This window comes from Alistipes sp. (assembly GCF_048465575.1).
Classification (GTDB): domain Bacteria; phylum Bacteroidota; class Bacteroidia; order Bacteroidales; family Rikenellaceae; genus Alistipes.
Map to the genome: position 1 here is coordinate 1 of NZ_DBFWLG010000026.1, position 51,683 is coordinate 51,683.

Consider the following 51,683-nt stretch of genomic DNA (forward strand, 5'->3'; position numbering starts at 1 on the left):
CCAGCGGCGGGCGTAAGACGCCCGTTTTATGGGCGGCAGCCGTTCCGAGGCGCTTTCGAGCCCGTTATGCGCTCCCGGAGTGCAGTCCTCCGCCCGGGGTGGCTGCGGACTGCCGCCGCCGAGGGCGGCGCGGACAAGATAGTAAGCGGAAGATTCCTCGCATGCGCTCGCAATGACAACGATTGACCGGCGACCCCTCGACGGAGCTCGGGGGTCGAGGAGGGATCGTTTTTCGAATGCTCTCAACTTTTCACCTTTATCCTTTCACCTTGGTCTCGACCCTCGACGGGGCTCGGGGAGCGAGGAAAACGAATCCCCCGGAGAAATCCGGGGGATTCGTCTTCCCTGCCGTTTGCAGGGATGCAGGTTTTGCGGTCGAGCCGCTGATTATTCGCCTTTGGCCTGCTTGAAGAGGGCGTTGTAGGTGTTGTACTTGTCCATAATGCCGGGTTCGTCGCGCAGGCGGAAGCAGATTTGCTTGAGGAACTCCAACGTATCGACATCTTCCGGCTTGAGCTCGTGGGCCTTTTCGAACCAGGGAACGGCGGCCAGGTAGACGGCATTCACGTCTTTCAGGTCGGCGTCGTAAGCCGCCTGGCTGCTGTACTGCTTCTCGTTCATTTCCTTGTTGAGCGCATCGCCCTTGATCGTGTAGAAGACACCCAGGTAGTAGTTGCCCTCGAACATGTCGGGCTGAAGCTCCACGACCTTGGCGAACGAAGCGATGCTCTCGTCGTAATTCTTCAGTGCATAGAAGACACGCCCGCGGCCGAACCAGAGGTCGACGTTTTGGGGGTTCTCGGCCAATGCGTTGTCGATCATCGTCACCAGGTCGGCTGGGTCGCCCACGCCCTGCTCCGAGGTATAGAGCTGCATCAGTCCGTCGAGGATGCGCTGGTTCTTCGGGAATTTCTCGATGCCCGTCAAGAGGGCGTCCTTGGCCTTGAGGACAAAAGCCTGGTCGGCGGCTTTCTGGCCGTAGTAGCAGTGGAAGAGGTAGTAGTAGATATTGCCCTCCTCGTCGGCATAACCCAGGTCGATGGCCTTGTTCAGGTATTCGGCGCCCTCGACGAACGAAGCCGGGTTGTTGGCGCCGTCGCTCGTGCGCAGGTAGCCCGCATAGTAGAGCAGCTGCGGATCGGGCGAGCCGTAGGCCGGACCGGACTGCGCCTCGAACGCCTGCGCGTAAGCGTCGGCGGCAGCGGCATAATCGCCCGAATCGAGCCCCGTGTTACCCAACTGCGAGCAGAAATCGCTGATCTGCTTCAGCCCCTCCTTGGCTTTCTCGGCCGTTTTGGGGTCCAGCTCGTAAGCCTTGTTGTAGGCCTCGATGGCTTTCGGAACGGCCTCCGAGTAGACATCCTTGGTCTGCTTCCACGTTACGATCTTGTTGTCCTTGATGTAGGCCGTGAAATAGGGATAGACCCACGTCTCGTACTCGATCTCGTTGGCCGTGGCCTTGCCCGTCGAAGCGGGTTCGCCGACGGCCAGTTTGAGCATCGTGGGGTCCATGTTGACGAAGAGGCTCTTCGTAGGCTCCATCGCGGCCTCGTACATGATCTTGCCGCGGTTGAGCCATGTGGAGGCCTTGGCGCCTTTCTTCGCATCGGCGATGTCGGCGTCGCTCTTCTCGATCTTCGAGAGGATGGCGGTCTTGTTCACTTTCTGGGCCTTCACGGCGGGAACCGCAACGAGCAGCGCCGCAAGAGCCGTCAAAAACACTTTTTTCATAATCGTTGTAAGATTTTAAGGTTTAACTTTTTAAACTATTCCTCCGCCGGAGCATCCGTCGCGGGCGTCTCAGCCCCCTCAACGGTCCCCTCCGCGGACTCAGCTGCTACCTCATCCTCCCCGGCTGCCGGCACGGCCATTACCGAAGCGATGGCGTCGCCCTCGCGCAGGTTGATGATACGCACGCCCTGCGTAGCGCGGCCCGCCAGGCGGATCTGCGCGACAGCCGTGCGTATGGTCAGTCCCGAACGGTTGATGATCATCAGGTCGTTCTCGTCGGTAACGGCCTGGATCGATATGAGTTTGCCTGTTTTTTCCGTCACGTTGATGGTCTTGACGCCCTTGCCGCCGCGGTTGGTGATGCGGTACTCGTCCAGATCGGTGCGCTTGCCGTAGCCGCGCTCGCTCAGCACCAGCACGTCCTGCCTGGAATCGGGCTCCACACAGATCATGCCGATCACCTCGTCGTCGGGCTCGATGGAGATGCCCCTCACGCCGGCGCCCACGCGGCCGATGGGCCGCACGGTCTGCTCGTTGAAGCGGATGGCCTTGCCGTCGCGCGCGGCGATCATCACCTCGGCGCGGCCGCTGGTGAGCTTGGCCTCGATCAGCTGGTCGCCCTCGCGGATGACGATGGCGTTGACGCCGTTCTGACGCGGACGCGAGTAAGCCTCGAGCCGGGTCTTCTTGATCGTGCCGTCCTTGGTGCACATGATGATGTAGTTGTTGTTCACGTACTCCGCATCGTCGAGGCGCTTGACGTTGATGTAGGCGCGGACCTTGTCGCCCGGCTCGATCTGGATGACGTTCTGGATGGCGCGGCCCTTCGAGGAGCGTGCGCCCTCGGGAATCTCGTAGACCTTGAGCCAGTAGCAGCGGCCTTTCTCGGTGAAGAAGAGCATCGTGTTGTGCATCGAAGCCACGTAGATGTGTTCGATGAAATCCTCGTCGCGCGTGGCGCTGCCCTTGGCGCCGACACCGCCGCGGTTCTGCGTGCGGTATTCGGCCAGCGGGGTGCGCTTGATGTAGCCCAGGTGGGAAATGGTGATGACCATGTCGTCGTCGGCATAGAAATCCTCGGGGTTGAACTCCTCGGAGGCGTAGACGATCTCCGAACGGCGGGCGTCGCCGTATTTCTCCTTGATCTCCAACAACTCGTCCCGGACGACCTGCATCTGCATCGACTCGTTTTCCAGAATCTCCGTCAGACGGGCGATCAGCTTCATCAGCTCGTCGCGCTCGGCCATGAGTTTGCCGCGCTCCAGTCCGGTGAGGGCCCGCAGGCGCATCTCGATGATGGCCGAGGCCTGGATCTCCGAGAGTTCGAAGCGCTCGATCATCGCCTGCTTGGCCAGATCGGGCGTCTGCGACGAGCGGATGATGCGCACGATCTCGTCGATGTTGTCCTGTGCGATCAGGAGCCCCAGCACGATGTGCAGCCGCTCCTCGGCCTTGCGCTTGTCGAAGCGCGTGCGACGAACGACCACGTCGTGGCGGTGCTCGATGAAATACTTGATCAATTCGCGCATGGACAGCAGATGCGGCCGGCCCTTGACCAGCGCAATGTTGTTCACGGCGAACGAGGTTTGCAGCGGCGTGTTCTTAAACAGGGTGTTGAGCACCACGCTCGCCACGGCGTCCTGCTTGAGGATGATGATGATCCGCAGGCCGTTGCGGTCCGACTCGTCGTTGATGTAGGAGATGCCCTCGATCTTCTTCTCGTTGATCATGTCGGCGATCTTCTTGATCATCTCGGCCTTGTTGATCATGTAGGGAATCTCCGTGATGACGATGCACTCGCGGCCCGAGGGGGTGTGCTCGATCTCGGTCTTGGCCCGCATCATCACGCGACCGCGACCCGTGAGCATCGCTTCGCGGACACCCTCGTAGCCGTAGATGATGCCTCCGGTGGGGAAATCGGGGCCCTTGACGTATTGCAGCAGCTCCTCGCCCGTGATTTCGGGGTTGTCCACATAGGCGCAGCAGGCGTCCACCACCTCAGAGAGGTTGTGCGGGGCCATGTTGGTGGCCATGCCGACGGCGATGCCGCTCGCGCCGTTGACGATCAGGAGCGGGATGCGGGTAGGCAGCACCGTGGGTTCGGGGATCGTGTCGTCGAAATTCAGCGTCCAGTCGACGGTCTCCTTGTCGATGTCGGCCATCACCTCGTCGGTGATCTTCTTCATGCGGGCCTCGGTGTAACGCATGGCGGCCGGGGAGTCGCCGTCCATCGAGCCGAAATTGCCCTGGCCGTCGACCAGCGGGTAGCGCATCGACCACTCCTGGGCCAGGCGGACCATCGCGTCGTAGACCGACGAGTCGCCGTGGGGGTGGAACTTACCCAGCACGTCGCCCACGATACGGGCCGACTTGCGGGTGGGTTTGTCCGAGTAGAGGTTGAGCTCGGCGCTCATATCGTAGAGGATGCGGCGGTGGACGGGTTTCATGCCGTCGCGCACGTCCGGGAGGGCACGCGACACGATCACCGACATGGAGTAGTCGATGTAGGCCGATTTCATCTGCTCCTCGATATTGATGGGAATGATCCGTCCCGTCAAACCTGCGTTCTTTTCTTCTTCGGTTAGCATTTGCGATCTTTGAAATTACTCTCTTTTTAACGAACAAAAATACGTTTTATTTCGGATTTGAGCAACTTTATACGGACAAATCGCGCGCGTCTGCGCGAGAATTTTTCGCAACCCGCCGTTTTCGGCCCTTTTCCGGCGATCTGAGGGCATAAAAAAAATCTCCCGACTGGGTGTCGGGAGATTTCGGGGTGTTGCAGGCCGGGGTCACTCGGTTCGAGCCGGATTGGCGGCAAGGCGGTTGAGGGCCGCATTGGCTCCGAACAGGAGCGCCACGTAGAGCGCAAGGCACGAAAGGGCGCAGCATGAGGCCAGCAAGTCGGAAAATTCGGGGTCCGCGACCCGGTTGCAGAAAAATTCGCAGAGCGAGATGCCGGCGCTCGCAAAGATCGCCACGCACCACGCGAGCCACAGTTTGAGCCGGATGATCCGCCGGTCGGCACCTGCGGCCCGCATCCGCGGCCGGGCGATGTGTTCGACGACCGGAAAGATGAACATGGCGGCAACAGACATGATGACCGCCAGGGGAATCGTCCAGCCCGGGAGGTTCCAACGGCGGTATTCGAACACCGCGAACACGATACCGGCCAGGTAGATCAGCCCGAAAAGAGTGGCGAAACCTGCTAAGGTAAAATCAAGAGCATCCATGAGAATTAATTAATTATTTACCACATTCATAAGCCGCAGCAACAAGTGCAAGTGCTTGACAAGCTGGATCAATCAAATCACATGCAATAGCGTCCAAGGGTCTATCCTTATACGCATCTCTCATTTCTCTCCATTCCCGTCGAACACAAGCCCAATATGTTTCTCCTCGTTGACGCAACAATTTATCAATATCAATTACACCAGGGTCGACGGTTCCGATAATTACCCACGGGCTGTCAGGATTAGCTGGTTCCTGACCAACGTCAACTCGACTAAGCATTCTCATAGGATTGACAACATATGATCCGATAAATATTTCATCAGCTACATAATCATCAAGCCTGTAAAGACTCACCAATCTATCTCCAGTTGTGAAAGTTTCAACACGGATAATCCCTTTCATAACGAAGCCATCTGGCATAGTAGCTTCGAATGGATACTCAACAATTACGCCGCCAGTCCTTGTTGAAGCATAACTTTCAAGCCGAAAGTCAACCCCTGTGTTGTTGAAATTTTTAAAAGTAATTTCTTTGCAGTTTCCATCATCGACTTTTACAATTTCTTGATACTTTTGATCACATGAAATAAATGCAAAAACCAACAGAGCTAAAATTAAATTTTTCATGATGATAATTTTTTGGTTAATATTAAGATAGGATTATGGTCGCAATATAATAAAAATAATCACACAAACCTAATATTAATTAAATTATCAACCAATTATTGTTTAAATATTTAATTTTACAAAAAAACATACATTCTATCGGAAATCGATCAGCTCGTAACCGGGATAGGCTGCGCGGTCGAACGACCGGACGGGCTCGGCGAGCGGCTCGACCGAGCGGATGCGCACTGTGACCTGCTCGCCGTCGAAATCGTAGGCGAGCGAGAGAGGGCGCAGCGGATCGAGCGAGAGGGTCACGGTGACCGTTCCGGCCGAAGCGTCGCTCCCGGGAGCGGGCGTAAGGCGCACCGAGGCCAGGCCGTCGCGCTCCCAAAGCAGCTCGGAGGTGTACTGGCTGTCCAGAAAATCGAACGCGCGGACGGGGTTCGAGAGGATGTTGCGGGCGGCGGTGTCAACGGGATTGACCGTGATCTCGCGGCGGCGGTTGTCGACCTCGTAACGCACCGCAGCGTCGGAGAAGACCTCCGCGTCGCCCAGCGCGAGGGAGTATCGGTCGCCCGCGACGGCGTAGCGGCCGCGGGTCGCATACTCCCCGGCCAGTACCTCGAACCCGACCCCGTAGGAGGGCATGGCACGGAACGCAGAAGCCAACTGCCGGACGATTTCGCCGGCCCGGTCGGGTTGCGGGGTCGCGGGTTGTGCGACTGCGGACTGCGCCGAAAAGGGCTGCGCCAACAGCGGGTGCACGCAGGCCACGGTTGCGAGCAACAGAACGCCCAAAGTATATTTCATGATGAACCCCAATTTTTAATTTTTAATTCTAAATTTTTAATTGGTCTTCTGCCCGCAGCCGGGCTGCGGGTCAGAAAACCCCCAGGTCTTGGAGCTTGGCCTCCAGCGAGGGCATGTCGTGGAAGAGGATGTCGCGCGGCTTGGCACCCTGCTGGCGCCCCACGATGCCGGCCCGTTCGAGTTGCATCATGATGCGGCCGGCGCGGTTGAAGCCCACCTCGTAGTTGCGCTGGATCATCGAGGTCGAAATTTGCCCGCCCGAGACCGCTTCGCGGGCGATCTCGGCGAAGAGGGAGTCGTATTTCAGCGGTGCGGCCGCCTCGTCGCTTCCCAGCTGCGCGTCGCCCCCGTCGGGGGTGTAGTCCGGCAGCGCGTAGGGCACCGTGTAGCCCTGCTGGCGGGAAATATAGTCGACGATGCGCTCGACCTCGCGCGTCTCGACCAGCGCGCACTGGATGCGGGTCAGCTCGCCGTCCTTCGAGAAGAGCATGTCCCCGCGGCCGATCAGTTGGTTGGCGCCCGGCTGGTCGATGATCGTGCGCGAGTCGATCATCTGCATCACGCGGAAGGCCACGCGGGCCGGGAAATTGGCCTTGATGCCGCCCGTGATGACCTTCACGTCGGGGCGCTGCGTGGCGATGATGAGGTGGATGCCGATGGCACGGGCCTTTTGCGCCAGGCGCATGACGGGTCCCTCGACCTCGCGGGCCGTCATGATCAGGTCGGCGAACTCGTCCACGACTACCACGATATAGGGAAGATAGCGGTGCCCGTTCAGCGGGTTCAGCCGCCGGGCCGTGAATTTTTCGTTGTACTCGGCGATGTTGCGCGCCCCGGCCTTTTTGCACAGTTCGAGGCGGCTGTCCATCTCGGTGCAGAGGGCGTTGAGCGTGTAGACCGCTTTCTTGGGATCGGTGATGATGGCGTCCTCCTCGGACTCCATCCGGGCCAGAAAATGGCGCTCGATCTTGGCGTAGAGCGAAAACTCGACCATTTTGGGGTCGATCATCACGAACTTGAGTTGGGCCGGGTGCTTGCGGTAGAGGAGCGAGGTGATGATGGCGTTCAGCCCCACGGACTTGCCCTGACCGGTGGCGCCGGCGACCAGGAGGTGCGGCATTTTGGCCAGGTCGAAGACGTAGTTCTCGTTCTGGATCGTGCGGCCGATGACCACCGGCAGTTCGGCTTTGGATTCCTGGAAGCGGAGCGAACGGATGGCCGAATACATCGAAACGACCTGCTTGTCGCGGTTGGGGACCTCGATGCCGATGGTGCCCTTGCCCGGAATCGGAGCGATGATGCGGATTCCCAACGCTTTGAGACTCTGGGCGATGTCGTTTTCGAGCCCCTGGATTTTCGAAATCTTGACCCCCTGCGCCTGCACGATCTCGTAGAGCGTGACGGTGGGACCCACCGTGGCTTTGATGCGCTGGATGGGAATGCCGAAATTCTTGAGCGTCGTTTCGATCTTGGACTTGTTCTCGTAAATCTCCTCGTCCGAGACCTCCGAGTCGGAGAGGTAGTCCTCCAGAAGCGTCACGGGGGGCTTGCGATAGTTTACCAGGTCTTTGAGCGGGTCGTAGCTCGCGGTGGGGATCGCCTCCTCGTCCACCAGACGCGCCTCGCGGGCCTCGACCGTCACCACGACGCCCTCCGAGTCGGAGTCTGCGGCGGCGGATTCGGGCTCCGCGGGGGTGAGCTCAATCTCGGTGAAAGGTCCGTCTGAGATCGGCTCGGCGGGTGCGGGTGCCGGTTCGGGTGCGGGTTGCTCCAGTTCGACCAGGCCGCCCGCGCCCATGACCACGCGGCCCCGGGGTTGCGAAAGATCGACCTCGGTGAACGCATCGTCCGCGGCCGGCGCTTCGGGTTCGGGTTGGCGGACGATCTCCGCCTCGGCTTCGGGACCGATCTCGCGGAAAGGCGGCTCCTCCGCCTCGGGTTTCGGACGGCGGACGACGCTCTTTGCGGGGCAGTCGGCGGCGGTTTCGGAGCCGGAATGCTGGGGTTGGGGTGCGGCTTCGGGTTCGGCGGCCGGATCGTGCGCAAGGGCGGGAACGACCTTGTGGCGGACGATCTCGACGATCTTTTCGCTCTTGCCGACCACGACGTTACCCGCCGTGTTGACCGTATTGATGAAATTGCGGTTGATGAAGACGCCCGTCAGTATCCAGCCGCCCAAAAGGAGAATGACGGTGCCGAACGAACCGATATGAGTGCGCAGCAGCGCGGCGATCTCGATACCGAACGCCCCGCCCCACCCCGTCGAGGCGCAGAGGCTCCAGCGGTCGGCGAAGACAAACCCGAGGGTCAGCGAGCCCAGGATCAGAATCAGGAACAGCGAGAGGATCGAATGGTTGAACAAAAGGGGCCGCTGGCGGATGATGCGCACTCCGATCAAGACCAGCATGACCGGGAGCAAAATGCCGAACACGCCGAACGAATTGTCCACCACGAGCCGTCCCAGCCGCGCCCCCGCCCAACCGCACAGATTCTCCGGCTCGACGCCCAGCGTCAGCCGCTCCTCGGGCGTCAGATGCAGCCCGCTCTGGTCGGCGGCCCAACTGAAAAACGAAAAGAAAACCGCGGCGGAGGCGAACAGGCCGACGAAGAGGAGCATGAGACCCGCGATCCAGCGGGCGCTGTCGCCGTTGGTGCGTCGGACTTGCTGCCGTCCGTTGGGTGAAGAGGTGCTATGTTTGGATGCCATTTCCGAAACGCTCGATTAGATCGAGCGAAGTTACGCATTTTTTTCGAGAATCCGGTGCCGCCGGGATCGAATTCTGCGGCGGCGGGTCAGCCGAGCGACTGCATCGCTTTCTTTTCCAGGCGGGAAAGGTATTGCTCGCCGGCGAAAGTGAGGAAGCGGTATTGCGGCTCCCGATCGGCAGCGGCTCGCAGGCCGTGCTCGTCGAGCAGCTGCACGACACGCCGAGCAACGGCGGGCGACGGGTCGATGACGGTTACGCCCCGGCCCGCAACGACGCGCTCCAACACGGGCATGAGGAACGGATAGTGGGTACACCCCAGCACGATCTGGTCGGCCCCGCGGGCGAGCATCTCCTCCACGGCGGCGCGCACGCACGCCTCGGCCTCGGGCGTATCCTCGCGGTCGGCCTCGACCAACTCGACGAAGCCCCGGCCCGGCACGGTGAGGACCTCCACATTGCGGCCGTAACGGGCCGCCGTGCGGCGGAACAGGTCGCCGTCGAGGCTGCGCTCGGTGGCCAGCACCCCCACTACCCCGCTGCGGGTGGCCAGGCAGGCGGGTTTGACGGCCGGCTCCATGCCCACGATGGGCAGCGGCGCATATTTCGCGCGCAAGAGGTCGATGGCCGCGGCCGTGGCCGTGTTGCAGGCCACGACGATGAGCTTGCACCCCTCGGCCACCAGCCGCCCGACGGCCGCATCGGCCAGCCGGGCGATCTCCGCCCGCGGCCGGGAGCCGTAGGGGCAGTGCTTGCCGTCGCCCAGGTAGACGAGCGATTCGCGGGGCAGCAGACGCCGCACCTCGCGCCAGACGGTCAGCCCGCCCAGGCCGGAATCATAGATACCGATGGGGGAGTTCAAAGTCAAATTAAGAATTAAAAATTAAAAATTCAGAATTATTGGAATTGTTCAGAATAAGTATCTCGGACGGAAAAGCAACCATAAGAACTTTTAATTTTTAATTCTTAATTGGTTTACGATGATCGAAACGGCTTCGTTATCCGACAGCGTCTCGCAGTCGAGCGTGAGCTGCGCCCGCGCATAGTACGGCTCGCGGGCGGCCATGTCGCACTCCATGAACGCGACCAGCTCCTCGTCGTTCAGGCCCCGCAGCCGGGGCCGTTTCCGCCGCCCGAACGGACTGAGGCGGGCGGCGATCCGCCCGGCCGGACGGCGCAGGTAGACCGTCAGGCCCACCGCGTTCATGCGCTCCATGTTGTCGCGCCAGGTGGGCAGTCCGCCTCCCGTGGAGATCACGCGGGCGCCCCGCGCGATCAGCTCTTCGAGGGCCGCGCGCTCGGCCTCGCGGAAGCGCTCCTCGCCCACGTAGTGGAACAGATCGGCGACGCTCGCCCCCTCGCGCCGTTCGACCAGCGCATCGGTATCGGCCGCTTCGACGCCCAGGCGGCGGGCGATCCGCCGCGCGAGGGTCGTCTTGCCGCAGCCCATGTAGCCGATCAGAAAGAGAGGTTTCATCGGCCGGGGCGGATTGTGTCCTCGTGGCCGCCCAGCGGCACGCAAACCGCGGCCGAGGCGGGAGTTCGGGAACGGGTCGAATCCGAACAGCCTCTTTCGGGCTGCCAGGGTCCATACAACGCGAGGAAAGTCGACATGGTACCCGAGGCTTAAAACAGATCGAGCTGTTCGGGGTCGATCGTCTCGGCCGCATCGCCCCCGGGGCGTTCGATCTCCAGCTCCACGTCCGAAGCGGGCGCGCTCTTGCGGGGTCGCTCGGCCGCGGGCCGGGGCTTTGCGGCGCCCGGTTTGGACGCATGGTCGCCTCCCGCCATTTCGTCGAGCACCTCCGAGAGGAGGTCCGCCGATTCCGGGCTCGTGGAATCGTCGTCCGGCCCCTCGTCGTCGGAGGGCTCGGGCGGCAGTTCGGGTTCGATGAAGCGCAGCGTGGCTACGTCGTGGGTCGTCAGGCGCTTGCCCTTGGCGCGGTGGCTCTTGACGCCCACGAACTCGTCGACCTCCACCAGATCGGCCGGACGCTGGGCGTGCTGCCCCTTGTAGGTGATTTCGAGGCGCGTGCCCGCCATGCGGGTCAAGCAGACCATCTCGGCGCCGCTGTCGAGGAAATCTTGCATCTTGTCCGACATTTCGGCCGCAAAGCGCTTCATGTAGTAGTATTGCTGCTCGCGGTCGTAGTAGCAGAGGCTGTACACGCGGGCCGGGTCGAAGCGCTCGACGCGCAGGGTCTCGTCGGGGAAATGCTGCCCAAGGTCATAGCCCGTGATGTAGTACTGGTTTTTGGAGGTCCAGACGATCAGGCGGTCGTCGCCCTTGAACTCGCCCAGCGGCGTGCCGCGCCCGTCGGCGTTCAGGCGGCGGACATCCTCGTCGAACCAGATGTGCTGTCCCCCGAGCGTCGAGGTGCCGCGCTCCTTGAGGACGATCTTGTGGATGCCGTAGCGCGAGAAGAGGTTGCCCTGGCTCTGGCGCCCCTTGATGGCCAGCTCCGAAAAATCGAGGTCGACGATCACTTTTTTCAGGCGCGGACGGGGCTTGAAATAGACTTTCAGCACCTCGGCTTCGCCGTTGGGGTTGACCGACATGTAGAGTATCTCGCTCTTGGGCGTACCCTTGGTGATGTCGTACTCCTTGTCGCGCGTGACGCCCTTGATGGCGCAGCGCTTCATCATGATCGCGCCGTTCTTGCCGTCGCGGTAGAGGACGTTGTAGATCGTGCGTTCGTCGTTGCGCTTGAAGACGCCGATGTAGTAGATGCCCTTGTCGAAAAAGGCCTTGTCCGAGACTTTGGTGATGACGTAGCGGCCGTCGCGCGTGAAGACGATCACGTCGTCGATGTCCGAGCAGTCGCAGACGAACTCCGCGTCTTTCATCGACTTGCCGATGCCGAAGAACCCCTCGGCGCGGTCGACGTACAGTTTGGCGTTGGTGACGGCGACCTTGGTGGCCTCGATCGAGTCGAACTCGCGCAGCTCGGTGCGGCGCTCGCGCCCCTTGCCGTATTTCTCGCGGATGCGCTCGTACCACGCCACGGCGTACTCGGTAAGGTGCTCCAGGTCGTACCGCGTCTGACGGATCTCGTCCTCGATCCGGCGGATTTCGTTGTCGGCCTTTTCGGTGTCGAAACGGGAGATGCGGATGAATTTCAGCTCCGTGAGCTTCTGCACGTCGTCGGCGGTCACTTCGCGGCGAAGCAGCTTTTTGAACGGTTCGAGCCCCTTGTTGACGGCCGTGTAGGCCTCCTCGCGGCTGCGGCACCCCTCGATCAACTGGTAGAGTTTGTTCTCGATGAAGATGCGCTCCAGAGAGGCGGCGTGCCACGCGGCGTTGAGTTCGTCCAGCCGGATTTCCAGCTCGCGGCCCAGCAGGTAGCGGGTGTGGTCGGCCGAGCGGCGCAAAATCTCCTTGACACCCAGAAAATGGGGCTTATCCTCCCAGATCAGGCAGGCGTTCGGGGCGATCGAGACCTCGCAGTCGGTGAAAGCGTACAAAGCGTCGATGGTCTTGTCCGACGACTCGTCGGGAGAGACCTGGATGACGATCTCTACCCGGTCGGCCGTGTTGTCGTCGACCTTTTTGATCTTGATCTTGCCGCGGTCGTTGGCCTTGATGATCGACTCCTTGATCGACTCGGTGGTGGTGGTGAACGGAATCTCGGTGATGGCCAGCGTGCGCTTGTCGATCTTCGAAATACGGGCCCGGACCTTGACCGCGCCGCCCCTCAGGCCGTCGTTGTAGCGGGTCACGTCGGCCAGACCTCCGGTGGGAAAATCGGGATAGAGCTGAAAATCGCGGCCTTCGAGGTGGGCGATCGAGGCGTTGATGAGCTCCACGAAATTGTGGGGCAGAATCTTCGAGGCAAGGCCCACGGCGATGCCGTCCGAACCCTGTGCCAGCAGCAGCGGGAACTTGATGGGCAGCGTCACGGGCTCCTCCTTGCGGCCGTCGTAGGAGAGCATCCACTCCGTCGTTTTCTTGTTGAAAACCACGTCCAGCGCGAATTTCGAGAGGCGCGCCTCGATGTAACGGCCCGCAGCGGCCTCGTCGCCCGTGAGCAGGTTGCCCCAGTTGCCCTGGCAGTCGATCAGGAGGTCCTTTTGCCCCAGCTGCACCAGCGCGTCCTTGATCGAAGCATCGCCGTGGGGGTGGTACTGCATCGTTTGGCCCACGATGTTGGCCACCTTGTTGTAGCGGCCGTCGTCCACGACTTTCATGGCGTGGAGGATACGGCGCTGGACGGGTTTCAGGCCGTCCTCGACATGGGGCACGGCGCGTTCGAGGATCACGTACGAGGCGTAATCCAGGAACCAGTTCTTGTACATGCCCGTGAGCTTGCGCACACCGCCCTCGTCCTGCGTCAGCCGGTCGTACTTGCCCCGCGGAGCCGGTGCGGCCTCGTTTCCGGCCGCGCTATCCACCCCGGGAATCTCTTCGTCCTGCATCTTATCTTTTTCTTCCGCCATATCGGAATTCCACAATTTTTAATTCTTAATTGAGCATAAGGTCCTGCTCGACCAGGTCCTCCTCGATGCGCAGGTTGTCGATGATGAAGCCCTGCCGCTCGTAGGTGTTCTTGCCCATGTAGAACTCCAGGAGGTCGTGGATCGGGTCGTCCTTGGTGATGCGTACCTTGTCGAGCCGCATGCCCTCGCCGATGAACTCCTTGAACTCGTCGGGCGAAATTTCGCCAAGCCCCTTGAAGCGCGTGATCTCGGCGTTGGCGCCGCATTTCGAGACGGCTTTCTGCCGCTCCTCCTCCGAATAGCAATAGAGGGTGTCCTTTTTGTTGCGCACGCGGAACAGCGGGGTCTGAAGCACGAAGAGGTGTCCCTGCCGGATCACGTCGGGGAAGAACTGCAAGAAGAAAGTCATCATCAAAAGGCGGATGTGCATCCCGTCGACGTCGGCATCGGTGGCGATGATGACCTTGTTGTAGCGCAGGTTGTCCATGTCCTCCTCGATGTTGAGCGCGGCTTGCAGGAGGTTGAACTCCTCGTTCTCGTAGACCACCTTTTTCGTCAGCCCGAAGCAGTTGAGCGGCTTGCCGCGCAGCGAGAAGACCGCCTGCGTGCGCACGTCTCGGCTCTTGGTGATCGAACCAGAGGCCGAGTTGCCCTCGGTGATGAAGATCATCGACTGCTCGGCCAACTCGTTGCGGTCGGTGCGGTGGATCTTGCAGTCGCGCAGCTTCTTGTTGTTAAGCGAAACCTTTTTGGCCGTCTCGCGCGCCTTTTTCTGGATGCCCGAGATAGCCTTGCGCTCTTTCTCGTTCTCGACGATCTTTTTCTGGAGAATTTGCGCCGTTTCGGCGTGCTTGTGCAGGTAATCGTCGAGGTGCTTCGCAAGGAAATCCATCACGAAATTGCGCATCGAGACGCCCGGTTCGATCTCCTTGGAGCCGAGCTTGATCTTGGTCTGCGACTCGAACACCGGGTCGGTCACCTTGACCGAGATGGCCGCGATGATCGAGGTGCGGATGTCCGAGGGGTCGTAGTCCTTGTGGTAGAACTCCTTGACCGTCTTGGCGATGGCCTCGCGGAACGCCGCCTGGTGTGTGCCGCCCTGCGAGGTGTACTGACCGTTGACGAACGAAAAGTAGCTCTCGCCATAGCCCGTGCCGTGGGCGATGGCCACCTCGATGTCGTCGCCCGAGAGGTGGATCGGGGCGTAGAGCGGCTCCTCGGTCATGTTCTCGTTCAGGAGGTCGAGCAGGCCGTTTTTCGACACATAGCTCTTGCTGTTGAAAATGAACGTGAGGCCGAGGTTGAGGTAGGTGTAGTTGCGGATCATCTGCTCGACGTACTCCAAATTATAGGAGTACTGCCCGAATACCTCTTCGTCGACGCGGAACGAGATGAGCGTGCCGTTCTTCTCCCGAACGCCCGTCTCCCACTTGTCGCTCTGCTCCAGCCCTTGCGCAAAGGTCACCGTGCGGGCTTCGCCGTCGCGGACCGAGCGGGCCGTGAACTCGCTCGAGAGCATGTTCACCGCCTTGACGCCCACACCGTTCAGACCGACCGTTTTCTTGAAAGCCGAGCCGCCGTACTTGCCGCCCGTGTTCATCTCCGAGACCGCCGCCGAGAGCGACTTGAGCGGAATGCCGCGCCCGTAGTCGCGCACCCGCACCACGTTGTCCTCGATCGAGATGTCGATCTGACGCCCGGCGCCCATGATGAACTCGTCGACCGAGTTGTCGACCACCTCCTTGATCAGGACGTAGATGCCGTCGTCGGCCTGCGTGCCGTCGCCCAGCTTGCCGATGTACATGCCCGGCCTGAGCCGGATGTGCTCGCGGGGCGAGAGGGTTACGATGGCGTCGTCGCCGTAGTTGTCGTCGGGTTTGCTATTGAGTAATTCAGCCACGCTGTATGGATAATTTTTAATTCTTATTTTTAATTCTCAATTCTTTCAGCGCCTCGCACATCGCGTCGTGTACACGCTCCATCATCGCGTGCGGGTCGGTCGCGGCGACCTCGGCGGCCGGCACCGGGGGCAATACGCGCAGGGTGATGCGGTTGCGCCAGTTGAAGAGGCCGTTCTTGCGGATAAGGGTCGCGGTGCCGTCCAGCACCACGGGCAGAATCTCCACCCCGGCTTCGCGGGCCAGCGTAAAGGCCCCGGCCTTGAAGCGGTGAATCTCCCCGTCCCGCGAGCGCGTGCCCTCGGGGAAGACGGCCACCGAAGCGCCGCGCGAAATCCACAGTTTGCCGTCGCGCACGAGCTGCTCCATCGCCTCGGCGGCACGGCCCCGGTTGATGCAAATGTCGCCGTGCAACACCAGGAACTGCCCGAAGAAAGGCACCCGGAAGACCTCGCGTTTGGAGACCCACCGAAAATTGAGCGGCAGGTAGTAGAGCGCCGGAATGTCGATTACCGTATTGTGGTTCAGCACGATCACGTAGCTCTTGCGGCGATCGATCAGCTCGCGCCCGATGACCCGCTGCCGCCAGAGGGGCGGGATGAAGAAGAACGTGCGCACCAGGATGCGCGATAGCTCGTGCACCACCCGGCGCGCCTTGTCGAACGGCCACGAGACGACCAGTGCCACGGCCGAAAGGACCATGAAAAAGGTGCACAGCAGGACCAGAAAAATGTAATAGAGGACGCTTAACATATCTCTTTTCAGTGATGGCTCGCATTCGCCCGAAGATCGGCCGGCCCCCTTTCGAAAGCGCTGCCGAAGCGCTCCGAAAGCGTGTCGCCAGCCATCGGGGGATAATTCGCCATATTAATTCAATCTGCAAATTTAGGAATATTTCCCGGGAAATCCACCCTGCCGGGAGGGAGTTTTCAACAAAATTTCGACTGTACCTTATATAATAAAGAGGCAGCTACCCCACGCAGGGTGCAGGATTTTCGATCGAAACACTTTTTTGGCAAAATTTTAGTACTATGTATTGCACAGTATAAATAATTTTACATATCTTTGCACCGTCAAATAAAATGCAACGCAGATTATCAAAAAAACAGTATAGATGAAAAAAATTATTCTCTCTTCGATCTTCCTCGCCGCAGCCATCGCCTCCGCAACGGCGGCACACCTCTTCCCGGCCACTGGCCGCGTGGTGGACGACGAGGGGAAAGCCGTCGAGTTCGCCACAGTGGTCCTGCTCCGGGGCGAAGAGCAGGTCGTGGGGATGGCCACCGACGAGGGGGGCCGCTTCCGGCTCGACGTTCCCTCGGGCGAGTACACCCTTTCGGTGCAGTACCTGGGTTACGACCCCGTGCGCCGCACGGTGCGCGTCGAGGAGCGGAACGACCTGGGCGACATCGTGCTCCGCAACGCGGCCACGGCCATCGAGGGCGTGGTGGTCAAGGCGCAGCTGATCCGCCGCGAGGCGGACCGATTCATCGTCGACGTGGCCAATGCCCCCTCAGCCATCGGCAAGGACGGTATCGAGCTTTTGGAACGCGCGCCCGGCGTCTGGATCGACAAGGACAAAATTTCGATCAACGGCAAGACGGGATCGAAAGTCTGGATCAACGACCGCGAACTGAGGATGGAGCCCGATCAGCTGATCTCCTACCTGCGCTCGCTCCGGGCCGAGCAGATACAGAAGATCGAGGTGGTGCCCCTCGCAGGCGCCGATCAGGACGCCAGCGCGTCGAGCGGCATCATCCGCATCACGCTCAAAAAACGGCGCGAAAACGGCGTCGAGGGTTCGCTCTCGATACGCACCGACCAGGGACGGCTGAGCAACACCTACTCCCCGGGCGGGAACGTCAGCTACCACGTCGGACGGCTCGACGTGAACGCCTCGGCATGGGGTTATCTGGGAAATGTAACGATCCTGACCGACGAAAACACCCGCTACACAGCGAGCGACAAGACGCTGCGGGCCGCCTCGGAGATGATCGAACACGACTACACGGGAGGAGGTACGCTCGGAGCGATCTACGAATTGAGCGACCGCCACTCGCTGGGTGCCGAGTTCTCCTACTACCACGGCAGCGAGGAGACCGGGAACTCGTCGAGGACCGATCTGGAGGCCGAAACGGCCCTCACGTCCCTGAGCCGTTACGACGGCTACAACCTCGCCAACGGATACGAGGGCACGGCCAACTACATCTGGAAAATCGACACGCTGGGATCGACCCTCAAGGTGCTGGGCGATCTGGCCTACCGCCGTACGCGCATCGGCAACGACAACCTCAGCCGCCTGACCGAGCAGCAGCGCGTGCGCGACTCGCTCTACCGCGACAACACCCTGAGCAGCTTCACCATTGCGGCCCTGACCCTGGCGCTCGAAAAGAAATTTTCGCCCCGCTGGACGCTCAAGGCTGGCGCCAAGTACACGTTCAACGACATGCGCAACGACGCACTCTACGAATTCCGGCAGGACGACGCATGGCAGCGCAACGACAACCAGAGTTTTCGGATCGACTATACGGAGCACATCGGGGCGGCCTACGGGATCGTCTCGGCCAGCCTCGGACGGGTAAGTCTGGTGGCCGGGCTGCGCGGGGAGTACACCTACACCCAGGGCAAAACGGGCGACGTGTCGCAGCGCTATTTCAGCCTCTTTCCCAACGCCAACCTCTCGTGGGCGCTCTCCAAGGACGGCGCCTACGCACTGGTGGCGCAGTATGCCCGCACGATCTCGCGGCCGAATTTCTGGCACCTCACGCCCCGGCGGATGCAGCTCTCGGACTACACCTACCAGATCGGCAACCCCGGGCTGGACCCCTCCTACAAGCACGACGTCAGTCTGACAATGGTGATGGGACACAAATACACGCTCACGGGCGGCGTGCTGTTCCAGACCGGCGAGATCGAGCAGGTCATGCAGCCCGACCCGCAGAACCCCGACCTGCTGTGCGTCGCGTGGGTCAATTTCGACTCCACCCGAAGCTATTACCTCACGGCCAACCTGCCGTTCCAGTTGACCCCCTGGTGGCAGCTGAACCTCAGCGGCAACTACATCCGACAGGGACGCCGCCCCGACGTACACGCTGCGGAGACCTTTCAAAACGTGCTCTATGCCGGGGGTTCGACTACGTTCACACTACCCCTGAATTTCTTCATCGACCTCTCCTACCGCTACCAGAGCCGGATCGAGTTCGGCAACTGCTGGGTAGAACCGATGCACTTTCTCCACGCAGGCGTCAAAAAGCGCTTCGGCGAACGGTTCACCCTCTCGGTGGAGGGGCGCAACCTGACCGGCCGGCCGCAGCATGTCGGGGCCACAGGCGACGGGTTCGTTCGGCTGGTCGATATGGCGCAGCCGTGGAGCGGCCGCCAGCTGCGGATCGGTCTGACGTACAATTTCAAGTCGGGAAAGGCTTTCAAGCGCAAAACCGTCGAAGCGGGCTCGGCCGGCGAAAAGAGCCGCATGTAGCGGCAGAAACGGCAAGCCGTTTCGTTCGGCCGTCCGGGCGGAACGCACCGTCACGGCGGACACAATGGACTACCCCGCCGCCCGAACGGTACGCGAATTGCTGCATGGGAGAAAAAACGCTCTTCCATGCAGCAATTCCCTTATATCGCCGCCGTATTCCTGCTGATCGGCGTCGGCTCGGCGCTGGTTATCGCCGCCGACCTGCGCTCGTGCCGCCAGCCGATGCGCATCATGAACTGGGTTTGGATTCTGACAGGGCTGTGGGCCGGGGTATTCGCCCTGAAAGCCTACTACGCTTTCGGGCGGGCACGGCGGTGCAATCTCGCCGAGCGGGAAAAGCGCGAGGGAACCGCAGCGCACGAGACCTCGCACGCCGGGACTGCGGACCGAACAAGGTCCGCACATGAGTCGGGAGCGATGACGACGCATGCACAGACCGCGGCCGGACAGATGGACTCTATGGACATGGAGGGCATGAGAAGCGAGCGGACGGCCGTACGGAAAGAGACGATGGCTGGAATAGAGATGCCGGGAACGGAAATACAGGGGATGGACATGCAGGGGACGAACATGTCCGGAATGGACATGCCGGGAATGAACATGCCGGGAATGGAGCCATCCTCCGCCAAACCCCGCTGGCAGTCGGTCGTGCTTTCGACGCTCCACTGCGGAGCGGGGTGTACGCTGGCCGATCTGTTGGGCGAGTGGTTCCTCTATTTCGTACCCGTGGCCATAGGCGGCAGTCTGGTGGCCGGATCGTGGGTCGTCGACTACCTCCTGGCGCTCGTTTTCGGTATCGGATTCCAGTACGCCGCCATCCGCGGCATGGAGCCGAAGACGCCGCGCTCGGAGGTCGTGCGGCGCGCCGCCAAGGCCGACATACTGTCGCTCACGGCGTGGCAGGCGGGCATGTATGGCTGGATGGCCGTGGTGATCTTCGTATTGAACGGCGGCGCGATGCTGCCCCGCACCTCCCTCACCTTTTGGTTCATGATGCAGATCGCCATGGCGTTCGGATTCGTGGTCTCGCTGCCGGTGAACGTGCTGCTCATCCGCAAGGGGATCAAGCACGCCATGTGATGCGTCAGCGTGCGCGGTGGAAGCGGAAATGGGGCCGATGCAGCGATTTCCCGGCAATGATGAGCGTAACGGCCGTCAGAATCAACATTACCCCCAGCACGATGCGGGGCGTGAGCCGTTCGCCGAAGACCGCTACACCGAAGAAGAGAGCCGTGACGGGTTCCAGCGCCCCCAGAATCGCCGTGGGAGTGGAGCCGATGAGCCGGATCGCCGCAGCCATCGCAACCAGCGACACGATGGTCGGAAACAGCGCCAGCGAGAGGGCGTCTATCCAGAGTCCGGGCGCGGGCACGACTTGCAGATCGGTGCAGAACCGCAGCCGCACGACATAGAGCACCAGTCCGAAGAGCAGGGCATAGAAAGTCAGTTTCGCCGTGGAGAGGTCGCGCAGCGACGAGCGGTTGACCCCCACGATATAAATGGCGTAGCAGAGCGACGAGAAAAAGACCAGGACCACACCCCAAAGGCTCAGCGACTGGCCGTCTCCGCTTTGACACAGCAGCGCAACCCCGGTGAAAGCCACCAGGATGGAGAGAACCGTTGTACGCGAGGTCCGCTCGTGAAATCCCACGGCCATGATGACGGCCACCAGCACCGGATAGAGGAAGAGAATGGTCGAAGCCACGCCTGCATCCATGTGGCGGTAGCTCTCGAAGAGCAGCAGCGACGAGGTGGAGAAGAGCAGTCCCATCGCCGCCAGCGGCAGTAAATCACCCCGTCGCAACGCAAACGACTCGCGGCGGAAGAGCATCAGCGCTCCGAGCATCGCCACGGCCAGCACATAGCGGTAGAAGAGCACCGAATCGGTCGTCATGCCCGCGCGGTAGAGGGGCAGCGTGAAGAGCGGATTCAGTCCATAGCAGGCGGCGGCTGCGGCGCCCAGCACGTAGCCGCGGGTTTTGGCGGAGGCCACCTCAGAACTGCACCGTCGGGGCGGTTGCGGCGCCCTCCGAAGATTCGAAATAGGGCTTCTGATCGAAGCCGAAGAGCTTGGCGACCAGGTTGGCCGGGAAACGCCGGACCGCTACGTTGTACGCACGCGCCACGTTGTTGTACTCCTTGCGGGCTACGGCGATCCGGTTCTCGGTGCCCTCGAGCTGCGCCTGAAGCTCCAGGAAATTCTGGTTGGCTTTCAGGTCGGGGTAGCTCTCCGAAATTGCCAGAAGACGCCCCAGGGCCGAACGCACCTCTGCCTGCGCCTGCTGGAACTCGGCCAGCCGCTCGGGCGTGAGGTCTTCGACCGTGAGGTTGATCGACGTGGCGCGCGCTCGCGCTTCGGTGACGCTTTCGAGCGTACGGGTTTCGTGCTCGGCATAGCCCTTGACGGTGTTGACCAGGTTGGGAATCAGGTCTGCGCGCCGCTGGTACTGCGTCTCGACATTCGCCCAGGCCGTGTTAAGCCCCTCCTCCCGGTTGACAAAACCGTTGTACGTCGCGTAGAAGAAGATCGCAACCACGACCGCTACGCCTATCCAAATCCATTTTTTCATATCCTGATTGTTTAACTTTTGCTGTTTACCACCTCGATCCCGCGCCGCCACCGCCGAACGATCCGCCGCCGAAGCCGCCGCCCCTCGAGCCGCCGAACCCGCCAAAACCGCGGCCACCGCCGAGGATCATGCCTCCGCCCCGGCCGCCGCCCAGTCCGTTGTCGCGGCCCGTCTTTCCCTTGCGCGTGAGCGTGTAGCCGCACTTGCGGCAGACATAAGTATATTCAACCAGGTCGTAGTGCGGCCCCTTTTCCAGGACGCGCTGCGAGTCGAGTTCGAGGGCCAGCGACTTGCACCGCGGACAGCGCTTGTTATGGACGTAGAGCAGAAAGAGCACGCCCAGCGGAATGACCATGAAGCCCAGGACGATCAGAAAGACCGTCCAGGCCGGCAGGTCGTCCGTGGCCTCGTCCGCCACGCCGAGGTCGAGCTCGCTGCCCTCGAGCAGCTGCGCCACGGCCGTCATGCCCGCCACCATGCCGGCGCTGTAATCGCCCCGGCGGAAATCGGGGAGCATGTAGCGGGTCTGTATCCGTTTGGAAAGGGCATCGGTCAAGACACCCTCCAGACCGCCGCCCGTGACGAAGCGAATCTCACGCAGATCCTTGACCAGCAGTACGCCCAGGCCGTTGTTGTCCCGCGCGCGACCGACGCCCCATGCCGAGAAAAGGTCGATGGCGAACGAGAAAGGATCGCCGCCGGCAATGTCGTCGACGGCCACCACAGCCACCTGGGCGATCCCCTGCGTGCGCAGGGCGCCGCAAAGCGAGTCGATGCGCGCCACGGCCCACGCCGAGAGGATGCCGTCGGGATTGGAAACGTAGCGCGTGCGGTCCCCGAGCTGGACATTGGGCACCTCGTCCACCCGGTAAGTGCGCGCAAGCGCTGCCGAAAACGGCAGCAGCAGCAAACAAACGATCAGCAATCTTCTCATAGGCTCGGCAAACTTACGAAAATTACCAGAAAAAATTACGCCAAAGTCAATTTGTTTCTTTCCTTTGAAATCCCTGTTCAGAAAAGCATCCTTTTCCTTATCACACATAATGGGGATTAAGCTGGAACGTCTTTACGATAATCGATTCCGGAGAACCGTCTTTGGGAGTGACTTTCAATGTAAAACGCACCCCAAAATCCAAGGACGGCATTTCCTCGTCAAAGAAAGTAGATCCGCGAATGGACCAGTACGGCATGGTCGGATTTATGAGCACCCGTTCCTGATCCTCAACGACGATAAGATCCTGCTTTTCAATTGTTACATCGGCAATCTGCAACACTACGGGATTGAAGATCAAAAATTCGGAAAAGTCGATGGATTCGGGCATATATAACGTTTCATAGGTCACAAGCAGCATTTGTCCCGAATCGAACGGTTCATCCGGTTCCCATTGTTCCCTGTAATCGCATCGTAAATCCAACGAGGGTTTAGCCGTGAGATTGACTACACCCAACGGTTTGTTGTAATATGGAACAAAGCCGTACGCATCCGCGGAAATATCGGTTCCGGGCACCCATAAAGCAGTCGGGCTGGACGGAAACGATCCTCCGGAGGTAATGGAACCGGTCAGTTCGATGGTCGTTTTCATGGTCAGATTTACCGGAACAGCGGTCACTCCGGATCCTCCGAAAATTCCGCTGAGGAATTTAATGACGACACCCGGAAAGTCCGAGACAGAGGTGGTCAAAGCCTTGGAAATTCCCGAAGAGATATCTTTGAAAACGGCATTGGGAAGTCCCAGCGAATTTTCACCCGTTGATTCATTGATCGTATTATCTGCGACCCAATTCTTGCCCACCCCGGCCAGCACGCCCGCTCCTGCCGTCTGAAACAGGTTTATCAGGGATGAATTGGAACCGGACGTCGAAGCCCCGATGATTCCGTTAATCGAGCCTTGTTGCTGTCCTCCCAGATTCATTTCCTGGACATCGTAGTATTTCAGTGACCACCTCAGATTGATCAGGTCGTTCGTCAACTCAGTCGTATTCGGATCGTAGGCCAATTCATACTGCATCATATACCATTTGTTCGTAGACAACGGGAAATTGCCATCCGATTTAGGCTGCAACTGAGTATAAGCCGTTTTATATAGAGACACATCGATCATGTCGTCTCCCATAAAATTCAATAGCGATGTCTTCGCACCTTCGACTGCAATGCAATCTTCGATATAAGTAGAGGTAGCCACGAATTGGGTAGTCAGGTAAATAAAAATCCGCATGATCCCCCTGTATTTATTATAAAGAATAAAATAGGGATTTTGCAAAGGACCCCGAGCATTGGGATCGAATGTACTGTACAACAATTCCCAACCGTGTTTGGACTTGTGGTCATTGATTACGTCCAGACCGCAACTCAAAGCCCCCTGTCCGATCCAGGGAGTAGTAATTTGAGATTGGCCCGCAGGCGTAGGCATCCAGTCGACATGTTCCCAATCGAAATAAAAAGTTGATACGGAGCGTGTCAACAGGATTTTACCTGCATCTTGTTCTTCCGTCTCTTGAGTAGGTTCGGTAATAGAAACCGGGAGATCGTTGCAGGAGGTCAACGGAAGAATCAACAAAGTGAAGAAAAAACTTTTCATATTTCACAGATATAAAATTTCACAATCGTAAAATCCATTCCCATGTGTCAAATATACGAAAAGTATTTTGCTTTTTTCTGTTTGCAAATAATATTAGTGAAATCCCAAATCCGGGGTAAAGGCTTACGAAATAGACGCCATGATTACCGCCTGAGGATGCGGTAGCTCCAGGGCGCCATGATCTCGTCGACATGGCCGCGCAGTTCGTAGGGCGCACCCGTCAGGGCGTCGGTGTACATGCCGGCGTAGATGCCCGTGTAATAGTCGGTCTGGATGGTCCAGGGCGAGAGGTTCAGTTGCGCGACGACGCGGTTGCCCCCGACCTCGCGGACCAGCGTCATCAGGCAGTCCTCGGCGTTGTTGCGCAGTTCGATCATCTCGCCGCCCCGCTCGCCGGCGGCAAGAGCCGGATTGGCGTGGCGCATGGCGGCCAGCCGGCGGTAGAAATCCGTAAACGAATTGGTCCGGTAGGCGGGAATCGGGTCGCGGTCGAAGAACGCGAAAGAGTGGTCGTAGCCGATTTCCTGACCCGTATAGATCAGCGGCAGCCCGCGCGGCACGACGAACGTGAAGACGGCCATGATCTCGCGGGCGTCGCCCATGCGCGTGAACTCCGAGCCGCTCCAGGTGTTCTCGTCGTGGTTGGAGGTGAACGCCAGCCGCATGGCCGAGCGGGGATAGCGTTCGCGGTCGGCGTAGATGTAGTCCCTCAGCGCCGTGACGCGCACCCGCTGCCGGGCCACGTCGTTCAGCAGGTGGTGCATCTGCCAGGCATAGCAGGCGTCGAACGCCCCCTCGTCGAACAGGTTGCGCTCCTCGGCCTCGGCCAGCATGAACAGGTCGCGCTTCACGCGGCGCAGGCGGGGCACCGTGCGGTTCCAGAACGCCACGGGGACCAGCATCGCCATGTCGCAGCGGAAGCCGTCCACGTCGTGCTCCCGAAGCCAGAACTCCATCGCTTCGGCCTGTGCCTCCCACACCTCGGGGTTCGCGTAATCGAGCTTGGCCGTGTCGCTCCAGTCCCACGGCACGAGCGGCTCGCCCGCGGCGTCGCGCTCGTACCACGCGGGCTGTTCGGCTACCCACCTCGCGTCGCGCGAGGTGTGGTTGGTCACCCAGTCCAGCAGAACGCGGATGCCCAAGCGGTGGGCCCGGGCGACGAAATCGTCGAAATCGGCCATCGTGCCCAACTCGGAATTCACGGCGCAGTAGTCGCGGATGGAGTAGTAGGAGCCCAGGCTCCCCTTGCGGTCGCGCTCGCCGATGGGATAGACGGGCATGAGCCACACAGCGTCGATACCCAACTCTTTCAGCGAGGGCAGAAAAGCCGCAGCGGCCCGCAGCGTGCCCTCGGGCGTCAACTGACGCACGTTCATCTCATACAGTACGGCCTGGTAGCTCCACTCGGGATGAATCATAAAATTAATGATGAAGTTAAAAATTAAAAATTCCATATCCGACTCCGGTTCCGGACCATCCGGCCACCGGACAAATGCGGGTTTCGGCCGCCAAATGTACGACTTTTTCCCCTAAATGCCGCACCGGGCGACACAAACCGCAACAAACCGAACCGAAGAGGGCAAAACGACCCGGCAAACGGTTTTAAGTTTTGCGAAATAATTACTATCTTTGCACGCAATTATCAAGCCTTGACCAAATGAAGCAGTTCCGACTATTCGCCATCCTGGCTGCGGCCGCCTTTCTGTGCTCGTGCGCAGCGCAGAAGCGGGTCTGGTACCTCCAGGACGCCCAACCCTATACCCCCGAACAGATCGCCCGCAACGGCCAGATCCGCATCAAGCCCCTCGACCGGCTGACGATCGTGGTCAACAGCAAAGACCCCGAGCTGGCCGTGCCGTTCAACTCCTCGTCGTCGTTCACCTCCCTGTCGGGAACCACCACGTCAGCGAGCGGTTCGTCGTCGCTTCAGATCTTCACGGTGGATGAGAACGGCACGATCGACATGCCCGTCATCGGAAAGGTCGAGGCCAAGGGGTCGACCCGAAGCGAACTGGGCCGGATCATCGCAGAGAAGATCGCGGCCGGAGGCTACATCAACGACCCCACGGTCAATGTCGAATTCGCCGACCTGAAAATCTCGGTTCTCGGCGAGGTGGCGCACCCCGGACAGTTCGACATCAAACGCGACCGCGTCACTATCTTCGACGCCCTGGCCATGGCCGGCGACCTGACGGTCTACGGCGTGCGCAACGAGGTGGCTGTCACGCGCGAGGCGGACGGGGTGCGGACCATTGAGTACGTCGACCTCACGTCCAAGGAGATTTTCAACTCCCCGGCTTTCTACCTCCAGCAGAACGACGTGGTCTACGTCAAGCCCAACAAGTACAAGGCACAGTCGGGCGAGATCAGCCAGAACCGCAATTTCTACCTCTCGCTCGTCGGCACGGCGATCTCCGTGGCCACGCTCATCATCACCCTCACCAAATAGTCCGCCCGACATGACCGAACAGCCACTCAATCCGCAACACCCTCTCGAAGAGGAAGAAACCGCGGGCGCCATCACGCTCCACGACATCATCCAGCTGGTCATCGCCAACTGGTTCTGGTTCGTACTTTCGGTACTCCTGTGCCTCGGCATCGCCTATTTCTACCTGGCCCGGACTCCCAAAATCTACACCCGCACGGCCACCATCCTCGTCAAGGACAGCCGCAAGGGCGGCGACACCGAAATCGCGGCGTTCAGCGACCTGGCCGGGTTCCAGAATCGCCGCAACGTGGACAACGAAATCTACATCCTCCAGTCGCGGCGCCTGATGGGCGAGGTGGTCAAACGGCTCAACCTGACGGTCAACTACTCCGTCCGCGAACGGCTGCGCGACCGCGACCTCTACGGCTGTTCGCCCCTGGAGGTCGATTTCATCAACGACAACGACAACCAGACGCTCTCGATGGAGTTGACACCGCTCGACGAGGAGCGGGTGCGGCTGACCGATTTCTCGGACGCTTTCGTCTCGAAGCAGGAGAGCCGCCGCGTGATCGAGGCGCGCTACGGCGACACGATTTCCTCGCCCGTAGGGCAGCTGGTCGTGCGCAAGACCCTCTACATGACTCCGGCCTACCTCGGCACGCCCGTTACGGTGCGGAAAAATTCGCTGGCGGCTATGACAAGCGCCTACCGCGGTTCGGTGCGGTGCGACGTGCCGAACAAGCAGGCGTCGATCGTCACCGTCTCGATGAACAACACGGTGCCACGGCGCGCAGAGGACGTTATCAACACGCTCGTGGCGGTCTACAACGAAGACGCGATCGAGGACAAGCGCCGCATATCGGTCACCACGGCCGATTTCATCAAGGACCGCCTGGAGGTGATCGGCCGCGAGCTGGGCGACGTCGACCGCAACATCGCAGACCTGAAGAAAGACAACCGGATGATCGACCTGACGTCTCAGGCCGCCCGCAGCGTCGCCGAGAGCTCGCAGTACAAAACCGAAAGCCTTTCGGTCGAGAACCAGATCAACGTCGCGGAGTTCATCCGCTCCTACCTCGACGACCCCGCGCACGCCGGCGAGCTGATCCCGATGATGGCGTCGGTCACCAGCAATGCCATCTCGTCGCAGATCGCCGAGTACAACGAGGCGATCCTGCGGCGCGAGAAGCTGCTGGAGAACAGTTCGGATCGCAGCCCCGTCATCCAGGACCTCGACAACATGCTGGCCTCGGTGCGCCGCTCGATCATCGCTTCGCTCGACTCGCATATCTCGACGCTCGAAATCCAGCGCGACGCCCTGCGCAAGGAGGAGTCGGAGGCCAACGTCCGCATCGCGGCCATGCCCTCGCAGGAGAAAGCCATTCTGGGAATCACCCGCCAGCAGAAGATCAAGGAGGAACTGTTCCTCTACCTCTTGAACAAACAGGAGGAGACGCACCTCAACTACGCCGTCGCCGAGAGCAACTCGCGCATCATCGACACGGCTTACGGCAGCAACGCCCCCGTCTCGCCCAAGACGATGATGATCCTGGGCGTGGCGCTCATCGCCGGTCTGGCCATCCCGTTCGCGCTGCTCTTCCTGATCGGCATGCTCGATACGACCATCCGCAGCCGCAAGGACGTCGAGCACGCCGTCAGCGCGCCTTTCCTGGGAGACATACCCTACTCCGAAACCGAGGCCAAAGAGGGCATCGTCGTTCGGGAAACAGGACGCGACGCATTGTCCGAGGCGTTCCGCATGCTGCGGTCGAACATGACATTCATGAACGTTTCGGCCGGGGACGGAATCCGGTGCGTCTTGTTCACCTCGTCCGATCCCCATGCCGGCAAAACGTTCGTAGCCACCAACCTGGCCATGACATTCGCCATGGCGGGAAAACGGGTGCTGCTCATCGACCTCGACCTGCGCCGGCACGCCCTCTCGACCCAGCTGGGCCACGGCAACAGCCGCAAGGGCATCACGGGTTTCCTGGCGGGGACGGTTCCGGAGGAGGAGCTGATCGCACGCACTAAAATCCACAAGAACCTCGACGTGATCTATGCGGGTATTCAACCGCCCAACCCCACCGAGATGCTCCTGTCGGACAAGCTCGATAAACTCGTCGCCCAACTGCGCACGCAGTACGATTATATTTTTATCGACAGCACGCCCGCCATGGCGGTCGCCGACGCCATCATCACCGACCGCCTCACGGACCTCTGCATCTACATCGTGCGCGAGGGCGTGCTCGACCGGCGGCAGCTGCCCGACATCGAGCGGCTCTACCGCGAAAAAAAGCTCCACAACATGAGTATCGTATTGAACGGCACGCGGATGCGCCGTCATGGCTACGGATATGGCTACGGATATGGATACGGGTATGGTTACGGATACGGTTACACCTACGGCGAAAGCGACGAATACCAGCCGACGAGCTACCGCAAACGGATCGGAAATTTCTTGCGCAAACTATTCCGAATCAAACGATAATGGCTATCCACGACGCATTCATAGCCGTCGATTTCGACGGCACGGTCGTCACGCACGCCTACCCGCAGATCGGCGAGGAGATCGGGGCCGAACCCGTGTTGCGGGAGTTGGTTGCCAACGGCTGCCGGCTGATCCTCTACTCGATGCGCAGCGGCCGGCTCCTGGACGAGGCGGTAGAATGGTTCCGCGAGCGGGAGATCCCGCTCTATGCCGTGAATGCCAACCCCCGGCAGGCGGCGTGGACCTCATCGCCGAAAGTGTATGCCAACCTCTACATCGACGACAGTTCGCTGGGCTGCCCCCTGCGCTTCATCGAGGGGGAGAAGCACCCCGTAGCGGACTGGGTCCGCATCCGCGAACAGCTGGTCCGGGAGGGGTTTCTGGATTAATTCACAATTCAAAATTCACAATTCATAATTATCCGTCTTGCAACCCGTAGCCAGCCGCGGGCGTAAGACCCCGTTCTGAGGGCAGCAGACAGTCTTTCCGCTTTCGAGCCGGTTTTGCACTCCTCCGCCGGAGGTGGCTGCGACTGCCGCTGCCTCGAACCCCGAGCGCAGTCGAGGGGCGATCACCGAGCCCGGTCGAGAGGGGTCGCAGGGCAAGGTGAAAGATTCTCGATCCCGAACGCAGTCGAGGGGTCGCAGGGCAAACACCCAGCGGAAGATTCCTCGCATGCGTTTGGAATGAAAAGAATCGATCGGCGACCCCTCGATGTTGCTCGGGGGTCGAGGACACTTTTCACCTTTCACTTTTCACTCGTTTGCACCCATCCACCGGGGTCAGGGATCGAAACAGTGACGCAGGCAATGAGAGGAGCAAAAAGAAATGTCATTCCTCGCTAACGCGCAGAATGACATTCCTTTTGTGTCCGGAAAAATTATGAATTGTGAATTCTGAATTGTGAATTCATGATTTACTCCCAGAGTTTTTCCGGGTATTTGCCCTCGTCGATCATCCGGCGGATGGCGGCCATCAGGGCGGGTTTGTCCTCCTTGTAGGTGACGCCGTGCCACTGGGCCGCGGAGCGGAGCACACGCAGCGAAGCCGTGCCGTCGCCGATCAGGCGGTTGACCATCGTGGGGATGTAGAACTCGGCCTTGATATTCTCCTTGTTGGCTTCGTACCACGTGCGGAAATAGGCCTCCGAATAGGCGAAATAGTCGGGCGTGAAGCCGAAGAGGTTCATCGAGACGGGCGTGTCTTCGGCCAGCGGTTCGTCCGCACCGCCGTCGTGGAAGACGATCCGCCCGTCGGACATCCGCTCGATCTGCGTGCGCTCGACCATCGACACCAGATTGCCCTCGGCATCCACCGCGCAGACGCCCCGCGACACGGTGCCGTTCTCCGAGAGCGTGCGGTTCAGGTCGTAGGCGACCATGCAGTAGCGGTTCCGGGAGCCGTCGAGCTGCGCAAGGTAGTCGCCGATGGCCTTGTAAGCTTCGGCGCCGTAAAAGTCGTCGGCGTTGATGACGGCGAACGGCTCCCGAACGACCCCGGCTGCCATCATCACGGCATGGTTGGTACCCCAGGGTTTTACACGTCCCGCGGGGACCGTAAGGCCCTCGGGCAGGTAGTCCAGCTCCTGAAAGACGAACTCCACGGCGATGCGTCCGCCGAAGCGTTCCGGGGTGAAGATTTCGCGGAACTCCTTTTCGAAAGAGTGGCGGATGACGAAGACGACCTTGCCGAAGCCGGCACGGATCGCGTCGTAGACCGAATAGTCGATGATGGCCTCGTTGTGGGGGCCCACTCCGTCCATCTGCTTCAAAGAGCCGTAGCGCGAACCCATGCCCGCGGCGAGGACCAGTAATGTCGGTTTAACCATACTTTTTAGCTGTTTTATGCGTTGAGTCGTAGTGACCACAAAGTTAAAAAATTCGGAGCGATCCGCAAAGGATTTCTGCAAAATTGGCTATCTTTGTGCAAATGTACCGGGCCGCTGCAAACGGTGCGCCCGTCCGGAATGTCGACCGCATTTTCGAAAAAAATGGAATTTCTGAAAAAAACCGAGGCCCGGTGGCGCGGATTCTTCCGCAAGCGCCGCTTCAACATGCTCAACGCCACGGACCGCACCGAGGAGTGGCACGTCCACCTCTCGCCCGCGGGTATCGTGGCGGCGCTGGTGTCGTTCGTGCTGCTGCTCTTCATCCTCGTGCTGACGCTGGTGGCCTACACCCCGGTGCTGGAGTTCCTGCCCGGCTACCGCACCGAGGCCGACCGCTCGCGCGAGAATCTGGTACAGAGCATCATCCGACTCGACTCGATGGAGCGCATGATGAACGACATGATGACCTACAACGACAACATCGCCCTGATTCTGGAGGGCAAGAGCCCCGTGGCGCGCACGATTCCCTCGTCGGACAGCACGCGCGCGAGCAAGGTGCTGGTGATGCCCTCGGCCGAGGATTCGCTTCTGAGGGCGCAGATGGAGGGCGACGGCCCCTATGCCATCACGGGGCGCAGCGCGGCGTCGCGCCGTTCGCTGCGCGAGTCGATGGAGCTGGTGACGCCCGTCGAGGGGATCATCACCGAGCGGTTCGACATCCGCGAGGGGCGCTTCGGGGTGCGCATCGCGGCCGCCGCGAGCGACCGCGTGACGGCCATCGACAACGGCACGGTAATCCAGAGCCTCTGGACCCCCGATTCCGGCTGGGTCATCCTCGTTCAACACGGGGGCAATCTGGTCTCGATCTACAAGAACCTCTCGCAGTCGCTCGTCACCACGGGGCAGACCATCCGCTCGGGCGAACTGGTCGGCTACAACGCCGAGGCCTCGGACGGCGAGGTCCGCCTTTTCGAATTCGAACTCTGGAACAACGGCAAGCCCGTCGACCCGGAGGGATACATCGTTTTCTGATGCACATGAAACAGCGAATAGCCCTGCTCGGTTCGACCGGCTCCATCGGCGTGCAAACGCTCGACATCGTGCGCGAAAATCCCGGCCGTTTCGAGGTGCGCGTCCTTACGGCCTGTAAAAACTGGGAGCGGCTCGCCGCGCAGGCCCGCGCGTTCGACGCCGACACGGCGGTCATCGCCGACAAACGCTTCTACCAGCCGCTGCGCGATGCGCTCGCCGGGACCGACACCAAGGTCTACGCCGGCGAGGAGGCCGTGGCGCAGGTGGCCGCCGGAGGCGATACGGACGTGGTGGTCAATGCGCTGGTCGGTTATGCGGGGCTGGCCCCGACGGTCGCAGCCCTCTCCAAGGGCAAGAAGCTCGCTTTGGCCAACAAGGAGTCGCTCGTGGTGGGGGGCGAGCATGTCATGCGCCTGAGCGCCGAGCACCGGGCGCCGATCCTGCCCGTCGATTCGGAGCACTCGGCGATCTTCCAGTGCTTGCAGGGCGAGCGGGCGCCCGTGCGGCGGCTGCTCATAACGTGCAGCGGCGGTGCCCTGCGCGACCTCCCGCGCGAGGAGTTGGCCCATGTCACCGTCGAGCAGGCGCTGCGCCACCCGCAATGGTCGATGGGCGCCAAGATCACCATCGACTCCTCGACTCTGGTGAATAAGGGGTTCGAGGTGATCGAAGCCCACTGGCTCTTCGGCACCCCGGCTTCGAAGATCGATGTGCTGCTCCATCCCGAATCGATCGTCCACTCGATGGTCGAGTTCGAGGACGGTGCCGTCAAGGCGCAGCTGGGTTCGCCCGACATGCGCCTGCCGATCAGCTACGCGCTGCTCTACCCGGACCGGGCCGACCGGCCGGGCGAACGCTTCGATTTCCTGCAACACCCCTCGCTGACGTTCTCGGCGGTGGACCGCGCAAAGTACCCCGCACTTGATCTGGCTTACGACTGCCTCGCGCGCGGCGGCACGGCGGCCTGCACGATGAACGCCGCCAACGAGGTCGCCGTAGGGGCGTTCCTCGCCCGCCGCTGCGCCTGGACCGACATCGTGCGCACAATCGAACACGCCCTCGCACACACCTCTTTCACGGCCGCTCCCTCCCTGGACGACTATGCCAGGTCCGACGCCGAGGCGCGAACGCAGGCCGCGGCTTTTCTATCCCTGTAACCAATTTTCAAGATGGACATACTTATCAAAATCATTCAGTTCTTCCTCTGCTTCACCATCCTGATCGGCATTCACGAGATGGGGCATTTCATCATGGCACGGGTGTTCCGCATCCGCGTCGAGAAATTCTACATCTTTTTCGATCCGTGGTTCTCGCTCTTCAAGTTCCGGCGCGGCAATACCGAGTACGGGCTGGGCTGGCTCCCCTTGGGCGGGTACGTCAAGATCGCCGGCATGATCGACGAGTCGATGGACAAGGAGTACCAGAAACAGGCCGTGCAGCCCTGGGAGTTCCGGGCCAAGCCGGCCTGGCAGCGCTTTCTGGTGATGATCGCCGGCGTGGTGATGAACGTCCTGCTGGCCGTGGTGATCTATTGCGGCATCTGCTACACGTGGGGCGACACCTATTTCTCGAACGCCGACGCCCGCTGGGGCTACAATTTCAATGAGTCTGGGCACCGCCTGGGCTTCCACGACGGCGACCGCATCCTCCGGGTGGACGGCGAGGAGGTGGACAACATCAACGAAATAGTCAATGCGCTGATTCTAACCGAGGGCGACCGCAAGGTGGTCGTCGAGCGCGGAGGCGAGCAGGTGGCGCTGACGCTGCCCCTGGGCGAATTGATCGCCATGCGGCAGGAGAAAGGCTACGAAGATTTTCTCTCGCTGCGCATCCCCTTTCTGATCGACAGCGTGGTCTACGATACGGCCTCGGCTCTGCGCCCGGGCGACGAGGTGGTGGCTATCAATGAGTTGCAGGACGCGGAATATCCCGTCTACCAGCAGTATCTCAAGGCACATGCCGGGCAGCAGGTCCTGCTCACGGTGCTGCGGGCGGACGGCAGGACAGAGGAGCTGACGGTTCCCGTCTCGGACGAGGGCCGCATCGGCGTGGTCGCCGCCTCGCCCTACACCCTGCGCACGCAGCACTACACGTTCTGGGAATCGATCCCGGCCGGTATCCGCAAGACGGGACAGGTGATCTCCTCCTATTGGGATCAGCTGAAGATGATCGTGCAGCCCAAGACCAAAATGTACGAGGAGCTGGGCGGCTTCATCGCCATCGGCAGCATCTTCCCCTCGGAGTGGAACTGGGAGGATTTCTGGATGAAGACGGCCTTTCTGTCGATCATCCTGGCGGTGATGAATATCCTGCCGATCCCCGGGCTGGACGGCGGCCACGCCATCTTCACTTTCTGGGAGATGGTCACGCGGCGCAAGGTGAGCGACAAGGTATTGGAGGGGGCGCAGTACGTGGGGCTGGTCATCATCCTTTTCCTGCTGCTCTATGCCAACGGCAACGACATCTACCGCTTCTTCATCAAATAGGGCGCACGCGATGGAAAAGTTGGAAACCTGCGCCGCGGCTCTGCGCCGCCACGGATTCGAAGCGGCGGTCGTAAGCGACACGGCCGAAGCGTTCGCCGTGCTGCGGGCCGCCGTCGAAGCCGAGCGGCCCGGGCTGGTGTCGTACGGCGACTCGATGACCCTGCGCGCGACGGGCATGCTCGACTGGCTCCGCAGCCAGGACGCAATGACGTTCCTGGACGGCTTCGACCCTGCCATGCCGCGCCCCGAGCGGCTCGAAATCCGGCGGCAGGCGCTGATGGCCGACCTCTTTCTGACGGGCGTCAACGCCCTGACGTCGGAAGGCACGCTCCACTGGCTCGACATGGTGGGCAACCGCATCGCCCCCGTGGCGTTCGGGCCCCGCAAGGTGGTGCTGGTCGCGGGCCGCAACAAGATCGTCGCCGACCGAGCCGAGGCCGAGGAGCGCATCCGCCGCATCGCCGCGCCGCAGAACGCGGCACGCCACCCCGACTGGCGCACGCCCTGCATCCGGACGGGCGTCTGCATGGAGTGCAACTCGCCGGACCGCATCTGCAACACGCGGATGGAGATGCTGCGCTGCCACCCCGCGGGCCGGGTGCTGGTGGTATTGATCGACGAAGATTTGGGATTGTAACGATGAAAACACCGCTCTATATCACTCTCCTGCTGTCCTTGGCGGCACCGACGGCCTGCGACGACTCGGAGGTTTACTACACGACGGTCTACCCTGTTGTCCGGGTCGAAGCCGAGGTGACCGTCTCGGCCGCAACTCCCGAACCAGCCGGCGAGGGCGACCCCGAGCCGCCCGAGGACCCGCTCGTCGCCGAGATCCGGGCCGATGTCCTGGCCTCCGCGCCCGTTCGGGCCGGCGGGCGCTATGTCCTCGATTTCGTCGAACACAACGGCGGCCGCCTGACGGTCTACCCCGATGCGGAAGAGGCGCCGATCGCGGGATCGTTCCTCAAGATACCCGGACAGACCGATCTGCAATTCCTCTTCGGGGAGAACGACTACACCTGCGCCGTCACGACCTACGCCGCCCAGGAGGGGCAGCGGGCGCTGCTGAGCGTGACGCTGACCGAACACTACCGGGCGCTCTACCCCGATGCAGGCGTCACGCGCGTCGTGCGCCGCGAATACACCACACACGACCGTTACTGATATGGCAAAGGTCAAAAAGGCATTTTTCTGCAAGAACTGCGGCTTCGAAGCTCCCAAGTGGCTGGGGCGCTGCCCCTCGTGCGGCGAGTGGAACTCGTTCACGGAGGAGATCGTCGCCCGCGAGAGCGGCTCGGTGCCCGCCGCGGTGGCCGGGGCGCTGCCCGCAGCCAAGCCCCAGCGCGTGCGCGACATCGTTCAAAGCGAGCACCGCCGCCTCGACCTGGGCAATACGGAGGTCAACCGCGTGCTGGGCGGCGGCATGGTTCCCGGCTCGCTCGTACTCATCGGCGGCGAACCGGGGATCGGCAAGTCGACCCTCTCGCTGCAAATCGCGCTGGCGGCCAACGGCCTGAAGACGCTCTACGTCTCGGGCGAGGAGTCGGCCGAGCAGATCAAGATGCGGGCCTCGCGCATCGGCATCGGCAACGACGAGTGCTTGGTCTATCCCGAGACCCTGCTTGAGAACATCGTGGCACAGATCGCCCACGAACAGCCCGATCTGGTGGTCGTCGACTCGATCCAGACCATCTATACCGACCTCTTGGACTCCTCGGCGGGCAGCGTGTCGCAGATACGCGAATGCGCGGCGACGCTTCTCAAATACGCCAAGTCGACCGGCACGTCGATCCTTTTGATCGGCCACATCACCAAGGACGGCACCATCGCGGGGCCGAAGATTCTGGAACACATCGTCGACGTGGTACTCCAGTTCGAGGGCGACAGCAATAACATCTACCGCATCCTGCGCGGCATCAAAAACCGTTTCGGCGCCACATTCGAAATCGGAGTTTTCGAGATGCTCGACACAGGGCTGCGCGGGGTGGACAACCCCTCCGAAATCCTCCTTACTCATTATGAGGAGCCGCTGAGCGGCATCGCCGTAGGGGCTTCGGCCGACGGCATCCGCCCCTATCTGATCGAGGTGCAGGCGCTCGTGAGCGGCGCGGCCTACGGCACGCCCCAGCGTTCGACGACGGGTTACGATGCCCGGCGGATGAACATGCTGCTGGCCGTCGTGGAGAAGCGTCTGGGGCTGAAAATGTTTCAGAAGGATGTTTTTCTGAATTTCGCCGGCGGCTTCCGCGTCGCCGACCCGGGGCTGGACCTGGCGGTGGTGGCGGCCGTGATCTCCTCCTACTACGACCGGCCCGTGGCGGAGGGTGTCTGCTGCGCGGGCGAAATCGGCCTCTCGGGCGAGGTGCGCCCCGCACCCCGCACCGAGCAGCGCATCAGCGAAGCCGCGCGGCTGGGCTTCAGACGGATCATCGTCTCGGGTTACCTCGGCAAAGGCTCCAAGCGGCCCAAAGGCATCGAGGTCGTCACGATAAACAGCATTGCAGAGCTCCCGAAAGCCCTTTTTGTGGAATAGATTTTGCTCTTATTCCCGCAAAAAGGAGTAAGATGCAAAAAAGAATAGTCGTACTGGGCGGCGTGGGGTTCATCGGCACCCACCTGTGTCTGCGTCTGCTGGGCGAGGGGCACGAAGTGTTCTGCGTGGATATCCGCGACGCCGCCAACTCCCCGCTGCTGCGCAACGTCTTGCAGCACCCCTCTTTCCGCTATGTGCACCACAATGTCATCAACCCGTTCGCCATACGCTGCGAGCGGATTTACAACCTCACCTCGCCCTCGATGGTGCGCTACAACAAGGCGCTCCCGGTCGAGACGCTCAAGGTGAGCGTGCTGGGCGCCATCAACTCCCTCGATACGGCCCGTACCGAGCATGCCCGCGTCCTGCTGGCCTCGGCCGGAGACATTTACGGCTCGCTCTTCCGCGACATCGCTTCGGAGCCCGCAGCCTGCTCGACCCACCGGATTCTGGCCGAGGGGAAACGGGCCGCCGAGGCGCTGCACCGCGCCTACCAGGAGGAGTTCGGCGTCGACACGCGCATCGCCCGCATCTACAATACCTACGGCAGCGGCGCCGAGTTGATGGATCAGCGCGTGGTGATGAAGATGATCGTGGCGGCGTTGCAGAACCGCGATATTCAGATCAACGGCAGCGGCGAACAGATGCGCACGTTCTGCTGGGTCGAGGACATCGTGGACGGGCTGGTGCGGCTGATGGAGGCTCCGCCGGCCGATCAGACCCGCATCATCAATTTCGGGAGCAGCCACGAAATTTCGATCCGTGCGCTGGCCGAAAAGATCATCGCCCTGACGGGCAGCAAGTCGGGCATCGTCCATACCGAAGCGCGCTCGGACGACGCTCCGCGCCGGACACCCGATATTTCGGCAGCCCGCCGCGAGTTGGGCTGGGCGCCGCACACCCCGCTCACCGAGGGCCTGCGCCGCACGATCAGCTATGCCGAAAAGGAACTGGCCGACAAGGCCTATGCCGGAATGACATGGGCAGAAATGAATTGAATCAACTTAAAACCATACCGACCATGCAGGATTTCGATAAAATTATCTGGCGCGATGCGCTGACGTTCGTGGATTTCTTCGCCACCTGGTGCGGGCCGTGCCAGATGATGCACCCCGTAATCGACAAATTTCAGGAACAGATGAACGGCCGCGTGGATGTTTACAAGGTGGATATCGACGACCGCGACATGGTCGAGATCATCCGCCGCTACAACATCCAGTCCGTGCCGACGCTCATCTTCTTCCGCCGGGGCGAAATACTCTGGCGCGAAAGCGGCCGGGTGGGTTACGACCACCTGGTCCGGGTGCTCAACGAGTTGGAAAAACGCGAAAAAGTGGGACAGAATTAAGGGAGGCGGAACCCACGGCATGATGGGGATAGGATCCTCGGGGCGTGGGTTTCACGGGTCTCGCAATCCGACAGGCCCCTATCGGGCATCGGACCCTCACGCCTCCAGACGCCAGGCGAGCTCCTCGTGGACGTAGTCTTCGGCAGGGAGCTTTCCCAGAGAGCCGGCTGCGCGGATTACCGCCTGCCGGTTCTCTTCGTTTTGCGCCCCGCAGGCCGCCAGCAGCGCGACGGCGCCCTGCGCCGTAAGGCGGGCGGCCCAGGCGGGCAGCGACGGGTCGACGGCATTGCGGCGAACGGCCTCGACAGTCGGAGCGATCCATGCGGCCGGGCAGCGCGCAGCGCGGGCCCCGGCCATCAGGGCGGCATATTGCAGCAGCGGCGCAGGGTGCGCCAACCAGCGCGGAAAGAGTTCCGCGAGGGATTCCGAGCGGCCGAGGAGTGCAAAAGCGGCCTCTTCGGCCACCTCCGAGTTGACGATCCCCGCGGCCCAGAAATCGAACTCCGCGGCCTCGACACACGCGGGTTCCGCCACGTGCAGCGCCGCCAGGCGCAGCTCGCGCACATCCTGCTCGTAAAGGAATCGGGCGAACGCATGGTCCTCCCCCTCGGCGCGTGCCAGGCGCCGCAGCGTGGGCAGACTCACCCCGTAGTTCAGTCCGTAGGGCTTGCCGCAGACCCGCATCGCATCGGCCACGGCGCCGTTTCGCTCGCGGCGCATCCGGCCGAGCAGCTCGACCATCCGGGAGGTGTGGTCCATCGGCGGCTACTATTTGCGACGCGGCAGCGCCACATCGATCGTGCGGCCGAACTCGAAAATAGGAAGCACCGCGCGGGCGTATTCGCGCCCGCCGGCGATGACCGTGCAGACCGCCGGGTCGGCCACGCGGCACTGCACCACGGCCGGCTCCTTGGGACCGGCTTCGAGACCCGCCGTGGCAGTCGCGCCCGAGGGCTCGATTTGCAGGAGCACCATGTCGCCCGAGAGGTCGTTCTCGGGCAGCAGCCCCACGGCCGGGCTGAAGCGGCAGACGATGTACTGCTTTTTATCCGCCTGCGGGTAGACGGCGTAGCGCCGCGTCTCGGTCGAAACGACCCGTTTTCCCAGGAATAATTCGAGGTAGCTCTGCTCCAGGCGGGCGATTTCCGCGAGTGCGGCGTTCAGCCCCTCGCCGAAGACGTTTTCGCCGGCTTCGCCCGTGATGAGCTCCAGGCGGTGGCGGCGCAGCGAGAAGATCGTATTGGCCGCTGCGCGGGCGGCGTCCTCCAGCGCGGGCGCCGTCATGTCGGTCTTGTCGGGTTGCAGGCGCGCGAATTCGTCCTCGGCGGTGGCGTGCGAGATGACGCGGCGCGATGCTTCGGCCGCCGGAGCGGCGTCGAGGTAGGACTCGCTGTCCAGCAGGGAGATCCGGGCGTCGCGGATCGTCCACGTGGTCTTGTCCGTCAGGGGAGCGCGCACGCCGAGGAATTTCTGGGCGTACCGGGCATAGGGACCGCTGAGGGTCACATCGCGCTCGACCGTCACGTCGACACCGAGCACGGTTCGGGGCTGGCTGACGGTGACACCGTCGGCGCTCTCGACGGCGCCCACGACGGCGATATAGGGATTCTGAGCCAGTACCGCCGCGCCGCACAGCGCCTGCGCGAGGGTCGTAAGGATACGTTTCATGGTCTGCAAATTATTGGTTCGTGCTTCACAAATGTAGCTTATTTTGCGGTGCTATCAAAATTTCAGGTAAAAATCGCGGGTCAGCGCCCGGTAGGCGGGGGTATACTCTTCGTGCCGCCCCGTACTGACGACCAGTTCATCTTGCAGGGTCGCAGCAGGGGCTTCGTCGGGTCGCATCAGTTCGAGGAGCACCCGCTTGGGAGCGCGCCCGGGCGTGGTCCGTACGTCGGTGCGGCGGCTGACGGAGAGGCGGCTCCGGCAGGCGTCGGCGAACCGTCCGGCCTCGGTCGCGGGGAGCACGACGGCGAAGCGGCCGCCCGGAGCCAGCAGTCGCTCGACGGCCGCGCACAGCTCCCCGAAAGGGAGCAGCACGGCGTGGCGCGCGGCCGCGCGGACCGGATCGGGACAAAGGAGCGAATCGACGAAGAATGGCGGGTTCGAAACGATCAGATCGAATGGCGTCCCGGGGTCGAACTCCTGCGCAGGACACTGTACGAATCGAATGCGATCGCTCCAGGGCGAAGCTGCGGCGTTCTCGCGCGCCTGGCTTAGGTCGTCCACGTCGACGCCCGTTACCTCGGCCGCCGGAGCACGCTGGGCCAGCATCAGGGCGATCACCCCGGTGCCGGTACCCACGTCGAGGATGCGCCGGTCCGAGGGACGCACCCCGGCCCAGGCCCCGACGAGCACCCCGTCGGTTCCGACTTTCATCGCGCAACGGTCCTGACAAACCGTGAATTGCTTGAACCGGAACACGAACCTTAATTCTTAATTTTTAATTTTTAATTTTTTAATTACGGTTACCCCCGGTAACCGTCCATGCCCGCCCCGAACAGCGCAAAATCGAAGCGCACGGGGTCGCGGGGATCGAACTCACGCAGCGCCGCGGTGATCTCCTCCACGGCCCTCCAGTCGTTCGTGCGCCGCGCAAGCAACCCCAACGCGCGGCCCGTCTCTCCCGCATGGACGTCCAGCGGCAGGCGGAGAGCCGACATGGGAATACGGGTCCACTCGCCGAAATCGACGCCCCGCTCGTCGCGGCGCACCATCCACCGCAGGTACATGCAGAGCCGCTTGCAGGCCGCGCCCTTTTCAACAGACGAGAGGTGCTTCTCGCAACGCGGGGCGTGCGGCGAGCCGAAAAACTCGCGGCGGAATGCGGCCAGCGTCTCTGGCAGGCTGCCCGCAGCCTCGAAGCGGCTTTCGAAGAAAGCCCCGATACCTCCGTAAAGCGCCATCATCCGGCGCAGCGCCAGCACGAAATCGCGCAAGTCGCCGCCGTTGAACGTCCGGTGGACGAACGATGCGAGCTGCGCCAGTTCCCTCTCCGAGGCGTTGCGCACGAAATCGGCCGGCGCGTCGTCCATCAGGCGCATCAGGCGGTGGCCGCTGCGGACGATCGCCTTGCGGTTGCCCCAGGCGATCGTCGCGGCGAAGAAGCCCGCGACCTCGCGGTCGGCGCGCCCCGTGTAGCGGTGCGGCACCGAAATGGGGTCCTCGGGGATGAATTCGGGGCGGTTGTAGCGGTCGTGGAGCCGCTCGAGCAACTCCCCGAGCCGGGGATCAAAGGATCGTTCCATCCTGCATGGTGATCTTCCGGTCGGCCGTTGCGGCCAGCGACTCGTCGTGTGTCACGATAACGACGGTCTGGCCCAGGCGGTCGCGCAGCTCGAAAAAGAGGCGGTGGATCTCGGCCCGGTTGTGCGAATCGAGGTTGCCCGAGGGTTCGTCGGCCAGCAGCACGGCGGGCGAGTTGATGAGCGCGCGGGCAATGGCCACGCGCTGCTGCTCGCCGCCCGAGAGCTGCGAGGGCTTGTGGTCGCGCCGTGCCGTGAGGTCCATCATGTCGAGCAACTCCGCGGCCCGGCGTTCGACCTCGCGGCGCGGACGGCGGCCGATAAGCCCCGGGATGCAGACGTTCTCCAGGGCCGAGAACTCGGGCAGCAGGTGATGGAACTGGAAGACGAAACCGATGCGTTCGTTGCGGAACCGGGACAACGCCCTGTCGCCAAGGGCCGAGACGTCGGTGCCGTCGATCTCGACCCGTCCGCCGTCGGGCCGCGAAAGCGTACCCATGATTTGCAGCAGCGTGGTCTTTCCTGCGCCGCTGGCGCCCACGATGGCGACCGCCTCGCCCGCGGCGACCTCCAGCGAGACGCCCCGGAGTACCTCCACGTCGCCGAAGCGTTTGCGAATGTCCGTCACCCGTATCATTCGAAGCCGTATTTTTCCCGAATCGCACCGACGGTCCGCTCGATTCCGGCTATGTCGCTTTCGAGGTAGTCGTCGTAGCCGAAAAAGGTTGCCGCATTGCGGACGAAACTCCGGCACATCGCATCCTGGAGGATCGCTTTCCAGGCCCCCGCGGGGTCGTCGACAGGAGCTACCCGCTCTTTTCCGGAGGCGTAGTAGTGTTTGAGTGCATCGAACTTGAACGCGTTGTACTGCGCGACATTCGCAGCGAAGCGGTTTAGCCCTTCGTAGCAACCCAGAATCCGCATGACCAGATCCCGATCCCCGGTCGACGAGAAGAAATCGGAGCCCTTGAGCACCTCGACGGCATCGGTCAGCAGGGCCATCTCCCGCATGGACCACATCGCATTGCAGTACGCGAGCGAATCCCCGGGGATGGCCTCGGCCGCATAACCGTAGCGGCCGAGCATCTCCAGCCCGCGGCGCTCGCAGATCAGTTTTTCCGTGCAGTGCTCCACCTGGCGGCGGTTCTCCCGGAGCTCCTCGACCACCAGCCGCATCACCTCCCGCTCCTGCCGCTTCTGTTTGTAGTGTTCGATCAGCCCCGAACCGAGGAGCGTAATCGCCACGCCGAGGATGACTATTGCGAGCTGCACGAGGTAGTCCGCCCAACTCCGCCCCCCGCCGGTCCGGCCTGCCGCCGGGGAGGTCGGGCGCGCCGTTGCTGCCCGGCCCTTGTCCGCCGGACGGGCACCGCGCTCCGCACGGCGTGCGGAATCGCTCCTGCGGTCGTTCGCCGTCCGGTCGTTTTGGTTCGTCCGTCCGGTGCGGCCCGGCCTTTGCTTGCGTGCGGTGTCGGCCGAAGCGGCACCCGGGGAATCGCTCCCTTGCGCATGCGCGCCGCGCTGCGCGGGCCGGGGCGCCTGTTCGGCTGCCGTTCCCGCCTGTGCACTTTCACCCTGCGCCGGCTTCGGGCGCCGGTTGCGGGAGCGGCGGGCTCGCTGCGAAGCGCCATCCGCTCTTTTTCCGCTCTCCGGGCTTTTCCCGGCTGAGTTCTCCGCCGGCGTCTCCCTGGGAGTCTGCGCGGCGTTATCCTTTTCTTCGTTTGCCATCTCTCTATTTTTCGTTTTGTATGAATTTACGGTAAATGCGCACCGTGTCGGCCGCTTCGCGCACGTCGTGTACGCGCAGGATCGTAGCGCCCTGCCGCAGACACTCCCAACCCAGGGCCACGGTGCCCGCCAGCGACTCCGCGGGCGACACGTCGAGTACTTTGTAGATCATCGATTTGCGTGATACCCCCGCCAGCACCGGCCAGCCCAGTGCCACCAGGCGGTGCAGACCGGCGAGCAGTTCGTAGTTATGCTCCGTGGTCTTCGAGAAGCCGAAGCCGGGATCGAGCACCAGGTTTTCGCGCCGGATTCCGGCCGCGAGCAACTGCGCCGTCCGCTCGCGGAAATAGTCGACCACCTCCGACACGATGTCGCGGCGGTAGGCCGTGAGCGACTGCATGGTCTGCGGGTCGCCCTGCATGTGCATGGCCACATAGGGAACCCCGAGCCGGGCCACCGTTGCGGCCATCTGCTCGTCGAGTTTTCCCGCCGAAATGTCGTTGACGATCAAGGGCCCGAACTCCTCGACGGCCCGCGCGGCGATCCGGCTGCGGAACGTGTCGACCGAGACCGCCATTGCGGGCGCCAGGCGACGCACCGTCGCCACGCCCAGCGCGACGCGCCGCCACTCCTCGTCTTCGGGCACCTCGTCGGCGCCCGGACGCGAGGAGTAGCCCCCCACATCGATGATCGCGGCACCCGCCTCCACGGCTTCGCGCACGCGCCGCTCGACGGCATCGGCATCAGGCGTACGGCTCGCGGCATGGAACGAGTCGGGCGTAACGTTCAGGATCGCCATCACCTGCGGCCGTGTGAAATCAATCTGCATAATGCGGGGCCTCGCGGCGGAAGATGCGGTCCAGTTCGGCCACGGCGGGCTCCAGGTCCTGTTCGAGAATATTGACGATCGAATAGTCGGCGCGGGCGGCGAGCGTGTCGTCGTCCAGCTGCGCGGCCATGCGGCGGCGCACATCCGCCGGGTCGCACTTGTCGCGCCGGGCAGCCCGCTCGGCGCGCAACGCGGCCGGCGCCAGGACCGCAACCGTCCTGTCGACCGCACCCTCCAGCCCGGCTTCGAACAGAATGGCGCTCTCCAGCACGACGTAATCGCCCGACTGCCGCGCGGCCCATGCTTCGAAATCGCGCAGCACGGCCGGATGGACGAGGGCGTTCAGATCGGCCAGCGCCTGCGGATCGCTGAAGACGATGCCCGCCAGCGCAGCCCGGTCCAGCACCCCGTCGCGGTAGACGGCGGAGCCGAAACGCGCCGCAACGGCTTCGCGCAGCTCGCCGCCCATCAGCCGTTTGGCCTCGGCGTCCGAGTCGTAGACCGCGGTCCCCAAGCGGGCGAAAAGGCGGCAGACGGTGCTTTTGCCGCTGCCGATGCCTCCCGTGATGCCGACTTTCATCATGGCTTCGAGGGGTTGTCGATCTCGGGCACGGCGCCGATCGAGATGATCTTGATGTCGCTGATACGCACCGAGATGGCGCTCTGGAGCGACTGCGGGTCGATGATGAGTTTCCCCTCGTGCCCCTCTTCGTGCGAACGCTTGTATTTGAGTTCCGACAACGGGATGCGCAGGGTCTTGTTCATGTAGACCCGGTAGCCGAACAGGTTGGTGCCTACCCCCTCGACCACGCACGTGACCTCGAACGGCTGGCCGTCGACATTGACCTTGACGTTCTGCTCGGTGGTGTAGGTATAGCTCAGCTTGGCGATATACCAGAGGATGAACGACGCGACCAGCAGCGCCAGAAAGACGGGCGAGACGTAGCGGTGCATCCATTTGAGAAAATTCTCCATAATAGTCGATCTGTCAGAGCGTGCGTCGGCAGGTCTCGGGGTCCGCGCACACGTTAGTCCGCACAAAGATAAAAAATAAAACGGACTGCACGAAAAAGTGCAGTCCGTTTTGCTCCGTATTATGAGAGGTGTGTTACTCCTTGTCCAGCTTGGCGCGCTTGGTCATCAGATCGTAAGCGATCGGCGTGGCGATGAAGATCGTCGCGGCGGTACCCACGATCACGCCGATGATCAGGCCGAAGATGAAGCCGCGGATGGTCTCGCCGCCGAAGAAGAAGATCGCCAGCAGCGTGACGAGCGTCGTGCCCGAGGTGTTGATCGTACGCGACAGCGTCGAGTTGATGGCGTTGTTGACGTTCTCCTTGAGGTTGCGCTTGGGATAGAGCCCCAGGAACTCGCGGATGCGGTCGAAGACCACCACCGTGTCGTTGATGGCGTAGCCGATAATGGTCAGGATCGCGGCGATGAAAGCCTGGTTCACCTCCAGGTTGAAAGGCAGGAAGCCGTAGAACAGGGAGAAGATACCGATAATCAAGAGGGCATTGAACGCCAGGGCAGCCGTGGCGCCCGTGGCCCACTGCCAGCGCTTGAAGCGGAACGTGATGTAGAGGCCGATGGCGATCAGCGAGAACAGCACCGAGTAGATGGCGTTCCAGGTCATGTCCTTGGCGATCGAGGGACCGATCTTGTCGGCCGTCAGAATACCGTTCTCGTCGGTCTGGGTGTTACGGAAATTCTCGAACGTGATGTCGTAGGAGTAGAGCGGACGCATGGCGTCGTAGATGATCTGCTCGACCTCGTCCGTCGCCTCGTCCGACGTGTCGTCGTAGCGGTACTGCGTCACGATGCGCATCTGGTTCTCGTTGCCGTACTGCTTGACCTCGAAGCTCACCGACGAGGCGTCGGCGTCGGCCTCGCGGGCGAATGCCTCCGTGAGGTTCTGGCGCACGTCCTCGGCCGATACGGGCTTGTCGAAGCGCACGACGTAGGCGCGGCCTCCGGTGAACTCGGCTCCCAGGTTCAGCCCGCGGGCGAAGAACGAGATGCACGAGATGACGATCACCGCCACGGCGATGCCGTAGCTGATCTTGCGCACGCTGATAAAGTCGTAGCGGGTGTTGTTGAGGAAATTCTCCGACCACTTGCGCGAGAACGAAATGGTGCCCCACTTGCCCACGATCCACTCGATCAACAGGCGCGTGATGAAGATGGCGCAGAAGAACGACGTGAGGATACCGATGATGAGCGTGGTGGCGAAGCCCTGCACGGGACCGTTGCCGAAGATGAAGAGGACGATACCGGTGATGATCGTGGTGAGGTTGCCGTCGATGATGGCCGAGTAGGCTTTCGAGAAGCCGTCCTTGATGGCCAGCGAGAGGCCCTTGCCGCCGCGAAGCTCCTCCTTGATACGCTCGTAGATGATGACGTTGGCGTCGACGGCCATACCCATCGTCAGCACGATACCCGCGATACCGGGCAGGGTCAGCACGGCGCCGAACGAGACGAGCACACCCATCAGGAGGAAGACGTTTGTCAAAAGCGCAATGTCGGACATCCAGCCTGCGGTCTTGTAGAACAGCCCCATGTAAAGCAGCACGAGGATGAAAGCGATGGCGAACGAGAGCATGCCCGCGTTGATCGACTCCTGCCCCAGCGAAGGACCCACGACCGTATCCTGGATGATCTTGGCCGGCGCGGGAACCTTACCCGACGAGAGCACGTTGGCCAGGTCCTTGGCCTCCTGAATCGTGAAATCGCCCGTAATCTGCGAAACACCCTTATCGATCTTGGTACGAACGGCCGGTGCCGAATAGACATAACCGTCGAGGACGATGGCGATGGACTTGTTGATATTCTCGCCCGTCAGACGCGCCCACTCCTGGGCACCCTCGGCGTTCATGGCCATCTCGACCTCCGCCGTAGCGCCCCGCTCGGAGTAGCGCTCGGTAGCCTCGGTGACGACCGAACCGTCGAGCGGCGCCTTGCCGTCGGGGGTGGTGATGCGGATGGCATAGAGGTAGTAGCGGCCTTCGATCTTGTCGTCGCCCTTGACGCCCCACTTGAAATCGATGTCGGCGGGGAACAACTCACGCACGCGGGGGTCCGAGAGGTAGGCGTTGACGGCGTCCATATCGGCCTTGTAGGCCGCACCGATGGCGGCATTACCCGCATAGGTCGGATCGAGCACGGCGAAGAGCGGGTTCTGCTCGCGCTCGTAGCGTCCCCCATGTTCCGGTCCGACGGCTGCCGTCGTATCGGCCCCGATCTCGGCGATCAGGCCCTCGGCTGCGGGAGCCTGGGCCGCGGGCGCGGTTTCGGCTTCGGCCGTCTCGGTCTGAGCGGCAGCGGTTTCGCCCAGCTGCTGCTTGAGGAACTTATCGGCCGAGACCAGCGACGGCAGCACCTCGCGGGCGTCGTACGTGGTCCAGAACTCCAGCGAGGCGGTACCCTGCAACAGGTCGCGCACGCGCTGCGGCTCCTTCACGCCCGGCAGCTCGACCAGGATGCGGTGCGAGTTCGGAAGGCGCATGATATTGGGCTGCGTCACGCCGAAATGGTCGATGCGGCTGCGCAGGACATTGAACGATGCGGCGATGGCGGCTTCGGTCTCTTTCTTGAGGATGCGCTCCACGTCGGCGTTCGAGCTTTCGAGCGTAATGTCCTTGCGGTCGGGGCTGACAAAGATCGCGGCCAGCGAACCGCCGTTCGTAAGGCGTTCGTAGGCTTTGACGAAATCGCCGATATAGTCTTTCGAGGTTCCCTCCTTGAGCGCCTGGTTGGCCTCGGCGATCGCTTCGACGAAAGCCGGATCGTTCTGGCTGTCGCCGGCCAGCGCTTTGACCACGTCCTCGACCTGCACCTCGAGCATGACGTTCATGCCGCCCTTGAGGTCGAGACCCAGGTTCAGCTCTTTCTCCTTGGACTCCTTGTAGGTGAACGACTTGAAACCGAGGTTGTAGACCGGCAGGTTCTGCACCGAATCGAGGTAGTGCTGTTCGGCCCCGGCGCGCTCGGCCTGGGGGAACTGCGCGGCGTACTCGGCCGCTTTCTTCTCTACGCTGCGCGTCTTGAACGTGAACGAGAGCTGGTAAACGCACGCCAGCCCCAGGAGCACGGCAATGAGTTTAATAAAGCCTTTACTTTGCATTTGAGTTGAAAAATTTGTTATTATTCGTTGTAATTATCTTCCTTACGCTCAATAGCACGCAAAGATAGGAAAATAAAGTGAAAAGCAAAAAGGCGAACCGGGAAAAGTGATGCCTCGGCCCGAAAAACAATTCAAAATTCAGAATTCATACTTGTTTATGCTTCTTTATGCTTCCGAATCTCGGTCCCCGATCCCGGTCGAGGGTCGCCAATCAAAGGTGAAAAGTGAAAGGTGAAAGGTGAAAGGTGAACTTTGCGGTTGAGCGAGTGCAGAGACTGCTTGCAGGCTATGCCGGGCGGGAGCAAAGTCAAGCCGCCGCAGGCGGGTGAAAGGTGAAAGGTGAACTTTGCGGGTAAGCGAGCGCTGAGGCTGCTTGCAGGCTATGCCGAGCGGGAGCAAAGTCAAGCCGCCGCAGGCGGGTGAAAGGTGAAAGGTGAACTTTGCGGGTAAGCGAGCGCAGAGGCTGCTTGCAGGCTATGCCGGGCGGGAGCAAAGTCAAGCCGCCGCAGGCGGGTTAAAGGTGAAAAGTGAAAGGTGAAAGGTGAATTCTTAATTGTGAATTTTGAATTAAAAAAGGCGCAGCCCCCGAAAGAGCTGCGCCTGACGTAATTTAAAAGGGGATTTATTTTACCTCCTCGAACTCCACGTCCTCGGGCTGGCCGTCGTTCGAACCGCCGGCTTGGCCCTGCGATTGCTGGCCACTATCGGCTCCCTGCTGTGCACCCTGTGCCTGCTGCTGCTGGGCGTAGATGTCCTGCGAAGCGGCCTGCCAGGCGGCGTTCAACTCCTCGATGGCCTTGTCGATGGCCTGCACGTCGGCGTTCTTGTGCGCCTCCTTGAGCTTGCCCAGCGCGGTCTCGATGGCCGATTTCTTGTCGGCCGGGAGTTTGTCGCCGTACTCCTTGAGCTGTTTCTCGGTGGCGAAGATGTTCGAATCGGCGGCGTTGATCTTGTCGATGCGCTCCTTTTCCTCCTTGTCCTTGGCTTCGTTGGCCTTGGCCTCGTCGCGCATGCGCTGGATCTCCTGCTCGGTAAGGCCCGACGATGCCTCGATGCGGATCTTCTGCTCCTTGCCCGTGCCCTTGTCCTTGGCCGAGACATTGAGGATGCCGTTGGCGTCGATGTCGAACGTCACCTCGATCTGCGGCACGCCGCGCGGTGCGGCCGGAATGCCGTCGAGGTGGAAGCGGCCGATCGACTTGTTGTCGCGGGCCAGCGGACGCTCGCCCTGCACGACGTTGATCTCGACCGAGGGCTGGTTGTCGGCCGCCGTCGAGAAGACCTCCGACTTGCGGGTCGGGATGGTCGTGTTGGCGTCGATGAGTTTGGTCATTACACCGCCCAGCGTCTCGATACCCAGCGACAGCGGCGTCACGTCCAGCAGCAGCACGTCCTTGACCTCGCCCGTGAGTACACCGCCCTGAATGGCGGCACCGATGGCGACCACCTCGTCGGGGTTGACCGACTTGTTGGGCGTGCGGCCGAAGAACTCCTCGACGATCTTCTGGATGGCGGGAATACGGGTCGAACCGCCCACCAGAATCACCTCGTCGATCTGCGAAGCCTGCAACCCGGCGTCGCGCAGTGCCAACTTGCACGGCTCGACGGTCTTGCGGATCAGGTGGTCGCACAACTGCTCGAACTTGGCGCGCGTGAGCGACATTACGAGGTGCTGCGGAATACCGTTGACGGGCATGATATAGGGGAGGTTGATCTCCGTGGTGGTGGTCGACGAAAGCTCGATCTTGGCTTTCTCGGCGGCCTCTTTCAGACGCTGCAAGGCCATCGGGTCCTGACGCAGGTCGATGCCATGCTCGGCCTTGAACGCCTCGGCCATGTAATCGATCAGCACGTGGTCGAAATCGTCTCCGCCCAGGTGCGTATCGCCGTTGGTCGACTTGACCTCGAAGACGCCGTCGCCCAGCTCGAGGATCGAAATATCGAACGTACCGCCGCCCAGGTCGTACACGGCGATCTTCATGTCCTTGTTCTTCTTGTCCATGCCGTAGGCCAGGGCAGCGGCCGTGGGCTCGTTGATGATGCGGCGGACTTTAAGACCCGCGATCTCGCCCGCCTCCTTGGTGGCCTGGCGCTGCGAGTCGGAGAAATAGGCCGGAACCGTGATAACGGCCTCCGAGACCTCCTGACCGAGGTAGTCCTCGGCCGTCTTCTTCATCTTCTGCAAGATGATGGCCGAAATTTCCTGCGGGGTGTACTGGCGGCCGTCGATGTCCACGCGCGGGGTGTTGTTGTCGCCGCGGACGATCTGATAGGGAGCGCGTGCGATGTCGGCCGACACCTGATCGTAGGTCTCGCCCATAAAACGCTTGATCGAGAAGACCGTGCGCTTGGGGTTGGTGATCGCCTGACGCTTGGCCGGATCGCCGACCTTGCGCTCGCCGTCGCCCGTAAAGGCCACCACCGAGGGGGTCGTGCGGTGTCCCTCGCTGTTGGGAATTACCACGGGTTCGTTACCCTCCATCACTGCTACGCAGGAGTTTGTCGTACCTAAATCGATACCAATAATCTTTGCCATAAGTCGTATATGAGTTTAATTGTCTTTTACACGTTACGCTACGGGTTCGAACAAAGGTTGTACCAAACGCCTATTCCTGCCAAATTGTCAGCACATTGGCAGAGATCGCCCGCTCAGGGGCCTGGCGGCGTGTTATTTTGGCAGAGAAACGGGGCGCAACCCCGCGAAAAAGTTGCGCCCCGCTCTGTTGGCCGGTCGATTTACAAGTCTCCGACGAGCGTCGCACGGTTGGTCTGCGCACTCGAAACGTTGTTGGTCCACACCTCCTGATAGGCCGCCAGACTGGCCGCCGGAACGTGGAACGTGGGATTGGTGTAACTGAAAACACCGGCCCCCAGCGTGGGAGGCGTCGTGGCATAGCAGAAAATTCCCTGCGACGCTGGAACACCGCCGTCCGCCGTATTCGAAAAACCACGCGACATGTCGAAAGCATACGTGCCGATCTCGCGCACAGAGGCCGGAAGGACGATCGTTCGGATCACTTGATTGCCGTAGAAAGCATTGGACGGGATGACGGCGATGTTCTGCGGCAGCGAAACATACCTTAGATCGGTGCTGAATCGGGCGGTCGCCTCTCCGTAGCGCGTAAAAATATTTTGCGGCAGCGTCGTACTTTCGTAGGTCGTTGCGCTCAGATCGAATCCGATAGGAGAGACAGCCGTAGCCGACAAATTGTCGCCCGAATTTCCATTCTTCATGAACGTGTCGTGCAACGATTGCAAATGGGCGAGCGTCAGCCCCGGAGTCTTAGCCGTCGGATTGTTCTTGAAATAGAGCATGCGGTCGGCCGTATTCGGATAGGAGAGCGTAGAGGGCGTCGTGCCGTCGGCGGCGTATCTCCACGGCAGCCAAAAGGTATTGTCCGTCGAATAGAGAACCGGCGAAAAGCTGTCGTCTTCGAATTGCAGCGCCGGCATGGCCAGAATCCGGCCCCGTCTGGCCGTCTGCCCAACGCCTCCGCGAAGCGTCATCACCCTGCCGTCGGAGAGCGTAACGTTCACGGTGAATCCCTTGCTGAAAGTGGTCGG

Annotated in this window: 42 protein-coding genes; 13 read left to right on the plus strand and 29 right to left on the minus strand. The window is 61.6% G+C overall.

Annotated elements, in window-relative coordinates:
* Window positions 1-387: 387 nt before the first annotated feature.
* The 11 genes from ACMQ11_RS07665 to ACMQ11_RS07715 form a co-directional block, all read right to left on the minus strand.
* Window positions 388-1,731, minus strand: coding sequence for a tetratricopeptide repeat protein (locus ACMQ11_RS07665; protein WP_418992175.1), 1,344 nt, complete (start codon window positions 1,729-1,731; stop codon window positions 388-390).
* A 35-nt stretch (window positions 1,732-1,766) separates the two neighbouring features.
* Window positions 1,767-4,319, minus strand: a complete 2,553-nt coding sequence (gene gyrA, locus ACMQ11_RS07670; protein ID WP_418992176.1) for a DNA gyrase subunit A — start codon at window positions 4,317-4,319, stop codon at window positions 1,767-1,769.
* 204 nt (window positions 4,320-4,523) lie between these two features.
* The gene (locus ACMQ11_RS07675; RefSeq protein ID WP_418992177.1) at window positions 4,524-4,964 is read right to left on the minus strand and encodes a hypothetical protein; all 441 of its coding nucleotides are present in this window, start codon (window positions 4,962-4,964) and stop codon (window positions 4,524-4,526) included.
* Between the two features lie 13 nt (window positions 4,965-4,977).
* Window positions 4,978-5,589 carry a hypothetical protein gene (locus ACMQ11_RS07680; RefSeq protein ID WP_418992178.1) on the minus strand — a complete coding sequence of 204 codons (612 nt, stop codon included), beginning with the start codon at window positions 5,587-5,589 and terminating at the stop codon, window positions 4,978-4,980.
* A 135-nt stretch (window positions 5,590-5,724) separates the two neighbouring features.
* Window positions 5,725-6,381 carry a hypothetical protein gene (locus ACMQ11_RS07685; protein WP_418992179.1) on the minus strand — a complete coding sequence of 219 codons (657 nt, stop codon included), beginning with the start codon at window positions 6,379-6,381 and terminating at the stop codon, window positions 5,725-5,727.
* A 70-nt stretch (window positions 6,382-6,451) separates the two neighbouring features.
* Window positions 6,452-9,088 (minus strand): DNA translocase FtsK 4TM domain-containing protein, encoded by a 2,637-nt coding sequence (locus ACMQ11_RS07690; RefSeq protein WP_418992180.1) that lies wholly within the window; start codon window positions 9,086-9,088, stop codon window positions 6,452-6,454.
* A gap of 86 nt (window positions 9,089-9,174) precedes the next feature.
* Complete coding sequence (gene murI / locus ACMQ11_RS07695; protein WP_418992181.1) at window positions 9,175-9,954, minus strand: glutamate racemase; 780 nt, start codon at window positions 9,952-9,954, stop codon at window positions 9,175-9,177.
* A gap of 84 nt (window positions 9,955-10,038) precedes the next feature.
* The gene (locus tag ACMQ11_RS07700) at window positions 10,039-10,563 is read right to left on the minus strand and encodes a shikimate kinase (protein WP_418992182.1); all 525 of its coding nucleotides are present in this window, start codon (window positions 10,561-10,563) and stop codon (window positions 10,039-10,041) included.
* A 149-nt stretch (window positions 10,564-10,712) separates the two neighbouring features.
* Window positions 10,713-13,523: a DNA gyrase/topoisomerase IV subunit A gene (locus ACMQ11_RS07705; protein ID WP_418992183.1), complete on the minus strand. Its 2,811-nt coding sequence runs from the start codon at window positions 13,521-13,523 to the stop codon at window positions 10,713-10,715.
* A gap of 25 nt (window positions 13,524-13,548) precedes the next feature.
* Entirely contained in the window at window positions 13,549-15,423 is a 1,875-nt protein-coding gene (locus ACMQ11_RS07710) for a DNA topoisomerase IV subunit B (RefSeq protein WP_418992184.1), read from the minus strand.
* A 16-nt stretch (window positions 15,424-15,439) separates the two neighbouring features.
* Complete coding sequence (locus ACMQ11_RS07715; RefSeq protein WP_418992185.1) at window positions 15,440-16,174, minus strand: lysophospholipid acyltransferase family protein; 735 nt, start codon at window positions 16,172-16,174, stop codon at window positions 15,440-15,442.
* A gap of 361 nt (window positions 16,175-16,535) precedes the next feature.
* On the opposite strand from ACMQ11_RS07715, the gene ACMQ11_RS07720 reads away from it, so the two are divergent.
* Together ACMQ11_RS07720 and ACMQ11_RS07725 are read left to right on the plus strand one after the other, a co-directional pair.
* Window positions 16,536-18,899: an outer membrane beta-barrel protein gene (locus ACMQ11_RS07720; protein WP_418992186.1), complete on the plus strand. Its 2,364-nt coding sequence runs from the start codon at window positions 16,536-16,538 to the stop codon at window positions 18,897-18,899.
* Window positions 18,900-19,025: 126 nt separating this feature from the next.
* Window positions 19,026-19,979: a DUF4396 domain-containing protein gene (locus ACMQ11_RS07725; protein ID WP_418992187.1), complete on the plus strand. Its 954-nt coding sequence runs from the start codon at window positions 19,026-19,028 to the stop codon at window positions 19,977-19,979.
* A 4-nt stretch (window positions 19,980-19,983) separates the two neighbouring features.
* On the opposite strand, the gene ACMQ11_RS07730 is transcribed toward ACMQ11_RS07725, so the two are convergent.
* The 5 genes from ACMQ11_RS07730 to ACMQ11_RS07750 form a co-directional block, all read right to left on the minus strand.
* Window positions 19,984-20,892 (minus strand): DMT family transporter, encoded by a 909-nt coding sequence (locus ACMQ11_RS07730; RefSeq protein WP_418992188.1) that lies wholly within the window; start codon window positions 20,890-20,892, stop codon window positions 19,984-19,986.
* A gap of 1 nt (window position 20,893) precedes the next feature.
* A complete protein-coding gene (locus ACMQ11_RS07735; RefSeq protein ID WP_418992189.1) occupies window positions 20,894-21,469 on the minus strand; it encodes a LemA family protein in 576 nt (191 codons plus the stop codon).
* Between the two features lie 25 nt (window positions 21,470-21,494).
* The gene (locus ACMQ11_RS07740) at window positions 21,495-22,403 is read right to left on the minus strand and encodes a TPM domain-containing protein (protein WP_418992190.1); all 909 of its coding nucleotides are present in this window, start codon (window positions 22,401-22,403) and stop codon (window positions 21,495-21,497) included.
* A 100-nt stretch (window positions 22,404-22,503) separates the two neighbouring features.
* Complete coding sequence (locus ACMQ11_RS07745; RefSeq protein WP_418992191.1) at window positions 22,504-24,048, minus strand: hypothetical protein; 1,545 nt, start codon at window positions 24,046-24,048, stop codon at window positions 22,504-22,506.
* A 143-nt stretch (window positions 24,049-24,191) separates the two neighbouring features.
* The gene (locus ACMQ11_RS07750) at window positions 24,192-25,466 is read right to left on the minus strand and encodes an alpha-amylase family glycosyl hydrolase (protein ID WP_418992192.1); all 1,275 of its coding nucleotides are present in this window, start codon (window positions 25,464-25,466) and stop codon (window positions 24,192-24,194) included.
* Between the two features lie 239 nt (window positions 25,467-25,705).
* On the opposite strand from ACMQ11_RS07750, the gene ACMQ11_RS07755 reads away from it, so the two are divergent.
* The 3 genes from ACMQ11_RS07755 to ACMQ11_RS07765 are packed head-to-tail and all read left to right on the plus strand — an operon-like array spanning window position 25,706 to window position 29,356.
* Window positions 25,706-26,497, plus strand: a complete 792-nt coding sequence (locus ACMQ11_RS07755; RefSeq protein WP_418992193.1) for a polysaccharide biosynthesis/export family protein — start codon at window positions 25,706-25,708, stop codon at window positions 26,495-26,497.
* Window positions 26,498-26,507: 10 nt separating this feature from the next.
* Window positions 26,508-28,967, plus strand: coding sequence for a GumC family protein (locus ACMQ11_RS07760; protein ID WP_418992194.1), 2,460 nt, complete (start codon window positions 26,508-26,510; stop codon window positions 28,965-28,967).
* Entirely contained in the window at window positions 28,967-29,356 is a 390-nt protein-coding gene (locus tag ACMQ11_RS07765) for a hypothetical protein (RefSeq protein WP_418992195.1), read from the plus strand. Before ACMQ11_RS07760 ends, ACMQ11_RS07765 begins: the two co-directional genes overlap by 1 nt.
* Before the next feature lie 527 nt (window positions 29,357-29,883).
* On the opposite strand, the gene ACMQ11_RS07770 is transcribed toward ACMQ11_RS07765, so the two are convergent.
* On the minus strand, window positions 29,884-30,795 hold the full coding sequence (locus ACMQ11_RS07770) for a nucleotidyltransferase family protein (RefSeq protein WP_418992196.1): 912 nt from the start codon (window positions 30,793-30,795) through the stop codon (window positions 29,884-29,886).
* A 162-nt stretch (window positions 30,796-30,957) separates the two neighbouring features.
* Here ACMQ11_RS07770 and ACMQ11_RS07775 point away from each other — a divergent pair, with 162 nt between their 5' ends.
* Genes ACMQ11_RS07775 through ACMQ11_RS07810 form a run of 8 tightly spaced genes read left to right on the plus strand, consistent with a single transcriptional unit; the run spans window position 30,958 to window position 38,194 of the window.
* On the plus strand, window positions 30,958-31,827 hold the full coding sequence (locus ACMQ11_RS07775) for a murein hydrolase activator EnvC family protein (protein WP_418992197.1): 870 nt from the start codon (window positions 30,958-30,960) through the stop codon (window positions 31,825-31,827).
* 5 nt (window positions 31,828-31,832) lie between these two features.
* On the plus strand, window positions 31,833-32,984 hold the full coding sequence (locus tag ACMQ11_RS07780) for a 1-deoxy-D-xylulose-5-phosphate reductoisomerase (protein ID WP_418992198.1): 1,152 nt from the start codon (window positions 31,833-31,835) through the stop codon (window positions 32,982-32,984).
* A 12-nt stretch (window positions 32,985-32,996) separates the two neighbouring features.
* Window positions 32,997-34,313 (plus strand): RIP metalloprotease RseP, encoded by a 1,317-nt coding sequence (gene rseP, locus ACMQ11_RS07785; protein ID WP_418992199.1) that lies wholly within the window; start codon window positions 32,997-32,999, stop codon window positions 34,311-34,313.
* A gap of 10 nt (window positions 34,314-34,323) precedes the next feature.
* A complete protein-coding gene (locus tag ACMQ11_RS07790; RefSeq protein ID WP_418992200.1) occupies window positions 34,324-34,950 on the plus strand; it encodes a lactate utilization protein in 627 nt (208 codons plus the stop codon).
* Between the two features lie 2 nt (window positions 34,951-34,952).
* Window positions 34,953-35,477: a hypothetical protein gene (locus tag ACMQ11_RS07795; protein WP_418992201.1), complete on the plus strand. Its 525-nt coding sequence runs from the start codon at window positions 34,953-34,955 to the stop codon at window positions 35,475-35,477.
* 1 nt (window position 35,478) lies between these two features.
* Complete coding sequence (radA, locus tag ACMQ11_RS07800; RefSeq protein ID WP_418992202.1) at window positions 35,479-36,846, plus strand: DNA repair protein RadA; 1,368 nt, start codon at window positions 35,479-35,481, stop codon at window positions 36,844-36,846.
* Between the two features lie 32 nt (window positions 36,847-36,878).
* A complete protein-coding gene (locus ACMQ11_RS07805) occupies window positions 36,879-37,844 on the plus strand; it encodes a GDP-mannose 4,6-dehydratase (RefSeq protein ID WP_418992203.1) in 966 nt (321 codons plus the stop codon).
* 23 nt (window positions 37,845-37,867) lie between these two features.
* Complete coding sequence (locus ACMQ11_RS07810) at window positions 37,868-38,194, plus strand: thioredoxin family protein (protein ID WP_418992204.1); 327 nt, start codon at window positions 37,868-37,870, stop codon at window positions 38,192-38,194.
* Between the two features lie 96 nt (window positions 38,195-38,290).
* Here ACMQ11_RS07810 and ACMQ11_RS07815 read toward each other — a convergent pair whose 3' ends face one another.
* The 12 genes from ACMQ11_RS07815 to ACMQ11_RS07870 all read right to left on the minus strand — a co-directional run.
* Window positions 38,291-38,953 (minus strand): DNA alkylation repair protein, encoded by a 663-nt coding sequence (locus ACMQ11_RS07815; protein WP_418992205.1) that lies wholly within the window; start codon window positions 38,951-38,953, stop codon window positions 38,291-38,293.
* A 9-nt stretch (window positions 38,954-38,962) separates the two neighbouring features.
* On the minus strand, window positions 38,963-39,862 hold the full coding sequence (locus tag ACMQ11_RS07820; RefSeq protein ID WP_418992206.1) for a DUF4831 family protein: 900 nt from the start codon (window positions 39,860-39,862) through the stop codon (window positions 38,963-38,965).
* A gap of 54 nt (window positions 39,863-39,916) precedes the next feature.
* Window positions 39,917-40,573 (minus strand): tRNA1(Val) (adenine(37)-N6)-methyltransferase, encoded by a 657-nt coding sequence (locus ACMQ11_RS07825; protein ID WP_418992207.1) that lies wholly within the window; start codon window positions 40,571-40,573, stop codon window positions 39,917-39,919.
* 89 nt (window positions 40,574-40,662) lie between these two features.
* Window positions 40,663-41,442 (minus strand): TIGR02757 family protein, encoded by a 780-nt coding sequence (locus ACMQ11_RS07830; protein WP_418992208.1) that lies wholly within the window; start codon window positions 41,440-41,442, stop codon window positions 40,663-40,665.
* A complete protein-coding gene (locus ACMQ11_RS07835; protein ID WP_418992209.1) occupies window positions 41,426-42,076 on the minus strand; it encodes an ABC transporter ATP-binding protein in 651 nt (216 codons plus the stop codon). Before ACMQ11_RS07835 ends, ACMQ11_RS07830 begins: the two co-directional genes overlap by 17 nt.
* Window positions 42,073-43,167 carry a hypothetical protein gene (locus ACMQ11_RS07840; protein ID WP_418992210.1) on the minus strand — a complete coding sequence of 365 codons (1,095 nt, stop codon included), beginning with the start codon at window positions 43,165-43,167 and terminating at the stop codon, window positions 42,073-42,075. The genes ACMQ11_RS07835 and ACMQ11_RS07840 overlap by 4 nt, the downstream gene beginning before the upstream one ends.
* 4 nt (window positions 43,168-43,171) lie before the next feature.
* A complete protein-coding gene (gene folP, locus ACMQ11_RS07845; RefSeq protein WP_418992215.1) occupies window positions 43,172-43,966 on the minus strand; it encodes a dihydropteroate synthase in 795 nt (264 codons plus the stop codon).
* A gap of 19 nt (window positions 43,967-43,985) precedes the next feature.
* Complete coding sequence (gene coaE, locus ACMQ11_RS07850; protein WP_418992216.1) at window positions 43,986-44,576, minus strand: dephospho-CoA kinase; 591 nt, start codon at window positions 44,574-44,576, stop codon at window positions 43,986-43,988.
* On the minus strand, window positions 44,576-44,971 hold the full coding sequence (locus ACMQ11_RS07855; protein WP_418992211.1) for a hypothetical protein: 396 nt from the start codon (window positions 44,969-44,971) through the stop codon (window positions 44,576-44,578). Before ACMQ11_RS07855 ends, coaE begins: the two co-directional genes overlap by 1 nt.
* 133 nt (window positions 44,972-45,104) lie before the next feature.
* On the minus strand, window positions 45,105-48,119 hold the full coding sequence (gene secDF, locus ACMQ11_RS07860; protein WP_418992212.1) for a protein translocase subunit SecDF: 3,015 nt from the start codon (window positions 48,117-48,119) through the stop codon (window positions 45,105-45,107).
* Window positions 48,120-48,741: 622 nt separating this feature from the next.
* On the minus strand, window positions 48,742-50,655 hold the full coding sequence (dnaK, locus tag ACMQ11_RS07865; protein ID WP_418992213.1) for a molecular chaperone DnaK: 1,914 nt from the start codon (window positions 50,653-50,655) through the stop codon (window positions 48,742-48,744).
* 200 nt (window positions 50,656-50,855) lie between these two features.
* The coding region (locus ACMQ11_RS07870; protein WP_418992214.1) for a leucine-rich repeat protein at window positions 50,856-51,683 on the minus strand (828 nt) is incomplete at its 5' end.

What these genes read in the sequence shown, in the direction of transcription:
- ACMQ11_RS07810 (WP_418992204.1), top strand. Translation starts at nt 37,868, where the DNA reads ATGCAGGATTTCGATAAAATTATCTGGCGCGATGCGCTGACGTTCGTG.
- ACMQ11_RS07770 (WP_418992196.1), bottom strand. Translation starts at nt 30,795, where the DNA reads ATGGTTAAACCGACATTACTGGTCCTCGCCGCGGGCATGGGTTCGCGC.
- ACMQ11_RS07835 (WP_418992209.1), bottom strand. Translation starts at nt 42,076, where the DNA reads ATGATACGGGTGACGGACATTCGCAAACGCTTCGGCGACGTGGAGGTA.
- ACMQ11_RS07855 (WP_418992211.1), bottom strand. Translation starts at nt 44,971, where the DNA reads ATGGAGAATTTTCTCAAATGGATGCACCGCTACGTCTCGCCCGTCTTT.
- ACMQ11_RS07765 (WP_418992195.1), top strand. Translation starts at nt 28,967, where the DNA reads ATGGCTATCCACGACGCATTCATAGCCGTCGATTTCGACGGCACGGTC.
- ACMQ11_RS07745 (WP_418992191.1), bottom strand. Translation starts at nt 24,048, where the DNA reads ATGAAAAGTTTTTTCTTCACTTTGTTGATTCTTCCGTTGACCTCCTGC.
- ACMQ11_RS07790 (WP_418992200.1), top strand. Translation starts at nt 34,324, where the DNA reads ATGGAAAAGTTGGAAACCTGCGCCGCGGCTCTGCGCCGCCACGGATTC.
- ACMQ11_RS07690 (WP_418992180.1), bottom strand. Translation starts at nt 9,088, where the DNA reads ATGGCATCCAAACATAGCACCTCTTCACCCAACGGACGGCAGCAAGTC.
- gyrA (WP_418992176.1), bottom strand. Translation starts at nt 4,319, where the DNA reads ATGCTAACCGAAGAAGAAAAGAACGCAGGTTTGACGGGACGGATCATT.
- radA (WP_418992202.1), top strand. Translation starts at nt 35,479, where the DNA reads ATGGCAAAGGTCAAAAAGGCATTTTTCTGCAAGAACTGCGGCTTCGAA.
- ACMQ11_RS07815 (WP_418992205.1), bottom strand. Translation starts at nt 38,953, where the DNA reads ATGGACCACACCTCCCGGATGGTCGAGCTGCTCGGCCGGATGCGCCGC.
- ACMQ11_RS07740 (WP_418992190.1), bottom strand. Translation starts at nt 22,403, where the DNA reads ATGAGAAGATTGCTGATCGTTTGTTTGCTGCTGCTGCCGTTTTCGGCA.
- ACMQ11_RS07840 (WP_418992210.1), bottom strand. Translation starts at nt 43,167, where the DNA reads ATGGCAAACGAAGAAAAGGATAACGCCGCGCAGACTCCCAGGGAGACG.
- ACMQ11_RS07760 (WP_418992194.1), top strand. Translation starts at nt 26,508, where the DNA reads ATGACCGAACAGCCACTCAATCCGCAACACCCTCTCGAAGAGGAAGAA.
- ACMQ11_RS07735 (WP_418992189.1), bottom strand. Translation starts at nt 21,469, where the DNA reads ATGAAAAAATGGATTTGGATAGGCGTAGCGGTCGTGGTTGCGATCTTC.
- ACMQ11_RS07805 (WP_418992203.1), top strand. Translation starts at nt 36,879, where the DNA reads ATGCAAAAAAGAATAGTCGTACTGGGCGGCGTGGGGTTCATCGGCACC.
- ACMQ11_RS07725 (WP_418992187.1), top strand. Translation starts at nt 19,026, where the DNA reads ATGCAGCAATTCCCTTATATCGCCGCCGTATTCCTGCTGATCGGCGTC.
- ACMQ11_RS07705 (WP_418992183.1), bottom strand. Translation starts at nt 13,523, where the DNA reads ATGGCGGAAGAAAAAGATAAGATGCAGGACGAAGAGATTCCCGGGGTG.
- ACMQ11_RS07825 (WP_418992207.1), bottom strand. Translation starts at nt 40,573, where the DNA reads ATGAAAGTCGGAACCGACGGGGTGCTCGTCGGGGCCTGGGCCGGGGTG.
- ACMQ11_RS07715 (WP_418992185.1), bottom strand. Translation starts at nt 16,174, where the DNA reads ATGTTAAGCGTCCTCTATTACATTTTTCTGGTCCTGCTGTGCACCTTT.
- ACMQ11_RS07775 (WP_418992197.1), top strand. Translation starts at nt 30,958, where the DNA reads ATGGAATTTCTGAAAAAAACCGAGGCCCGGTGGCGCGGATTCTTCCGC.
- ACMQ11_RS07675 (WP_418992177.1), bottom strand. Translation starts at nt 4,964, where the DNA reads ATGGATGCTCTTGATTTTACCTTAGCAGGTTTCGCCACTCTTTTCGGG.
- ACMQ11_RS07755 (WP_418992193.1), top strand. Translation starts at nt 25,706, where the DNA reads ATGAAGCAGTTCCGACTATTCGCCATCCTGGCTGCGGCCGCCTTTCTG.
- ACMQ11_RS07750 (WP_418992192.1), bottom strand. Translation starts at nt 25,466, where the DNA reads ATGATTCATCCCGAGTGGAGCTACCAGGCCGTACTGTATGAGATGAAC.
- ACMQ11_RS07795 (WP_418992201.1), top strand. Translation starts at nt 34,953, where the DNA reads ATGAAAACACCGCTCTATATCACTCTCCTGCTGTCCTTGGCGGCACCG.
- ACMQ11_RS07685 (WP_418992179.1), bottom strand. Translation starts at nt 6,381, where the DNA reads ATGAAATATACTTTGGGCGTTCTGTTGCTCGCAACCGTGGCCTGCGTG.
- rseP (WP_418992199.1), top strand. Translation starts at nt 32,997, where the DNA reads ATGGACATACTTATCAAAATCATTCAGTTCTTCCTCTGCTTCACCATC.
- ACMQ11_RS07680 (WP_418992178.1), bottom strand. Translation starts at nt 5,589, where the DNA reads ATGAAAAATTTAATTTTAGCTCTGTTGGTTTTTGCATTTATTTCATGT.
- folP (WP_418992215.1), bottom strand. Translation starts at nt 43,966, where the DNA reads ATGGCGATCCTGAACGTTACGCCCGACTCGTTCCATGCCGCGAGCCGT.
- ACMQ11_RS07820 (WP_418992206.1), bottom strand. Translation starts at nt 39,862, where the DNA reads ATGAAACGTATCCTTACGACCCTCGCGCAGGCGCTGTGCGGCGCGGCG.
- coaE (WP_418992216.1), bottom strand. Translation starts at nt 44,576, where the DNA reads ATGAAAGTCGGCATCACGGGAGGCATCGGCAGCGGCAAAAGCACCGTC.
- ACMQ11_RS07780 (WP_418992198.1), top strand. Translation starts at nt 31,833, where the DNA reads ATGAAACAGCGAATAGCCCTGCTCGGTTCGACCGGCTCCATCGGCGTG.
- secDF (WP_418992212.1), bottom strand. Translation starts at nt 48,119, where the DNA reads ATGCAAAGTAAAGGCTTTATTAAACTCATTGCCGTGCTCCTGGGGCTG.
- dnaK (WP_418992213.1), bottom strand. Translation starts at nt 50,655, where the DNA reads ATGGCAAAGATTATTGGTATCGATTTAGGTACGACAAACTCCTGCGTA.
- ACMQ11_RS07830 (WP_418992208.1), bottom strand. Translation starts at nt 41,442, where the DNA reads ATGGAACGATCCTTTGATCCCCGGCTCGGGGAGTTGCTCGAGCGGCTC.
- ACMQ11_RS07720 (WP_418992186.1), top strand. Translation starts at nt 16,536, where the DNA reads ATGAAAAAAATTATTCTCTCTTCGATCTTCCTCGCCGCAGCCATCGCC.
- ACMQ11_RS07665 (WP_418992175.1), bottom strand. Translation starts at nt 1,731, where the DNA reads ATGAAAAAAGTGTTTTTGACGGCTCTTGCGGCGCTGCTCGTTGCGGTT.
- ACMQ11_RS07700 (WP_418992182.1), bottom strand. Translation starts at nt 10,563, where the DNA reads ATGAAACCTCTCTTTCTGATCGGCTACATGGGCTGCGGCAAGACGACC.